The sequence below is a fragment of the Paenibacillus sp. FSL M7-1455 genome, assembly GCF_038004655.1.
Lineage (GTDB): Bacteria > Bacillota > Bacilli > Paenibacillales > Paenibacillaceae > Paenibacillus_AQ > Paenibacillus_AQ cookii.
Map to the genome: position 1 here is coordinate 5,240,890 of NZ_JBBORO010000001.1, position 57,671 is coordinate 5,298,560.

General features: G+C 52.8%; 52 protein-coding genes and 1 pseudogene (1 of these 53 running past the window's edge). 12 read left to right on the forward strand and 41 right to left on the reverse strand.

What is annotated here, in order from left to right; genetic code table 11:
* Positions 1–164: 164 nt before the first annotated feature.
* The 3 genes from NYE48_RS23995 to NYE48_RS24005 form a co-directional block, all read right to left on the reverse strand.
* Positions 165–2,114, reverse strand: coding sequence for an ATP-dependent DNA helicase (locus tag NYE48_RS23995; protein WP_341000193.1), 1,950 nt, complete (start codon positions 2,112–2,114; stop codon positions 165–167).
* A gap of 145 nt (positions 2,115–2,259) precedes the next feature.
* On the reverse strand, positions 2,260–3,135 hold the full coding sequence (locus NYE48_RS24000) for a YwqG family protein (RefSeq protein ID WP_341000194.1): 876 nt from the start codon (positions 3,133–3,135) through the stop codon (positions 2,260–2,262).
* 239 nt (positions 3,136–3,374) lie between these two features.
* On the reverse strand, positions 3,375–4,313 hold the full coding sequence (locus NYE48_RS24005) for an AraC family transcriptional regulator (protein WP_341000195.1): 939 nt from the start codon (positions 4,311–4,313) through the stop codon (positions 3,375–3,377).
* Between the two features lie 182 nt (positions 4,314–4,495).
* Here NYE48_RS24005 and NYE48_RS24010 point away from each other — a divergent pair, with 182 nt between their 5' ends.
* Both NYE48_RS24010 and NYE48_RS24015 read left to right on the forward strand, forming a co-directional pair.
* Positions 4,496–5,233 carry an SDR family oxidoreductase gene (locus tag NYE48_RS24010; protein ID WP_036707357.1) on the forward strand — a complete coding sequence of 246 codons (738 nt, stop codon included), beginning with the start codon at positions 4,496–4,498 and terminating at the stop codon, positions 5,231–5,233.
* 510 nt (positions 5,234–5,743) lie between these two features.
* A complete protein-coding gene (locus NYE48_RS24015; RefSeq protein WP_341000196.1) occupies positions 5,744–6,400 on the forward strand; it encodes a glycosyltransferase in 657 nt (218 codons plus the stop codon).
* Between the two features lie 98 nt (positions 6,401–6,498).
* Here the strand turns inward: NYE48_RS24015 and NYE48_RS24020 are convergent, their stop codons facing one another.
* From NYE48_RS24020 to NYE48_RS24140, 25 genes are all read right to left on the reverse strand, one after another.
* Positions 6,499–7,083 (reverse strand): hypothetical protein, encoded by a 585-nt coding sequence (locus NYE48_RS24020; protein ID WP_341000197.1) that lies wholly within the window; start codon positions 7,081–7,083, stop codon positions 6,499–6,501.
* Between the two features lie 146 nt (positions 7,084–7,229).
* Complete coding sequence (locus NYE48_RS24025) at positions 7,230–8,381, reverse strand: AI-2E family transporter (protein WP_036707350.1); 1,152 nt, start codon at positions 8,379–8,381, stop codon at positions 7,230–7,232.
* A 3-nt stretch (positions 8,382–8,384) separates the two neighbouring features.
* On the reverse strand, positions 8,385–9,695 hold the full coding sequence (locus NYE48_RS24030) for a hemolysin family protein (protein WP_341000198.1): 1,311 nt from the start codon (positions 9,693–9,695) through the stop codon (positions 8,385–8,387).
* A 332-nt stretch (positions 9,696–10,027) separates the two neighbouring features.
* The gene (locus tag NYE48_RS24035; RefSeq protein WP_341000199.1) at positions 10,028–11,527 is read right to left on the reverse strand and encodes a DHA2 family efflux MFS transporter permease subunit; all 1,500 of its coding nucleotides are present in this window, start codon (positions 11,525–11,527) and stop codon (positions 10,028–10,030) included.
* 47 nt (positions 11,528–11,574) lie between these two features.
* Positions 11,575–12,201, reverse strand: a complete 627-nt coding sequence (locus NYE48_RS24040; RefSeq protein WP_341000722.1) for a TetR/AcrR family transcriptional regulator — start codon at positions 12,199–12,201, stop codon at positions 11,575–11,577.
* Between the two features lie 157 nt (positions 12,202–12,358).
* Positions 12,359–12,550: a hypothetical protein gene (locus NYE48_RS24045; RefSeq protein ID WP_445324044.1), complete on the reverse strand. Its 192-nt coding sequence runs from the start codon at positions 12,548–12,550 to the stop codon at positions 12,359–12,361.
* A 131-nt stretch (positions 12,551–12,681) separates the two neighbouring features.
* Positions 12,682–13,341, reverse strand: a complete 660-nt coding sequence (locus NYE48_RS24050; RefSeq protein ID WP_339323345.1) for a response regulator transcription factor — start codon at positions 13,339–13,341, stop codon at positions 12,682–12,684.
* Positions 13,319–15,694: a sensor histidine kinase gene (locus NYE48_RS24055; RefSeq protein WP_212949990.1), complete on the reverse strand. Its 2,376-nt coding sequence runs from the start codon at positions 15,692–15,694 to the stop codon at positions 13,319–13,321. Before NYE48_RS24055 ends, NYE48_RS24050 begins: the two co-directional genes overlap by 23 nt.
* 56 nt (positions 15,695–15,750) lie before the next feature.
* Positions 15,751–15,924, reverse strand: a complete 174-nt coding sequence (comX, locus tag NYE48_RS24060) for a competence pheromone ComX (protein WP_156124503.1) — start codon at positions 15,922–15,924, stop codon at positions 15,751–15,753.
* Between the two features lie 157 nt (positions 15,925–16,081).
* Positions 16,082–17,002 (reverse strand): polyprenyl synthetase family protein, encoded by a 921-nt coding sequence (locus NYE48_RS24065; RefSeq protein ID WP_341000200.1) that lies wholly within the window; start codon positions 17,000–17,002, stop codon positions 16,082–16,084.
* Between the two features lie 221 nt (positions 17,003–17,223).
* Complete coding sequence (locus NYE48_RS24070; RefSeq protein ID WP_341000201.1) at positions 17,224–18,009, reverse strand: hypothetical protein; 786 nt, start codon at positions 18,007–18,009, stop codon at positions 17,224–17,226.
* Positions 18,010–18,026: 17 nt separating this feature from the next.
* On the reverse strand, positions 18,027–18,854 hold the full coding sequence (locus NYE48_RS24075; protein WP_341000202.1) for a SagB/ThcOx family dehydrogenase: 828 nt from the start codon (positions 18,852–18,854) through the stop codon (positions 18,027–18,029).
* Positions 18,838–19,752 carry a thiopeptide-type bacteriocin biosynthesis protein gene (locus NYE48_RS24080; protein ID WP_341000203.1) on the reverse strand — a complete coding sequence of 305 codons (915 nt, stop codon included), beginning with the start codon at positions 19,750–19,752 and terminating at the stop codon, positions 18,838–18,840. The genes NYE48_RS24075 and NYE48_RS24080 overlap by 17 nt, the downstream gene beginning before the upstream one ends.
* A 16-nt stretch (positions 19,753–19,768) precedes the next feature.
* Positions 19,769–21,706 carry a TOMM precursor leader peptide-binding protein gene (locus tag NYE48_RS24085; protein WP_341000204.1) on the reverse strand — a complete coding sequence of 646 codons (1,938 nt, stop codon included), beginning with the start codon at positions 21,704–21,706 and terminating at the stop codon, positions 19,769–19,771.
* Entirely contained in the window at positions 21,703–23,034 is a 1,332-nt protein-coding gene (locus tag NYE48_RS24090; RefSeq protein WP_341000205.1) for a hypothetical protein, read from the reverse strand. The genes NYE48_RS24085 and NYE48_RS24090 overlap by 4 nt, the downstream gene beginning before the upstream one ends.
* Positions 23,015–24,115, reverse strand: coding sequence for a hypothetical protein (locus tag NYE48_RS24095; protein ID WP_212949976.1), 1,101 nt, complete (start codon positions 24,113–24,115; stop codon positions 23,015–23,017). Before NYE48_RS24095 ends, NYE48_RS24090 begins: the two co-directional genes overlap by 20 nt.
* Complete coding sequence (locus tag NYE48_RS24100; RefSeq protein WP_341000206.1) at positions 24,096–26,675, reverse strand: lantibiotic dehydratase; 2,580 nt, start codon at positions 26,673–26,675, stop codon at positions 24,096–24,098. The genes NYE48_RS24095 and NYE48_RS24100 overlap by 20 nt, the downstream gene beginning before the upstream one ends.
* A complete protein-coding gene (locus NYE48_RS24105) occupies positions 26,647–27,837 on the reverse strand; it encodes a M20 metallopeptidase family protein (protein WP_341000208.1) in 1,191 nt (396 codons plus the stop codon). The genes NYE48_RS24100 and NYE48_RS24105 overlap by 29 nt, the downstream gene beginning before the upstream one ends.
* Before the next feature lie 5 nt (positions 27,838–27,842).
* Entirely contained in the window at positions 27,843–28,568 is a 726-nt protein-coding gene (locus tag NYE48_RS24110) for an ABC transporter permease (protein WP_341000209.1), read from the reverse strand.
* Positions 28,565–29,428: an ABC transporter ATP-binding protein gene (locus NYE48_RS24115; RefSeq protein WP_052146806.1), complete on the reverse strand. Its 864-nt coding sequence runs from the start codon at positions 29,426–29,428 to the stop codon at positions 28,565–28,567. The genes NYE48_RS24110 and NYE48_RS24115 overlap by 4 nt, the downstream gene beginning before the upstream one ends.
* Before the next feature lie 106 nt (positions 29,429–29,534).
* Positions 29,535–31,376 carry a YcaO-like family protein gene (locus NYE48_RS24120; protein ID WP_341000210.1) on the reverse strand — a complete coding sequence of 614 codons (1,842 nt, stop codon included), beginning with the start codon at positions 31,374–31,376 and terminating at the stop codon, positions 29,535–29,537.
* On the reverse strand, positions 31,355–32,470 hold the full coding sequence (locus NYE48_RS24125) for a hypothetical protein (RefSeq protein WP_341000211.1): 1,116 nt from the start codon (positions 32,468–32,470) through the stop codon (positions 31,355–31,357). The genes NYE48_RS24120 and NYE48_RS24125 overlap by 22 nt, the downstream gene beginning before the upstream one ends.
* Positions 32,471–32,492: 22 nt before the next feature.
* Entirely contained in the window at positions 32,493–34,931 is a 2,439-nt protein-coding gene (locus NYE48_RS24130; protein WP_341000212.1) for a hypothetical protein, read from the reverse strand.
* A 123-nt stretch (positions 34,932–35,054) separates the two neighbouring features.
* Positions 35,055–35,225: a thiazolylpeptide-type bacteriocin gene (locus NYE48_RS24135; protein WP_081992076.1), complete on the reverse strand. Its 171-nt coding sequence runs from the start codon at positions 35,223–35,225 to the stop codon at positions 35,055–35,057.
* Between the two features lie 57 nt (positions 35,226–35,282).
* On the reverse strand, positions 35,283–35,453 hold the full coding sequence (locus NYE48_RS24140) for a thiazolylpeptide-type bacteriocin (protein ID WP_341000213.1): 171 nt from the start codon (positions 35,451–35,453) through the stop codon (positions 35,283–35,285).
* 329 nt (positions 35,454–35,782) lie between these two features.
* Here NYE48_RS24140 and NYE48_RS24145 point away from each other — a divergent pair, with 329 nt between their 5' ends.
* Entirely contained in the window at positions 35,783–36,364 is a 582-nt protein-coding gene (locus NYE48_RS24145; protein WP_341000214.1) for a DUF6609 family protein, read from the forward strand.
* Between the two features lie 210 nt (positions 36,365–36,574).
* Entirely contained in the window at positions 36,575–36,886 is a 312-nt protein-coding gene (locus tag NYE48_RS24150; RefSeq protein WP_341000215.1) for a hypothetical protein, read from the forward strand.
* Here the strand turns inward: NYE48_RS24150 and NYE48_RS24155 are convergent.
* The 3 genes from NYE48_RS24155 to NYE48_RS24165 all read right to left on the reverse strand — a co-directional run bounded on the left by NYE48_RS24155 (position 36,873) and on the right by NYE48_RS24165 (position 39,301).
* The gene (locus NYE48_RS24155; RefSeq protein WP_197069917.1) at positions 36,873–37,046 is read right to left on the reverse strand and encodes a hypothetical protein; all 174 of its coding nucleotides are present in this window, start codon (positions 37,044–37,046) and stop codon (positions 36,873–36,875) included. The genes NYE48_RS24150 and NYE48_RS24155 overlap by 14 nt on opposite strands.
* Positions 37,047–37,048: 2 nt before the next feature.
* A complete protein-coding gene (locus NYE48_RS24160) occupies positions 37,049–37,423 on the reverse strand; it encodes a hypothetical protein (RefSeq protein ID WP_341000216.1) in 375 nt (124 codons plus the stop codon).
* 180 nt (positions 37,424–37,603) lie between these two features.
* Positions 37,604–39,301 (reverse strand): DUF4127 family protein, encoded by a 1,698-nt coding sequence (locus NYE48_RS24165; protein WP_341000217.1) that lies wholly within the window; start codon positions 39,299–39,301, stop codon positions 37,604–37,606.
* 394 nt (positions 39,302–39,695) lie between these two features.
* On the opposite strand from NYE48_RS24165, the gene NYE48_RS24170 reads away from it, so the two are divergent.
* The 4 genes from NYE48_RS24170 to NYE48_RS24185 all read left to right on the forward strand — a co-directional run bounded on the left by NYE48_RS24170 (position 39,696) and on the right by NYE48_RS24185 (position 44,392).
* Positions 39,696–40,325: a flavin reductase family protein gene (locus tag NYE48_RS24170; protein ID WP_036707277.1), complete on the forward strand. Its 630-nt coding sequence runs from the start codon at positions 39,696–39,698 to the stop codon at positions 40,323–40,325.
* 127 nt (positions 40,326–40,452) lie between these two features.
* Positions 40,453–41,127 (forward strand): M50 family metallopeptidase, encoded by a 675-nt coding sequence (locus NYE48_RS24175; protein WP_081992074.1) that lies wholly within the window; start codon positions 40,453–40,455, stop codon positions 41,125–41,127.
* A 274-nt stretch (positions 41,128–41,401) separates the two neighbouring features.
* Positions 41,402–42,778 (forward strand): Nramp family divalent metal transporter, encoded by a 1,377-nt coding sequence (locus tag NYE48_RS24180; RefSeq protein ID WP_052146823.1) that lies wholly within the window; start codon positions 41,402–41,404, stop codon positions 42,776–42,778.
* Positions 42,779–43,036: 258 nt separating this feature from the next.
* A complete protein-coding gene (locus tag NYE48_RS24185) occupies positions 43,037–44,392 on the forward strand; it encodes a sodium-dependent transporter (protein WP_341000218.1) in 1,356 nt (451 codons plus the stop codon).
* Positions 44,393–44,513: 121 nt separating this feature from the next.
* Here NYE48_RS24185 and fsa read toward each other — a convergent pair whose 3' ends face one another.
* Together fsa and zwf are read right to left on the reverse strand one after the other, a co-directional pair.
* Positions 44,514–45,179: a fructose-6-phosphate aldolase gene (fsa, locus tag NYE48_RS24190; RefSeq protein WP_036707271.1), complete on the reverse strand. Its 666-nt coding sequence runs from the start codon at positions 45,177–45,179 to the stop codon at positions 44,514–44,516.
* A 68-nt stretch (positions 45,180–45,247) separates the two neighbouring features.
* Positions 45,248–46,783, reverse strand: a complete 1,536-nt coding sequence (zwf, locus tag NYE48_RS24195) for a glucose-6-phosphate dehydrogenase (RefSeq protein ID WP_212949949.1) — start codon at positions 46,781–46,783, stop codon at positions 45,248–45,250.
* A 147-nt stretch (positions 46,784–46,930) separates the two neighbouring features.
* Here zwf and NYE48_RS24200 point away from each other — a divergent pair, with 147 nt between their 5' ends.
* Positions 46,931–47,809, forward strand: coding sequence for a LysR family transcriptional regulator (locus tag NYE48_RS24200; protein WP_341000723.1), 879 nt, complete (start codon positions 46,931–46,933; stop codon positions 47,807–47,809).
* 260 nt (positions 47,810–48,069) lie between these two features.
* Here the strand turns inward: NYE48_RS24200 and NYE48_RS24205 are convergent, their stop codons facing one another.
* Positions 48,070–48,654, reverse strand: coding sequence for a dihydrofolate reductase family protein (locus tag NYE48_RS24205; protein WP_341000724.1), 585 nt, complete (start codon positions 48,652–48,654; stop codon positions 48,070–48,072).
* Positions 48,655–48,744: 90 nt separating this feature from the next.
* Here NYE48_RS24205 and NYE48_RS24210 point away from each other — a divergent pair, with 90 nt between their 5' ends.
* Entirely contained in the window at positions 48,745–50,046 is a 1,302-nt protein-coding gene (locus NYE48_RS24210; RefSeq protein WP_009226929.1) for an IS1380 family transposase, read from the forward strand.
* A 440-nt stretch (positions 50,047–50,486) separates the two neighbouring features.
* Here NYE48_RS24210 and NYE48_RS24215 read toward each other — a convergent pair whose 3' ends face one another.
* Complete coding sequence (locus NYE48_RS24215) at positions 50,487–51,788, reverse strand: IS1380 family transposase (RefSeq protein ID WP_120463466.1); 1,302 nt, start codon at positions 51,786–51,788, stop codon at positions 50,487–50,489.
* A gap of 431 nt (positions 51,789–52,219) precedes the next feature.
* Here NYE48_RS24215 and NYE48_RS24220 point away from each other — a divergent pair, with 431 nt between their 5' ends.
* Complete coding sequence (locus NYE48_RS24220) at positions 52,220–52,420, forward strand: hypothetical protein (protein ID WP_212952278.1); 201 nt, start codon at positions 52,220–52,222, stop codon at positions 52,418–52,420.
* Positions 52,421–52,531: 111 nt separating this feature from the next.
* A complete protein-coding gene (locus NYE48_RS24225; protein WP_341000219.1) occupies positions 52,532–52,855 on the forward strand; it encodes a winged helix-turn-helix transcriptional regulator in 324 nt (107 codons plus the stop codon).
* 65 nt (positions 52,856–52,920) lie between these two features.
* On the opposite strand, the pseudogene NYE48_RS28270 reads toward NYE48_RS24225, so the two are convergent.
* The 6 genes and pseudogenes from NYE48_RS28270 to NYE48_RS24250 form a co-directional block, all read right to left on the reverse strand.
* Positions 52,921–53,362, reverse strand: a pseudogene (locus NYE48_RS28270) (NAD-dependent dehydratase); the annotation flags it as partial.
* Between the two features lie 223 nt (positions 53,363–53,585).
* Positions 53,586–53,915 carry a four-helix bundle copper-binding protein gene (locus tag NYE48_RS24230; protein WP_341000725.1) on the reverse strand — a complete coding sequence of 110 codons (330 nt, stop codon included), beginning with the start codon at positions 53,913–53,915 and terminating at the stop codon, positions 53,586–53,588.
* 191 nt (positions 53,916–54,106) lie between these two features.
* A complete protein-coding gene (erm, locus tag NYE48_RS24235) occupies positions 54,107–54,964 on the reverse strand; it encodes a 23S ribosomal RNA methyltransferase Erm (RefSeq protein ID WP_341000726.1) in 858 nt (285 codons plus the stop codon).
* A 535-nt stretch (positions 54,965–55,499) separates the two neighbouring features.
* The gene (locus tag NYE48_RS24240; protein WP_341000220.1) at positions 55,500–55,754 is read right to left on the reverse strand and encodes a DUF2164 domain-containing protein; all 255 of its coding nucleotides are present in this window, start codon (positions 55,752–55,754) and stop codon (positions 55,500–55,502) included.
* Positions 55,755–55,990: 236 nt separating this feature from the next.
* Positions 55,991–57,523 (reverse strand): right-handed parallel beta-helix repeat-containing protein, encoded by a 1,533-nt coding sequence (locus NYE48_RS24245; protein WP_212952275.1) that lies wholly within the window; start codon positions 57,521–57,523, stop codon positions 55,991–55,993.
* Between the two features lie 126 nt (positions 57,524–57,649).
* Positions 57,650–57,671, reverse strand: the 3' end of a protein-coding gene (locus NYE48_RS24250; protein WP_212952274.1) for a carbohydrate kinase family protein. The gene runs 932 nt beyond the window's last position; only the last 22 of its 954 coding nucleotides appear in the window; the start codon falls outside the window, past its right edge — the gene reads right to left on this strand; the stop codon is at positions 57,650–57,652.

Consider the following 57,671-nt stretch of genomic DNA (forward strand, 5'->3'; position numbering starts at 1 on the left):
TTTAAAGCGCTCTGAGAACCCTACTTCAGTGACCGACGAGGCAATTTTAAACCCCCTGCAAAAAAACAGGGGGTTTCTCGACAGCCTGAAGCCGCGCATTTAGCGCGGCTTTTGCCGATTCTACGATGTATTTTTTCAGCTGCATCCGCAAGCCATGGCAACATTTAAAGCTGCTCCCGAAGCTCCACGCCTTCCGGCAGCACGGACAGCACCTTATCTTTGACCTCGGGATTCGTCCGCAGCTCTTCGCCCAGCAGCACGGCGATCCCCCGGTCGTCCCGGGAACGGATCAGCCGCCCGATGCCTTGGCGGAGACGGAGCAGCATATACGGCAGGTCCACTTCGTTGAACGGGTCGGCGGCGGCCTTCCGTTTGGCGATAAACACCGGATCATGCGGCGGGAACGGCAGCGACCAGATGATGACGTTCGACAGCGACGGCCCCGGCACATCGAGGCCTTCCCATAGGCTGACCGCGCACAGAACGCTTTCTTCTTCGCGCTGGAAGGACGAAATCAGGTGGCTGATTTCCCCGTCCCCTTCAAAGTAAAACGGTATTCCCGCCAGCAAAGGCTCGTCCTTCGCTGCTTGCTTGAACTGCCGCAGCTCCTCCCGCGTACGGAACAGGATCAGCGCCCTGCCGCCGCTTTCCTGCAGCAGCCGTACCGCTTCCTTCATTTTGCCTTCAAAGCCTTCCGCAAGATTCCATGCCGGGGCCAGCACTTCCATCTGCTCCGGATACGCGTACGGCGAAGCGACCGAAAAAGACAGGAAGCTTTCGATGCCGAGGCTGTCCGCCAGGTAACGGAACGAACCGTCCACCGACATGGTCGCCGACGAAAACACGATCGGCATGCGCAGGCCGAAGACATGCGTCTTCAGCACATCCTTGACCGTTCCCGGCATAATGGAAAGCGTAAGTCCTTCGGGGCTGTCCTCTACCCAGCAAATCAGCGCTTCGGAACGCTCGAACAGCATCAGCGCCTGCTGCATCATATCCAAATGCTCCTCCACGATGCGGAGCTGATATTCGTCCAGCGTGTACAGCTCGCCTTCGAATACCAGCTCTTCTTCAATCGCCGTCAGCAGCCCCCGGAACCGGTGCACTTCGCCGAGCAGCTCGTCCGTCAGCAGGATTTCTTTGCGGTCCGACCCGGGAATCGGGCGGCTGTTTCGCCCGAACAAGGCAAACATCGCTTCGCTTTGCACGATGGCGTCGTCGATCAGGACGGCCAGCGATTCGCGGATTTCGTTTTGCAGCAGGCGCGTAATCAGGTCCTCGAAGACCGTATGCTTCATTTTGTAGCCAAGCGCCTTCATGGCCGCCGACTCCAGCAAATGCCCCTCGTCCAAAACGACGGAGGAATGTTCCGGAAGCAGCGGCAGCTGTCCCTCCCGTTTGCGGCCGTCGTACGTCCACACATGCTCCAGGTAATAGTCATGCGAGCAGATGATCACGTCGGCGGCGCGGCGGTAATGGTCCCGCGACAAAGTCTGCCCGCAGCGGTGGCGGCGGTCGCAGGTGAAGCAGTCCTGGAAGGGATCCCAGCTGATTTTCTTCCACTCCTCGTCGCCAAGCTGCGGATAGTCCCGCCGGTCGCCGTAGGCGTGGAAGGTTTGCATCGGCGCAGAAGAATACACGAAATCCGGCAAACCGGCCGCGATGTCTTCCCAGACCATCTCTTCATCGCCTTGAATCCGCGCCTGATCCAGCTTTTTGAGGCAAAGATATTGATCCGGCGACTTGCCGAGCCGCGCGTCGATCACGAGATCCAAATGGCGGGCCAGCTTGGCGATATCGCCCTCCGGCTTGACCAACTGCTCGATCAAGGACTCGTCCGCGCAGGCGATGACCGCCGGCTTCCGCGTATAACGCGCGTAACACACGGCATACAAAAGATACACCAACGTTTTGCCCGTGCCGACGCCGGCTTCGGCAAAAATCGTTTTTTTCTCGGCAAACGCCTTTTCCAGTTGAAAGGCCATGTAAATCTGTTCGTCCCGGACTTCAAAGCCCGCTTCGGGCAGCAACTCATAAAATACATCCGCCACCCAATCCGACGCCTGCTGGATAAAAGGCCGGGAAGGATCATATGCAAATGGGTACCGTTCCACGTTCGAATAACCTCAGCTTTCCAATCAAAATCGTTCTACCGCTCATTTTTATAACGAACATCCCATTATCACATGCTCCATGCGCAATTACAATGGGGTGGCGGGAAATGCCTTGAAAAGCAATATCGGCCAACTCCTTCTTTAACTATGTACACTGCATCTCGCAAACCACCCGGTCAAAGCGCAGCGCCGCAAGATCGTCCTCATGAATCCAAAAATAAATCCGGCCGACGTCCCCCCACATCATTCCCGTCTTGTCCTCCTCGGAATCGATTTGCAGCAGCAAACGCCATTTTACGGCCGAATTCACGATCTGCTTGCGTTTTTCGGAATTCGCCATGTCATCCCAGCCGTACGCGCCGCGGGCTATCTCACAGCCGACTTGCATATCCCCTTGAATTTGATCCGGATGTCCCATCAGACGGTTCATATAGCCATCCTTCCCCCATGCCCGTTCAAACTCCGGCAAAAATACCTCCCAGTATTGATCAAAATGCTCACGGTTGCCGCTCCAGCCCAGGTCCAAGCTTTCCAGGAAGGCGGATTCCGAATCCGGGACAGATAGGGAAGATTCAAACGAAATACGGTTGGATTTCATCGTCGAAGCCTCTTTCAAACTAACAGGGATATTTCTGCGCGAAATTTGATCAAGCCGTTCGGCTTCGAAATAGAGGACACGGCAAGTATTTGGGTCGCCATAAAAGTCCTCATCGTCGAACATCGGCTCAACGGCATAGAAAAAAGATAGAAGGCCGCTCTCCGGAAGAGACAGATCCCGGGGACATTCCGCCAGGTTGATTTGGGCGATAAAGGTCATTTCGTAGTCCTTCCACGTCGGCCATTCCACATCTTCAGGCAGATCCGGACGACCGCCGACTTTGCTGCTCCCAACAGGGATCGAAGAATCATGCGCAGGCTGCAAATTCAGATATGCCGTCGGATAAATCCACCTGGCGATAGCCTGCTTGTAGGCTCCCAGCCCTGCCTGTTCTAACATTTGAATGATCTCTTCAATAGCCATTTTTTTAGACTCCTTTACAAGCGGTAGTTGGTATAGATCCCCCCGGCCATGTTAAAGACAGAGTTTTGTGTCGTATGCCGGATGACGATTTTTCACCACTTAAGGTTCATCAAGCATAGCGAGTTTCACTGGTGTATTAATGTTTGTTAAGCATGAAAAAGCCCCCTTGCGCTAGCCAGTTTTCTTTTTTCGCCTGTCTACCATAACGGGAGCATATCAAAAATCTTTTTATCCGATTTTCAATGGGCAATCCTTTTGCCGTCGGCGGCCAAGCCGTGAAGTTCCTGAACGTCCCGTGCCGGCGGCTTTCCGTACATCCGGGCGTATTCCCGGCTGAATTGGGACGGGCTTTCGTAGCCGACCTGAAACGCCGCATCGGAGGCTTGCATCGATTCCGTCAGCATTAACCGCCGGGCTTCCTGCAAACGCACCGTTTTCTGGTATTGCAGCGGACTCATCGCCGTGACGCGCTTGAAATGCTTATGGAACGCCGACACGCTCATGTTCACGGTCTTTGCAAGCTGCTCAACCGCCAGCGGGTGGTCATATTCCCGATTGATCAACCGGATGGCTTGGGCGATGTTGTAGCCATGGCTGCCGCTGATCGCAAATTGGCAAAGAAGCTCGGCTTGCTCGCCCTGAAGCATGCGGTACAGCACTTCGCGGATGGCAAGCGGCGCCAGCACCGGAATGTCCTCAGGCGCGTCAAGCAGCTGCACCAGCCGCACGAGGACTTCGAGAAGCGCGGGAGACGTTTGGTTCACGGCGATCCCGCGGGCGGCTTCCGCGGGCGCGGGAGCGGTGCGGTTCGCCTTTTCCATGATCTCCAGGATGACGTCGATATCGAAGCCGAGCTTCAAACTTAAATAGGGAATCTCGGGCGAAGCCTCGACAATTCGGCCCATAATCGGCAATTCGACGGAAGTGACCAGGTAAGTCGAAGGATCGTACCGGTAGGATTCCTCTGCCAGCGCGGCTACTTTAGCCCCCTGCGCCACAACGCAAATGGATGGCTTGTAGATGGATTCCAGCGGTTCCGACAAGCGTGTAGCATGCATCAGCGTCAACGAAGGGATCTCGGTCCGATGAATCCCTCCCTCCGGAGCATGGCGGCGTATTAAAAGCGCCAGTTGCTTCAAAGCATGTTCCAGGCGCTGCGGTTCATCCGTTTTGTCCATAGAGGCCGTTCCCCTTTCCAGGCAGGATGTTACATCTATTATATGGAGACGGAAGAGAATTAGGCAAGGATCGGACAGAAATGATCTAACGGCAAGGCAGCGATCCTTCCTATAATGAATTGGCAAGGTCGAATTCGGCGAACGACCGATCGGCCCATATCGGATGAAGGAGTGGAGAAGAAATGAGTTTGAATGGAAAAGTTGCACTGGTGACCGGAGCGTCGCGGGGGATCGGACGGCAAGTAGCCCTTCAATTGGCGAAAGCGGGAGCAAAGGTGGTTGTCAATTATTCTTCGAGCCGGGACAAAGCGGACGAGGTTGTCAAGACGATTGAGCAATTTGGCGGCCAAGCGGCGGCCATCCGGGCCGACGTGAGCAAGGTGGCCGAAGTCGAAGCCTTGTTCTCGGAAACGTTGGAGCGGTTCGGACGCGTGGACATTTTGATCAACAATGCAGGGGTTATGGCAAACGTTACGATCTCGGACGTGACGGAAGAGATCTTCGACCAGCATTTCGCGCTCAACGTCAAAGGTACGTATTTCGCTTGTCAGCAAGCGATGAAACATATGGCGCCGGGCGGAACAATCATTAACTTCTCGACGTCCATTGCGGGTGCAATGCTCCAGACGTACAGTCTATATGCCGCAACAAAAGGCGCGGTTGAGCAGCTGACACGGCAATTGGCCAAGGAATTCGGTCCCCGGGACATCACCATCAACTGCATCGCGCCCGGGCAAGTCGCGACCGAGCTGTTTCTGAACGGCAAATCGCCGGAGCTGGTCGATTCGTACCGCCGAATGAACGCGTTCGGACGGCTTGGCGAACCGGAGGACATTGCGAATGCCGTCGAGCTGTTCGTCAGCGATCAAGCCCGTTGGATTACGGGACAGACGATTCGCGTCAACGGCGGGTTCAATTGAATTCCCTGCGGCAAAAATCCCTTCGATCATGCGAAGGGATTTTTGCGCCTTCTGAAGTCGGCCAAACCGGCTATTCTCTAAAGACAAAATGTTTTGGTTTGTGGTAACCCGTGAGTAATCTGTCGCACATTCAGTCCCCCAACGTTTTTATCAGCAAAAGTTCATCGTCGACGACATAACCGCTATGTTCATACGTGCAAATTGCGGCGACATTGCCTTTCCCTGTCAGTACCTTAATCTCTTTTACCCCGCGCTTACCGATGTTTCCCTCATCGATAACGCTGGTTTGTTCAATTTTTAAGCGCCGCAAACGATGAGTTGACTGCGAACCCAATCAAAAATAAAATGGCTCCAAGGAGCGTGATCTTATTGCCAACCAAAAGGCTGAACGTGAGAATTCCCCGAATAAGCTGCTCATCATATCAACCGCAACCAGCCGCTGCATAAAATCGGAAAATCCACCCATAATAAGACAGCCTGTTTTATCCAAAGCACAGAGGAGCAGATAAAGTGAAAAACAAATGGTTACTGGCGCTGCCGTTAACTTTGGCGCTTTTGTTTAACATGACTCCGCAGGCATTTGCGCAAGCGAAGGCGGCAGAGGAAAAGAATCTGGATAAGACCTGCCTAAGTCCGAAAATGGTCCAGTTGAAAACCGATATGCAGAAGGTCTGGATTGACCGTACGATATGGACCCGCAGCTATATTGTCAGCGCCATTTCCAATCGCCCGGATCAAAAGGACGTGTTGGACCGGCTGTTGCGGAACCAGCAGGATATAGGCAATGTGATCAAACCTTATTATGGAGAAGCCGCCGGCAATAAGCTGGCCGATCTTCTGAGAGAGCATATTCTGATCGCAGGAAAAATTGTCGATGCGGCCAAAGCGGGCAATCAGGCGGATGTGCAAAGGTTGGAGGCGGACTGGCATCGGAACGCCGACGATATCGCCAAATTTTTAAGCGCGGCGAATCCGAACTGGCCGTTTAAAACGCTGCAGGACATGCTGTATACCCACCTTCAGTTGATTACGGAAATCGTCCTCGACTGTCTCAAAGGGGACTGGAAAGCCGATATTGCGGCAACCGACAAAAACGAGATCCATATGATTCATTTGGCGGACATCCTGACGGAAGGCATTGTCAAACAATTCCCCGGAAAATTTTAAATAGATGCGATCGACGCTGCAAAGCTGACCGGCTTTTTATAATCACCCGATGGGGTGGCTATAGAAAGCTTTTTTATTGCCAACCGGCTGCAGACGGATTATTTCTTGGCGTCTTCCTCCTTGGCATACCCGAAAAACGTCATCTGTCCAGCTTCGTTCTCATGAATGTTATAAGGATGGATCTGATCGGAATGCCTGCGAACGAATTTCCCCTCGTCCACCGGATAGATTTCGATGTGGAGATTGCCGGCGAACCTCGTAAAGTATAACTTGCCGTGAATGAGTTCCACTTGGATTTTATCTTTGAAGTATGTACCGCAATACTGCTTAAGCTTGTTTTCGCCCATGAAGAATTCTTCGGGTTTGCCGGGAACGCCGACTTCAACGCCATGCAGAATATCCGAAACGGCATTGCCTAATCTATACTGATTCATCGCTTCGTTATTCGAAAGAATGATAATGCAAATATCTTCTTCAAAATAATGCTGCACAAAAGCACTTACGCCAAGGTGATCTCCCCCATGGGAATGACGGTCCGTTCCGTACATTTGATGATGTTCCAGCCCATAACAATAGTTGTTTTTGTTCACATTAAAAAACCTGGCATACGTCTTCTGCGACAGCATTTTCCGGTCCCGCAAGCAGGCATGCCATTGGGTTAAATCTTCGTTTGCACCTGCCACACTCCCCCTGATCGGCTTTTTAATTCCTCTAAATGATATCATTTGCGAGCTAATAGATATACCTCAATCCCCACTGCTTCTCCTGCCTAATAGCTCCCTTATGAAACACAAAAAAATCCGCAGGACATGCCTGCGGATTTTAGCGTTTATGATTGCTCCGGCTTCACCGGTTCGTATAAACCGGAGCGGACTTTAAACCACCGGTAGATGTGGGAAACGACGACCTTCAACACGGCGTACCCCGGCACGGCCAGCAAAACGCCGACGATGCCGAACAGGTTGCCGCTCGTCAAGATGACGAAAATGATCGTAATCGGGTGGATTTTCAGCGTCTTGCCCATCACCTGCGGCGAAATGAACTTGCCTTCGATCAGCTGCACCACCGTCCAAACGATGATCATTTTCAGCAGCATCATCGGGGACGTAACCGCGGCGACGATCAGCGCGGGCGTAATCGCGATGGCCGGCCCCAAATACGGCACGACGCTGGTGAAGGCGGCGATGACGGCCAAAATGAGCGAATATTTCAGCCCGATAATAATATAGCCGATGAACAACAGCACGCCGATGCAGAAGCTGACGATGATCTGCCCGCGAATGTAGGAGCTGATCTGATGGTTCATCTCGTTCATGACGCGGCTTGTTTCCCCGCGCAGCTTGGTAGGGACGAAGCCGAGGATGAAACCCGGCAGCTTCTTCCCGTCCTTCAGCAAATAGAACAGGATGAACGGCACCGTCACGATGGCCAGCACCACTTCAATGATATTGCCGAGAACCCCGCCGATCCCCGTCCACGTTTTGTTCAGGAAGGTCGATGCTTTTTCGGAAACGGTGCGAATCATTTCCTGCGGGTCGAAATTGATGGACTCCTGGATTTGATTGATCAATTTGCTGCCCATCAGATGTTCGACTTGCACCCGGATCATCTCGCTGTATGCCGGAAAGTTCGTGACCAGGTCCATGATTTGCTGCCGGATGACCGGAATGACAAGCGTCAGCAGCACCGCAATGATGCCGATGATGAGCACGTACAGCAGCAATATGGACTGCAGCCGCCCCACCTTGTGCCGCTCAAGAAAATCGACGATCGGATTCAGCAGATAATACACAATCCCCGTGAGGATAATGGGCAAAATGACGGTTTTCAACAGAACGGCCACCGGATGGAAGATAAACGATATTTTGCTGAGCACCATAATATTGAGGCCGATCAGGAGCAGCACCAGCAAAAACAATACGAAACGGTTGTTCAGAAAAAACTTTTTAAAGCGGCTCGCCCAATTCACGGAGTTGTCCATCTTTTATTCCTCGCTTTGCGTTTCCTTAATAATTTCCAGCTTGCAGAAACGGTTGTTCTCCCGTTCCAGCAGCTTGAACGTCACCCCTTCATGCTCGAAGGACTCGTTTTCTTCCATTTCATTGCTCTGGCTGTACAGCCAGCCGCCGATCGTATCCCATTCCTTCGTGTCCAGTTCGAGATGGAAGTAGTCGTTGATTTGGGAAACAGAGACCATGCCGTCAACGATCAGGTGGTTTTTCTCCACTTCCTGAACTTCTTCTTCTTCGTCCGCATCAAATTCGTCGCGGATCTCGCCCACGATTTCCTCGATGATATCCTCGATCGTCACGAGCCCGGACGTGCCGCCGTATTCGTCGATCAAAATCGCCATATGCGTGCCCTCCTTCTGCATCCGCTGCAGGAGCACGCTGACCGGCGTCACTTCCGACACGGCCATGACCGGATGAATCAACGTGGACACGTCGACGTTAGGGTCATCCTCGTAGGCAAGGAAAAATTGCTTCGTATTGATGATGCCGATGACGTTGTCTTTGCTGCCGTCGATCAGCGGGAAACGGGTGTACTGCTGATGTTTGATGATTTCCACGTTTTCGCTGCGCGGCTTGTTTTTGTCGAGACAGACCATATCGGTCCGCGGCACCATAATTTCCTTGGCCAGCATATTGTCAAACGCAAAGATCCGGCTTACGTATCCGAATTCGTTGTCGTTGATTTTTCCGCTTTCGTAACTTTCATTCAAGATGATTTGCAGTTCTTCTTCGGTATGGGCTTCCTCATGCTCCGAAGCCGGCTTGACGCCGAACAAACGGACAAGCTGATTGGCCGAACCGTTAAGCAGCCAGATAAACGGGTACATGATTTTCTTAAACCAGATAATGGGGGCCGAGAACCAGAGCGCAATGGTTTCCGCTTTGCGGATCGCCACCGTTTTCGGCGCCAGTTCGCCGATGACCACATGAAGGTACGTAATGACGACAAAAGCGATCAGGAGGGACAAGAAAGAACTTAACCCTTCGGAAACATTCCATTTTTCAAACAGCGGATGCAAAATTTTCTCCACCGTCGGCTCTCCGAGAAAGCCCAGCACAAGCGACGTAATCGTAATTCCGAGCTGGCAGGCCGATAAATAGCCGTCCAGGTCTCCAAGCACCTTTTTCACGGCATTCGCGCCTTTGCGCCCTTCGGCGATCAGCTGGTCCACGCGGCTGGCGCGGACGCGGATCACCGCAAATTCCACTGCTACGAAAAAGGCCGACAATCCAATCATGAGTGCAACCAAAACCAAATTTAATACATACCTGTCACTGTCCATGTAAAGCTCATCTTCTCCTTTGCAAAATAAGATTAATCAATCTATATAAAATGCTAATACGATAATTCAGCTGCTAAGGTTTCAACTGCAGCCTAAAAAATTTTTGCCTGTTTCCTCCAAAAAGAAAACGTCTATCTTACATCATATCCTGAATGGGCGCGAACATTCCACTTTCTGCGATATGCCGCCGCATGCCGGACGTTCAAAGCTCTTGCGCGCGAATCCGAAGATTCCCGCCGGCGTATCGTTATGGAGGAAAAGAGCCCGAAGCCGGATTCATGCAAGCAAACAGGCTTCAGGCTCTATGCGGCATTAGGGCGCGGCTGTCCGAATCAGTGTCCGATCATGAGCGACGGATCCGGCTTGCCTTCGCCTTCCGGCCCCGACCCCACGATCATTTCCTTCGGTTTGCGCAAAATGAGGCAAAGCGCGACGCCTGCGACGGCCATCCAGGCCGACAGCAAAAAGACGTCGTCGAAGCCAAGCACCGTGGCCTCCAGCGGGTTGCCTCCTTTTCCGGCCGCTCCGACATGATGGTTGATGCGGCTCGTCATATATCCGGTCATGCCGGCTACGGCAAAGGACACGACCACCTGCTGCAGCGCCGACGTAAGCGGCGTCACGCGGTTCACCCACTGGCGGGGCGCCGCATTCAGCACATGCGTGTTCAGCGGCATCATCGACAAGCCCATGCCGAAGCCCATGGCCCCAAGCAGCGGCATGATGACGTAAAGCGACGTGTCGGCATGGATTCCGCTCAGCAAAAACAAGGATACGGCAATGATGACGAGTCCGACGAAGGAGACCGGACGGGCGCCGTATTGATCGAAAAATTTGCCGCCGATCGGCATCGCAATGGCGGAGCAAAGCGCCTGCGGCAGCAGGATCAGGCCGGTCTCCAGCGGCGTAAATTGGCGGATGGTTTGCAGGTACAGCGGCACGAACAGCATGCAGCCGAACAGCGAGGCCTGCATGATCCACGTCAAAATGATCCCGCGCGTAAAATCCGACGAGCGGAATACCCGCAGCTCGAGCAGCGGATTTTTATGAAGCAGCTCCACGATGATGAACAACACCAAAGCCACGCCGCCAATCGCGAGGCCAAGCTCGGCTCCGCGCGAGGTCCAGGATACGCTCCCGCCCTCGTTGACGCCGTAGGCCAGCATCGCAAACGCGATCGGCGCCAGAAGAATGCCCAGCAGATCCAGCTGCTTCGGCGCGAAGCGGTCCGCCTTCGGCAAATAAGCGATGCCGAGAATGACGGCAACGACGCCGATCGGCACGTTGATCAGGAAGATCCAGCGCCAGTTGGCGTATTCCACGAGCCATCCGGACAATACCGGTCCGAGGGCCGGGGCCAGCAGCATCGGCACCCCGAGCATCCCCATGATCGCGCCCCGGCGTTCCGGCGGCGCCAGCTTGAACACCATCGCCATCCCGATCGGCGCGACCATGCCGCCCCCGAACCCCTGAATGACGCGGTAGATGATCAGCTGCGTTGCATTTTGGGCGATCGAACACAAAGCCGATCCCAGCACGAACAAGACGACCGTCGTGACGAAAACCTGCTTTGCCCCAAAGCGGTCGGTCATCCAGCCGGCAAGGGGAATGACGGCCGAAAGCGCCAGCGTGTAGCCGGTTATGGCCCACTGGATCGTTTTTAGATCGGAATTGAAAAAGTCTACCAGGTTCGGAACGGCGACATTCACGACCGTACCGTCCAAAATAACCATAATCATCCCGACGATGATCGCCAAAAGAGGCGGAAGGATCGCCTTGAGCGAAAAAGGCGCCTCTTCGGCGGCAGTATGGCCCGACAGCGGTTTAGACATAGGTTTCTCCACTCATTTCTATAGTTGGATTCGTCTCTAACATCTCTTTAATCTGTTTTGTACCGGTGAAAATAGTGACTGAACAGCATGTCGACCTGATCTTCCAGATCAGGCAGGCGAATCTCCGGCGCAGGCTCTTCCCCGCCCATGCCGAGGTAAGAGTTCATGATGACCGGGTAAAACAATGCTCCGTAAAGCTGGGCCATCATGCCGCGCACAACCGATTCGTCCGTTTCGCCCGTGATCTCCATTAACGTGTCCATCAGCTTTTCCGTCTTCATCACTTTGCTGTACCGGACATATTCGTTTTGGGAGCAGAGGATCAGCCGGCTCTGGTCAAGCAGCTCCTTGGCTAGGCCCGGATACTCCTGAAGATGCGAAATATACCGGCAAAAAAACTGCTTCAGCCGCTCAATCGGCTCCAGGTCATGTTCGTCAAGCAGGGCGAAGGCGTCCCCAAAAGTGCCTACGATGCTGCCGATGGCTTGTGCGATCAGTTTCTCCTTCGAGCCGAAATGGTAGTTGACCAGCGCCAAATTCGTTGCCGCCTTATCCGCAATTCTGCGCAGCGTAACGCATGCGATCCCTTCCTCCCGGATCAGCTCGACGGTGGCGTTTAACAAGTCTAATTTGGTATCGTTCCCTGCTGCGTTTACCGAGCTGTCTTCCTTCATCAAAGCGGGTTCCGTCCCCCTTTCCGGCCGTTTTTAAACAATGTTTAATACATCGTTTAATTTACCCGCCCAAATTTGGATTGTCAATATTTTCATACGGGAATTCACAAAAATCATAGTGCGTTAAAATGGTTGTTATTCGAAGCATTTTCACTCCTTATGCCAGCTTTGCCGAAGACGCTCCGTTTCCTCCGCGATCCGGGAGGGTTCGATTCGCTCGAACAAGAGCGCGAGACCGGTCAGTTTGCGCCACGAAAAAATCCGCATCCCGGCGTTCCGGTCCGTTTGCAATCAGGAAATGCCGGATGGAATCCGGCTCGTACCGCGCAAGCAGGCCGGGAACCCACACCGCCCATCGTTGACTCCTCTTGAAAATACAAAAAAGCCCTCATCCCCATAAGGGACGAGAGCCTGATTGCTCACGTGTTACCACCCCAATTCATCAATGCCTCGCGGCACTCACATCCAAGAACCCCGGAATTACACGAATTCCCCATTGTGGATCAGCCCGAGCCTTTTAGCCTCTACAATCGCCTCCGAGCGTGAACGCACGCCCAGTTTTTCGAAGATCCGGGTCAAATTGTACTCGACCGTACGCTGGCTCATAAGCAGCTTCGCGGCGATATCCTTGTTGCTGCTGCCGCCTGCGACCTCCTGCAAAATTTCCTGCTCCCGCTCATTAATGGAGACGTCCTCCATCGTCTTATCGTTGCGGATGGAAGAGAGCCGTACCTCGCTTCGCCGCAGCTGCCTCAAAAGCGAAACAGGTATTACCGCTTCCCCGCGGAGCGCGCAGCGGATCGCATTTAACAGCTGCTCCCGGCTGGCCGTTTTGCTTATGATGCCCGAAACCCCCGCCTCCACCAGCAAATTGAAATTCGAGCTGATCTCGTAGCCCGTATAGATCAGAATCCGAAAATCCGGATTGATGCCCATCAATCGTTTGGTAAGCTCCAGACCGCTGATCACCGGAATGTTAAGATCAAACAGCATGACGTCAAATTCCTGGGTTTTGGCTATTTCCAGCGCCTCCGGCGAATGATAGGAAACCGTTACTTCCATATCGGGGTCCTGTTCGATCATCGTTTTCGTACCCTCACAAACCGAAGGATGGTCGTCAACTAGCAAAATACGAATCATCGTTCTCTCCTCCTTCTTCACTGTGGGGATTCATCGGCAGCGTCAACTGAACTTCAAAGCCTTTGCCCGGTTCCGAATGAAAAACAATATCCCCGTCAAGGCTGCGCACGCGTTCCTTGATACCCGAAATCCCCATATGTTTGAACGAATCGGTAAGTTCCGTCAGCTGAAGCCCGCGGCCGTCATCCTTATAGTAAAAATACAATTCGCTGTCGCGCTGCTCCAGCTCGATCAGGATTTGGGACGCCCCCGCATGCTTGTCGGCGTTTCGCAGCAATTCCTGCACGATACGGTAAACCGCCAATATTTGCACGTCGTTAAGCTCGATGACGGTCGGTTCCGCCCGAAGCGTCACGGCATAATTGGAGCGGATCTGCTCCTGCTGAATCAGCTGTTCCAGCGCCTCCACGATCCCCATCTCTTTCAGGAGGGGCGGGCGCAGCTCGTTGCATGTCTGCCTGATCTGATGTATAACGTCGAGAAGTCCTTCTTTGATCTGGTCCAGCTGTTCCAGCAAGCCGTCTTCCATCGGGTAATCCAGCATCAGCGACTCCAGCTTCCGGTACCAGATGAGCTGATCCTGCAAAGCCGCATCATGCAGATCCGAAGCAAGCCGTCTGCGCTCGTTTTCGGAAAGGGTAAAAATCAGGCGGAGCACCCAGGATGGCGCCTCCCTCTGGCTTTTCATCTCCATTTCCAGGTTCTCGATCAACCCTTCGATCAAATACAGGTTTTCGTATACGATCCCGCTGTAATGGGCAATCGTTTTGAGCCAGTTTTTTTCGTCCATGTTGAGGCTCGTATGGTTAACCTTTTCGTCGATCCACAATACGTGCTGCGTTGTTCCGTAATTGCCCGTCACCAGCCCGGTGCCGACCGGCAGGCGAATCATATCTCCTACCGCCGGCTTATGGCCCAGTTTTTGCAGCGCGGCTTCGATCTCCGGAGCGGCTTTCCCGTCCCCCGAAACCGCAGGTCGGTCCATGCTTTTATCCTGAACGATTTTCAGAAAGGAGACATTCCGAACGGGCAAAATCATGCAGACCTCCCGCTCCAGCAGCTTCTCCAGATCGGAACGTTTCATCACCTTCGAAATCCGCTTGGAAAAGCGGTCGATGCTTCCTTGAAAATCATGAGTTTCCTTAAGAAAGTGAGGCCTGAGCCTATAGTCCATAAATTCCTTGGCGAACAAAAACAGCGTAATCATGAGGTAGACCAATAAAAAAATCTGAATCCACTTGACCCAGGTATATTGATCCTGATGCATAATTACGGCCATCAAACCGATGATGACCAAAGCCGGAATAAAAGAAATCGACGTATAATAAAAGAAGCGGTTCAGCACAAAGTCGATATCAAACAGCCTTTTCGTGATAAAGAGATAAAAATACACGACCGGAATGGCCACCAGAAAAATCGCCGTCAGCTTTGCCGGGGCAAAGGACAGGCCGAAAAAACCGGGAATCGCGTCAAACAGCAAAAATGGCAGAAAAGCAACCGTATGTCCGGTTAACGTAATTTTGAAAAGCGAGCGGAGCTCCCCGGAACGGTGCTTTATGAATTTGCTAATCAATTTGTAAACGATGACCACATTGGCGTACACGAAAAACACAAGCAGCGCCGTCGTCTCGTACGGATGGATCGGGATTCCGGGAATGACGCTCAGCACCATCATCATGCCGACCAACGAGGCGAACAGGTAAAACGCTCTAAGCCCCGCCCTGGTAATAAATCGTTCTTGATAGTTCCGAAGATAGGCCTCCATGAAGTGGATAAAGAAGACCGGTATGCTGGCGAAACTGATTCCGAGCGTAATTCTTCCGACGGGGTTCAGCAGCCCCGAAGCCGCCGAGCTGAAATAACTTAGACCAATGCTCAGAAAAAACAGGATCAAGAGCTTGGCAGCCCGGTCTTCCTTTTCCTTCTTGTATACATAAACCGAGAAAATCAGCAGCAGCACCAGAGATAAGCCGGGGATGACCAGATAAAATAACGTGCCGTACGCCGAAACGCCATGATCAACGGGCAGCGTCATCGTATACGAAGAACCGTCCGGGGCTTGACGTTCGATCTCGATGTGGTCTGCGCCTACAATGACTCCATACGTCCGGATCGCTTCCGATTGAAGGGGATCGGCTCCGTCCACATTGACCACGATGTCGCCGGGCTTAATGATGCCTTTGGCCCAGCTGTCGGGCTCGATGGCCGTCACGGCCATGCGGCCGTCCGCGTTCGGAGCGACGTCGATCCCCATGTCCCGCTGGTTGATGATGACGCCTGCCAAATATGCGACCAATACGATGAGTGCAATCCATCCTGCAGCAAGTTTGATGTTGTTCGTCCATTTCGACAATGAAGTAGGCCTCCAGATCACTTAATGTTGTATGGGGGTTTAAGCAACTTGAGAATTTAAGCCCAATATGCGCTTTTGCGGAGGGAGTCATCCGGTTTGCGCTCTTGCATGACATCCAAAAATGCGCGCTGTTCGAATGCCGACATGCCGGCCAGCTGCAGCTGTCCGTTTTGAATCCGGGCCATAAATTCAGGTTCCGTTACGATTTTGCGAATCATTTCTTTCAACATTGTCGTTTCCTCCCAATGGATCAATTTGCTTCCTTTGATTTCAATATATCAAGGCAGCATCCATTGCAAAACGACAACGTATCACGTATTTCCCGCAAATCGATTGCGTGGGAGTTTGCGGCATCATTGCGGTACCCCGAACAAGTTTATCGGCTTGTTAGCGCGCGGCTTCGATCATTAAGTCACGCCATTTCGCGTCCATATCCATGCCCTCGATGATGTTCAGAAACCGGTAATAGTGGGATCTCATCCGAACGGAAGTATATAATGCGGTGCCTGTCCGCTGCACCACGGCGCAAAACTCCTCTTCGCGATGCAGCACCTCCTCCGGTTGGAGGCGGCCCGCGAAATAGTCCACGATCCAGCGTTCATCCTGTTCCTCGGCAGTAGAAAGCAAAAACAGTACCGGGAGCGTTTTTTTGCGCCGCAAAAAATCATTTTTGTTTCCCCAATCCAGCAAATCCCTATAATCGTTTTTAATCTGAGCGGCGATGCCGACCTCCCTGGCATATTCGGCCACCCGTTCGTCGGCCTGTCCGGTAGCCAAAATGACTCCAATCATGCAGGCGCATACCAATAAGGCCGCCGACTTTTGCTCCACCATCTTCAGGTATTCATCCTCGTCGCGGGCGGCATTCAGCAGATCCAACGTTTGGCCGTTAATGGCCACCAGCATTTGACGGTTTAAAAAGGCTGCGGACTCATGCACCCTCTCCAGCGGAAAGTCGCTGTAAAGCAGCGTCTCCTGGGATAAGGTCAAAAAGCCGATGGCGAGGTTTAGCGCAATATCCTTCGAAAGCCGGTGCCAGGGCATTCCTCCATGGTCTTCATCCTGCAAATCGTCGATGATGTCCAGGCCAAGAATCATCAGCTCCACCGCTGCCGCAGCCCTGTAGACGGCGTCGCCTTCCCCGCCGAACATCCGGTAATGCAAAACGGTCATTTTGCCGAACAACAGGGATTCGGCTTGCTTCACCCGCAAAGACGCCAAAGCAGCCTCAAGCAGCATTTCGACTCTAAAAAACGCCTTTGCTTGGCCTTCCAATTCGGACATGATCCTGGGTTCAAATTGCTCCACGAACTCCCCTCCCGAAATTTCGCGATTTCCACCAATATTTAACTCTTATTTTAATGGATGATACAACTCGTTTCCATAGTTTTCCTAAAACTGCCCCGCAAAGCGGGGCCTTGGCTTCGAAGCGGATTCAGGTACTTAGCGGGGAGCCCCGAAATTGATAAACCCTATAATATTGAAAAAAAGCATCTGCAGGCCCTGGATCGGCCGGCAGACGCTTTTATTCAGCTTATTAGGCAATGGCAGCGGGAATAACGCGGGGTGATCAAACTCGTAAAACCGATCTCCCGATCGCGAAGCACCATTTTCCGCTCATGGACGGTAGAGAGCAATGTAATATAGGAGCTGTAGTGGTCGATCAGCGATTTAAGGAACTCCTCTTCCAGGAGCTGTCCGGCAGGCACCGACAACGGACTCGACCAACGGATATGATAAGCTTCGAGCTTGCGGACCATGCAATCCAGGCAAAAGGTTGGGTGAGTGACGTACATCGGCCCAATCTCGGCGATCCGGCCTTGCATGACACGGCACAGAAACAGGGTATCTCCCCGCTTGGCATCCATCTCCTGCTTCAGCTGCCGAAGCTGTCCGGGCTCGCGGTACAAGACCAGATAGTTTCTCGGAGCGTCAGTGTCTTTAGGCGGCGGGGTCTGCCACAACCGAAGGTCCAAGTCCGCGTCCGCGTATGCGATGACGGCAAACTCCGACCGCAAATATTCCCTGGCGACGACCAGCGACAATGAATAGAGATCCACGTCGGGGCCAACCTGCGAAAAGAACCGTTTGAACCTTTCCAGCCCTTCCGAGCGGACCCGGTCCACCAAAATCCCTTTATGGTACAAGTTTTGGACCCCCTGGGCGCCCGCAGGCAGGTCTTGGTTCTCCAAAATCCGCTTCAGCTTCTCGGGCTCTTGATGGGGAATCGTGTAAAGCGGATGGTCGCGGCGGTAACGGTTCATCACCCGCAAAGCCTTTTCGGCCGGCTCTAGTTCGAAAAAGGCATTAATCATTTGAATGTCCTCCTCCTTTACCCCAGCAGCATGGCGTACACGCAGTGCTGGTATTTTTGTTCACGCACCTGCAGCATTTCCTCCACTTTATCGGCAAAAAAGCCGCAGATGGGCAGCGTTCGTTTATCGAGCGCGGTGCTGATCAGCTGGATGTTCTGGGCGATGTGGCCTGCCTCGATCAATGCAAGCTTGTAAGACAACCGCCCGTATTTCCGGAAACTGTACTGCAGGTCTGCAATGAAAAACAGCAAAATCGAAACGCCTTCCAGCATGGAACTGCGGGCATCCGTTTTGTATAGCGTCATCGGAAGCATCCGTTCAAGCTCGCCTATTTCAAGAGAACCCCGATACCGGTAGAGCTCCTGCTGTACCGGCGCGTAATAGTACACGCCCTCCTCCAGCCCCTCCACGCCGCGGATATACATGTACAGCTTAATCGGATACATGGCGCCGCCCGAGGGATATGTACGCATCGCAATCACTTCTTCCGTTCCCCGGCTGCCCATATGGCGGTGAGTATCGCGGATTCCCGCCGACCAGGTCAACAAAGCGTTCACGTCGGATAAGGTCCACGTCTGCCCCATGCCGTTAATAAAGGTTGATCTTCGTTTAAGCAGCAGCCGGGCCAATTCGGCCTCCGCGTTTTCGGGAAACGCCGCTCCCCGCTCCAGCGCAATTTTCTCCAAATATTCAGGCAGGGGCACTTCATGCTTGGAAAAAACGTAATCGTCCAGCGGCCGCTGGTTAAAACGCCATGCGACGGACCGCGGTTCCTGATTCGCCAACTCCTCGAACAGCACGTCATAATCATAAAATTCGGAAAGCTCGTTATGAGACGGTTGCATTTACGTTCGCCTCCTGACCGGTATGGAATCTCCATAAGACTTCATAAAGCGCGTATTCATATTCCGGGCCCATCCCGAGACGGTTGTTCAGCATATGAAGATGCGAGTAGAATATCGACCTGACCTTTTGATCGTCTTCGATCGCATCCGCAATCGCGGAGCAGCCGGCGATCAGCCTTTCGCGCAACCTGCCGTACTCCTCATCGGAACGGATCAGGCGGGAGGCCGCTTCTTTCAGCCGGAGATAATCCTTCCCTGCTTGAACGAAACGGTCCGGAATCGGCATCCGTTCCAATTGATAGAGGCGTTTCCAGCTGTCCGCGCTTTTGCGGTAATAGGAAACCACGCCTCCAAGCCGGACGTTCCCGGCGAAAAAGAGATTCGCCAGCTCCTCCACGGCCGTCATGGCTACCAAAAAACGTGCCGTAAACGAAGATTGCTGCGTAAGTCGGAGAAGCCGAACGGCCATCCGGCTCGATTCAAGAAAAAGCGTCTCCGTCAGCGGCATCAGCCGCACTCCGCCATACCGCTCGTATTCCGGCTCATAAGGCTTTGCCACGATCTCCCCTTCCTCGTACCAGCCCAGCTGTTCAAGCGGCAACGGCACCCCGTCGAATTTATGATTGCGGAAGTACTCCTGCTTGGTGAGCCGGCTGCCGGCGGGATGCTGCCGTATCCACGATCGGGCCTTTTCGAACAGTTCTTCCGCATCCTGCCCTTCCGGACCGAGATAACGAATGCGGATATGCGGTCCGTCCTCCCAATATCTGAGAAAAAACCATTTTGAAATGTTCCCTTCGGCCATCCATCTCTCCATAAGATCGGCAAGCAGCAGGATAAGCCCGTCGTACATGGCGTAATTTTGATAATAAATCCGATAACTTTTCCAGGTTTCCATCGAATATCTCCTCCTATCAAGGAAAAGGATGCGGCTCGGGATTCACTTCAAACTCCCCGCAAAAGCCCCGCCGCATCCGCTCGCGGCTTAGCCGCTCGGGAATAACGCGCCGATGCTGATGACCGAAAGTCATCGGGAGCATGCCGGGCACAAGCACCTTGGCCGCATAAAGGCCGAATTTTGCAACCTCGCCGGGCGTCACGTCTGCCACGTATATATTTTCGTAATGCTGAAGCACTTCCGACGCCAACTGTTCCAAATCCTCCGCCAAATCCTCATGGGTAAAGCGGGAACTTTCATAAAATATTTCCCTATACGCTTGCCGGACCGGAAGTTTGGCGGATGCGTCCTGGTTCAGCAAGAATCCCAGACCTCTCCTGCAGTTTTCCTTGCTTGCATAATAAAGCACATGGTCCTCAAATTCCGTTACGGCTTCCGGCCGGCCTACCAGCTGCCGCACCCGCTCGCGCATCGCCTCATCCCGGCGAAGCGCATCTTCATAAATCGGAAGCGACGTAATGACCTCCATGGCGGCCGATTCAATGGCTTTTTCGGGAATAAAATGGGCCGCCGCCGCATTATAGGACTTCATCAGAGCATTCTTTCGGGTATCGTAAGCCACGGCCCATACGCTCGGCACCCGAAGCTCCATCGTAATATCGAAAAATCGGACTTGGATCCCTACCAGCTCCAGGAAGTAAAGGAGCTGTTTCAACTCGTCCAGGCCGGTATCCTCGATGTCAAGCTCCTGCAACGGGAGCCGGTTATACCAGGCGCAGAGGAAATGATCCCGTTCGATCAGTTCGAACAATCCGTGGAGCACCGCTTCTTCACGGGAGCTTCCTAACGCAAGTCCGTTCGAGCTGTCGTACACAAACCGATTGGTCTGGTCTCTGAAATGCCCGTCGGCGTAATAAACGAGCTGCTCGGGGACCAGAACCTCCCGCTTCTCCTTCAGCGAATAGGCCGGCGTCCAGTATATAGGCAGCTCCTCCGTGTAATGTTTCAGCCGGAATTCCGGATGTTTCTGATCGGCTTCGGTATGCAAGCCGAAATCCACCGGATTCGCCGCGATGGCGCGCACTTGGGCATAACTTTTCTTCTCGGCCGAAGGCGCCTCGTGAGCGCACATGCCGCAATACCGCTCGACAGCCTCCAGAACGGCCACCTTCTCGGCATCCGTCCGACGATAGGCTCTTCCGAACCCGGTCTCGACATATGCCGGACTCACCCGAATTTCGACGCCGCCTGCTTCGATCATGGAAGAGCGAAGCTCACGATAGCTGTGCGTCGCCGTCCCGCTCTCCCTGTCGAACCAACGCTCTAGGACCGCGTCGGTATCCGGGCCGGAATTCAGGCGGTATGTCCGGGGGTCTGGCTTAAATCCGCTTTGAAAACCATGGATGAATGGATTTTCGCGTTTTACGTCCGGCGAACATATAGGGCAATATCCGCTTCGGCTCAACACATAGGAATCGGCCCGCAATGCATCAAACTGGATATGCTCCGCCCGCTGGTCATAACGTGCAAGCAGTTCTCCTGAGAGCTGAAACGCCTCCATCATATCGACGACAAATTCGGCCGCTTGGGGATGCGGCGAAGACAGCCCCGGCTCCCCGTATGCGAGCGAAACGATATTTTCCCTGCCATTCGCCTGCAGCCTCCTCTTCAAGCAGGCGAAGCATACGCCGGACCGGTCTGCGACATACGGGCCTACCAGGAGCGTATTCAGCAATTGATGATAGAAAAATACGCCCCCGGCGGGCTGGGGAGCCGGTTGGAAAAACGGCGCGAATTCCTCTTCCTTGAGGCCGTCGGAGATGACGTGAAGGGGCATGCCCGGCTTGCCGGACCTCTCTTGGGTCAGTCGGTACAACATGCCGCGCCGGTCCATCTCGCCCAGAACTTGCTGGAGCAGCATGCCGCCCGTTTCATATAACAACAGCTCTTTCATGCTTGCTTCCCTCCTTTGCGGCGCAATTGAATCACGGATATTCCGCTGTCCTGAAGCAGCGGAATCCGCATCGCCCGTACCTCGTATATCCGGGTGATCAGCCGATACAGATCCTCCGCCCGGCAAGTCTCCGGACGGTCCAAGTTTCCGGGGGATTGCGTTTCGATCATCCGGAAACTTTCCGGACCCGCGGCCCGGATTCCGTTTTGGCGGACTAAGGCATAATAACGGATCAGAGCATCCTCAATCACCCGTCTGGACGCGGTGCCGTATACCCTGTCCGTCCACGTCTCCTCTTTAGGGCCTGCGGCCGCGCTCCACAGCGAGGTTCCAGGAATATGGTCCACATGGAGATACAGCTGCTCCTTCTCCTTTACGAAACGGTTGATCATGGCATCTATTCGCCCATTCCGGGCAAGTTCTGCATAAGGAATGACCTGTCTTTCCACCGGTCCCTGCTCCAAGGCATAGGTCGTCATCAGAAATTGGGCGAGCCGATGGAGCCCGTGCCGGGATCCGGCCACCACCAACCAGGCTGCCTCCGGATCCATCTTCTCCAATCGGAGTTCCAGATTGCGGCAGGATGCGTATACGATCTGCTCCGCGCCCGATTCCCCGGCAAAGAAACTGCCGTCATCCGCACTCGCGAGCTTGTAAGGGACCTGGATCCATTCATTCCGGCGGAATAGAAAGCTCGGAATGATGCGGCTTTCGAGGCGCTCCATCGCATCGATCATTGCGGTCCATTCGAAACGGTCCTCTCCGGGGAACAGTTCCCGCAAATCTAGTTCTTCCAATGCGTAGTCGCTTAACAGTTCTTTTTCTTCCACGATCCGTTTGGCGTCCATGGCAATCGCAAGAACGGTCTTGGCTTCTTCATTTCCTGCATCCCCCGCACGGGCCCGGCTTGCGGCTGCCAAATGCCCTGCGTAAATATTGAGCAAAAGATCGTCCTTTTCCTGCGGGCCGGCTTCGGCAGCTGCCATCAGCTCCGCATAGTTTTGTGGAGTCACGTTTCGGAACAGCACCGACGTTGCGCCGTCAAGATGCAGCATCTGCCACTGGCCGGAAGCCGGAGGAAACTCCGTTTCCAATATTCTGGTGCCGGCCGCAGCAGAGGCCGGTTGCTGAACGGGGCTCCCGGATGTTTTCCTTTTTAGAAGACGATCCGCCAAAGTCTGGTCGATCTCGGCCATTCTGCCCGGCTTGCCTCCAAGCACGGCTTCTTCCAATATCCGCTGGGTTTCCGGCGGCATTTGCAGGCGGTGAAGCCCCTTCTTTTCATACAGATAAAGCCGGTCTTCCTGCTTAATCAGCCAGTTTGCCATAATCGGTATCACCTGCCATCTTCATTTCCAAATATCGATATGCAGCCCGCCAGTCCATGTCGAAGCCGCTCTCCACGCATTCCGCCACCAGTCCCGTAATCCGCTGCCTCCGCAGCGAAGAGATGCCCAGCAGCGGCATCAGCGAGTACAAAGCGGAAGCCACGAACCGGTATACAATAAACCCTTTATCGTGGTAATGCCGTAAAAATTGCGGATTCGAATAAAATGTCCGGTGAAATTCGCTCACTTCGTCATGACGTTCGAAAAAATCATCGCCATGCGTCAGCTTCTCCACCTCCAGCTCTCCCCCGTCATAAGCCTGCGCCAGCATCGCCGAAAGCGAATGGACGAAGATTTTGAACCGCCCGAAGAGGAACTCCCGCTCAAAGATCCCGTTCGAAAATTTCTGAACGCCGTCCGCGATAAATTCCTTTTCGACTTCCGACCGGCCCAATAGCGCCGCCCGGATTTTCGCTTCGATGGCCGGATTCTTTTTCATGGCTTCGATCTGGGTTTTAAAGTATTCGAAATTCGAACGCAGGGATAAATAGCCGACTTTGAGCCCTCCCGGACTGCCGCTGCCTGTAATGAGAAATATTTTGGCGAATTCCACGTTCTGCCTGTCTTCCGAAAGCTTGTTCCAATCCTCGTAAATGTCCGCAAGCAGCTGGCTTTTCAGCAGCTCCATCCCGTAATTGATCCTGGGGCTGCACAGCGGATTTCCGCCGGTCAGCCGCTCTTCCTCCTTCACAACCACTTCGCCGTCCCGGCACAAGGGTAAATAATCCCCGGAGTACCTCTCCATACCGGCAAGCTTATGGAGCATCTTCTCGTATTTTTCATATTCCTCCGCACTGCGCGGTTTAGCATAACGTTCCGCGGTCCGCCGGATCATCCGTTCAAGCCCTTGGTCGGCCTCGGACACGGGGAGCGTCGTCTTGACATGGAAGCCGTTCACCCAGCTTTTTTGCAATATGGCATTTTTCAGGCTCCCCGCCTGGATATACCGGACGATGCCTCGAAGCAACGACGCCGACGCCTCGCTGTCGTACAAAAAGCAGCTAATGGTTCGCAGCCGCATCGCCGTACACCTCCCCGCAAGTAATTTCGTAAGTGTACTCCCTGACGCATTCCTGTTTCGGATCCGCCACGGGAAACTCTTCTTCGAGCATCAGGTACCCGGTCTTACCCGCCAGTTGAATCAGCAGGTGGAACAACAAAGGCGATGAGAGGTTAATGAATTGCGGCTTGCGTTCGCCCCCTTCCGTGACTTCCTCCATCTCCGCCATGAATGCGCGGACATAAAACCGGCTGGGCACGCCATGTTCCTCCATGAAATCAAGCACCCGCTTCCAGGAGCCGAACCGATCCTTTTCTTTATACAGCTCAAGCAAAGTTTTGGCAGGAATCAGCCATTTGGCGCGGGAAACGATTAACTCGGAATCCCCGAAGCTGATCCGCGGGACGCGAATGGTTGCATCATCATGCCCCTCCCAATGTTTCAGCCGTTCGCGGATGACCAGCTCCCCAAGGTCAAAATAACTTGTTCCATGGGAAGACAACACGTCAAAAGTGGTTAAAATAGCCGGTGCGGCGACCAGGACAAGCGTACCCAAAAATTGCGGGCGCACAACCTCTCCGGTCTCCTTCTCAAAAAACTCCACGCTCCCTGTGGAAGCATTGTATCTCAGGCCCAAATCCAACCAGGAAAGGAACCGCTCGGATTCCGTCATCGATTGGATCGGCAGCGCGATCTCCCTTTCGACCGTTTTTTTCCGGATGTTCGCGTTAAAGCCAAACGTGTTCCGTATATCCGCCACCCGGTTGCCGTCGAAGCATTCGCTCAAGTATTCGCCATAGGCGGTTCCCGTATCTTTCAAATATTTGAGGAATCTCGCAAAATAGATCGAGAAGCCTTTATACATATGGTTAACGACCATACGTTCACCGTCTTCCTGCACGAAAAAGGAATGGGAAAGCAGCCGCTCGCCGAGCACCTTCTCGATTTGCCGCAGCCACCGGGAAATGTGGTCGTCCGGAATAACGATTTCCTGTCGATCCCCTGCCCCGGTCAGAAAAGATGCCAACTCTCCGGCAATGTCATGCAGGCTGCGAATGCGCGGATGCATATATGCTTTATTCCAGTTGAAAAAGCCGTAGGTCTCTTTCATCAGTTCGGTATCCGAAAAGATCACCTGGGCCATATCCCTGAGCATTCTCGAAGCTTCCTGCGAATTGCTTGGTACAAAGGATCTGCCGTAACGCTGCCGGAAAAATTCGCCTGCGGCAAACTGCATTTTGACGACGGTGTCAAAACACATCATCAGCCATTGGTATTGCGACAGCCGATTCAGCTTATGCTGTTGCTCGCGGTAGCTGCGAGCGGTCACCTTTTCGTCGATGCCGTCAATATACAGCATGCTCCGCCGCGGGATCGGATCCATGCCGAACATCGCGGACAGTTCCTCAAGGGCTTCATACAGCCGTTCCGCTTTGGTACGGTCAAAGGACGCCTCCAGTTCTGCGGTCAGCTTGCGCAATTGCCGAAACGCGTTCAGGCACGGGTGTACGATGCCGTAATGCTCAAGTTTTCGGATGAGTTCAGCCAACAGCTCGCCGGATTGTTCGTTGAGCACGTCGGTGCGTTCAAGAACGCCGCTTCCGATCAGGTGGCGAAGCGTGCCGTCCGCTTGATCCCCTTCAATGCCGAGACCGGTAAGGGTTGATTTCAATTCGTCGTACGAAAGCGAGCCGCGATCCGACAATTTGCCAAAAAGAGCCCTGAGAGCTCCGCCCGAACGCAGCGTCACAAGACCCTGTCTGGATTTGTAAAGCTGCCGCTCCCCCTTCGCATTTTGCAGCACCGTAATGTAATATTTGCCTTCCAGCTCCACGCATGTGGCGTTCAGCCGGTAATGCAGGCGGGTCATAAGCTCGGGCTCCAGGCACAGCCTGTCGAATACTTGAAGGATCAGCGAATCGTTGATCCGGGGATACAATTTTTTGCATCCTTCCTTTCCCGCGCCGTCGAAGCTGCCCATCCCGGAGTACGTCAGATTGGCGAAAGGGCTCGTCTTCATGCTGGCCCGGGTTAAAAATTTGATTAAGGTATAGTCGAGCTTTCGCAAGCTGCGGTCATGCTGCTCCACCGGCGTCTGCAAATATTTTTCCAATTTGGGCACGATGGCGCTGTTCATGAACATGACGGCATCGCATAGTTCCGGATCTTCCCGGTAGACGTCGTGCAGCCATTGCCGGTCGGCGCTGGAAAGCTCGCCAAACTCTGCTTCAATCGCTGTCATATCGGACTGCGCGGCTTCACGGGCGGCAAATACGCCCTCCACCTTTTCCCGCAAACCTGCAGGAAACCAATGCTTCACCCGCTCGTAACGGCCTTGGGCCGAAGGCCGGGTATTAAAAAAATCACGCTTGAAGCGGATCGCCTCCATGCGGTCATGATCCTCCGCGATGCCGGCAATTTCATGCTCCATTTCTTCGATAACTTCTTTGACCCGGGGCTCGAGCCGGGTTGCCCGCGCTTTGGCTTCCGCATACCTTTCGGCCAAATCGCCCAGATAATGAGAGACCCGCCGCAGCGGAAAATGGGTTTCCCTATAGATATAAAGGGGGGATACTTTCATCGTTTTCACTCCCGGTTTCGTAAAGTCGTGTTCTTTCGGCCCGTTTTTCAGCCTGCTCGAACATCCGGACAATCGCCCGCAGGCTTTCATATCCGTACAGAAGGGCCTCTTCGCCAATATCGAACGACGCCGTATGCACCGCGTTATGTTCCCTTATATAGGCGCCTATAAAGAAATAACAGGTCCGAAGGCCCGGCAAATCCCTGGCATAGAAAGCAAAATCATCGCTTGAAAATAAAAAGGGCGAGTTCAACACCGACTCCTGACCGAATCTCTTGCCGAGCAAGCCCCGGATCCGTTCCGCCAATATGGGGTCATTGGCATACGCAGGATACTCCGAGACGACCCGGTTCCACAAAACGCTGCGCACGGAACCGTTGTGCTGCATCCGGTGGAGCAGCTGGGCGTATCCGCTGCGGTTCGCTTCCTCATCCGCCGATCGGAACGATAGGAAAAACGTTATCCGGTCAGGAACCGCATTGTAGTAGCCGTTCGTTTCGATATGCGTAACTTTACAGATGCGGCGCTTATCGTTATATTCCCGCTGGAACGCATGGACTTCGGCCAACAGCTCCATAACATCCTGTTGGTCCGCCGCATGGCCGGAGGCGAGCTCCAATCCGAGCTCGGCCGTCAGGGCGCCGGCAAGCGCCGTGCCGCCCCGCAGCGCGAAGTATCCCGGATACAAATCAGGCGTGACATGGACCGCGAACATATAACCGATATCCCGGCCCCGCAGGAGCGGAACAAGCTCCCGCGCGCCTCCCAGCACTTCCTCGGCCGCCTGAAAGATGAAGACCAGATTTCTGCGGGGACCGACCTCATCCGCCCATCGCAGCAGCTGCAATAAAATCGACATGTGGGCGTCGTGGCCGCAGGCATGATTCATGCCGGCATGGCGGCTTCTATAGTCGAGCTCCTTATCGTCCCGGATCGGCAGTCCGTCCAGCTCAGCCCGAAACGCTATGGCCGGTAGTTTCGACCCGCCGTCATAAGACGCAATCAAGCCTTTGTCGGAATGATGGTCGATGCGAATCCGCCGGGTATGCTGACGGATGTAATGCTCGACATAAGCCCTCGTTTTGATTTCCTTCCCTGCCGGCTCCGGAATCCGGTGAAGTTCTCTCCGAATTCTCCGCAGTTCTTCGAATACGTCCGGCATGGCGGCTACCCCATCATCGCGCTTCTTTTGTATCGGTACACGAACAACGTGACCACGAGCAGAGCCACGATGTTAAGCGTCAGCATCCCGATGTCCTGGATCGCGTTACTGCCGGCCGATATCGCTCCGACGGCCTTGTTCAAATAAAATCCGGGGAAAAACTTCTGAATATGGACCATGAACTCCGGCATATGAAGTCCGAGATCGTTCGTCAGATTCATTGCCATAAATCCCATGTAGAGCGGGAAGGAGAGGGATTGAAGCGAAACGACATCCAGCAAGAATCCCAGGCTCAGCCCGATGAAAATGTAGTAGAGGCTGGAGTAGACCGCAAGCAGCTCCATTTTCAGCAGCATTCCGTCGATGTTCAATCTGAAAACGGCAAGGCCGAATACAATGATGACGGCGGCGATCAACACGTTGAGCAGCAGCTGGACAAACGCCGTCACAAAAATGAATTTTCCCGGCGAATACGGCGTGACGGCATAGATGCTGCCAATGTAGGACTTTTCCTTGGCGACGCGCGTGCTAAGCGTGTTCAGTCCGCTCCCCGCCGTTCCGAACAACGTGCAAAATACGGCAAGATAAGTAATGTATTGCCCTTGGTCGCCTTCCGGCTTGGCAAAAGCGTTCAAAACCACCAAAAACACCAGCGGCAGCACCAACGTAAAAAATACGAAACGTTTGTTGCGCAGCACCTTCAATATTTCATAACGAATGATCGTGATCATGCCTGCTTCACTCCTTCTTCCGGATTCAGATCATAAATTTCCCGGTAACAATCCCTGACTTCCTTCAGCCTTTCCTCAAACGTCATGCCCCGCTGCTGCAAATACGCGCAAAGCACGGAATGTTTATTCTTGTCGGTGACATACAGCTTGCGGTCTTCCATCAGGCCGCCGAATTGGCGCTGAAGATCGAGTGCTTCCTCCGCCGTCTCCAGATAAACGACGATCACCTTTTGGGTGTTCAAATCCTCTTTGCGCACATCGGCGATAATCTCGCCGTTCTTCAGGAAAATAAACCGGCGGCAGTAGTCATTCAGCTCGTCGAGATGATGGGAGGTTACGAAAATCGACTTGCCCTGCTCCTGAATTTCCCGGATTTTATTCCAGAACATTCGGGAGGCCGTCACATCCATCCCTACCGTCGGTTCGTCCAGGAACAGCAGCTTGGGATCCGCCGCCAGCGAAAGTGCAAAAGACAGTCTCCGTTTCTGGCCGCCGGAAAGGTTTTGAACCAATGAGCGCGCTTCTTTGACAAGATCGCCGGCCTCGAGCAGGGCATGGGTGCTTACGTTTGATTTGCTGTAGCTTTTGTGCAATTCGATCACTTCCCTGACCCGCAAATGATCCGGAAACAAATCGTGCTGAAGCATGACGCCTACATCTTGCCGCGTATCAAAGTTCCGGACGATCTCGCCGCCATCAATCGATGTAAGGCCTAATACCGAACGGATCATCGTCGTTTTTCCGGCTCCATTCGGTCCGATCAGCGCGATGCTCTCCCCTTCGTCGATCTCGAAGCTTACTCCGGACAATACCTGTTTTTCCTTAAAGCGCTTTTCAACCTGGTTAAATTTCAACAGCATCAACAATCTCCTTCTTCCCTTTAAAATTTGGCCTTCGTAAAATATGCCATGTCTCTGTTTCGGGCTTCGTACGAGGAGCTTAATAGAAACTTTGGAGCCCTTTCCTTTATGGAAAAGGATGAGGCGCATGCTGAATGTCTCCCGGCGCAACGCCCCAGAGCCGGGCTGCTTGCTCCAGCCGCTTCCGGCTTAACATCCGATGTTCCTCTCCAAACCAGAGCTGCTGCAAATGGGGGATCAGCACTTTGACGACCTCCAGGCCCAGATGCGTGTATCCCTCCGGCGTCTGACGAACCAGAATGACGTCGCCGAAAATGGCTGTCAGCCGGTCAAGAAGCCCCGAAGTTTCGCTGGCCATATCAATGGCGGTATATCTGAGTTTTTCGTAATAATCTGCAAAGCGTTCCATGAGATCCACGTCGCCGCCCCCGAACAAAAAATCGAAATGATGCCTTTCCTCCGGCAAGAAGTAGAGGATCGGGTGGTCTTCGACTTCCCGAACGCCCTGGCGCTTGATGCGTTTGGCCTTCTCACGGATTTCGCCGGTATGCGTGTCGTAAAATTCAAGGGCGAGCAGCATTTCCTCGAGCGCGTTCTGAATGGCTTTCTCCGGATCGGGATGCGCCGCGGACGTCGAATACGCCGCAAACTTTTCCGGCGTCCTGCCGAAGCAAAGCGCCCAGATGACCGGGATTCCGGTATCCATGGTGATGTCGAACAACCTGACATCGTAGTCCAGTTGCTCCAGCCTTCCGCACATGTACCGGGCTTTGCCGTTCGTAACGGATTCCGGTCGAATTTCCGGGGGCGCATGCCGTAAATACCAATGATTCAGAAAAGCATCCCGTTCGATTAATTCGAGGCAGGCATAATACACGCTGTCCAGAAGGCCGGTACCCAACGCGTTGCCGTTGGAGTTCCCTTTATAAACCCGCAGCGCGCCGCCCGAATAATTCTGATCCATTTTGTAGTAAGCCAAGCTTTCGGGAACATACGTTAGCGCTTTTGAGCTCCAGGAATAGGCGGGGATCCATGGCAACTCGCCATCTTCGTCAAAGGGAATCAGACTCTCGCTTGAACCTGCAACATCCCTGATAAAGATCCGGGGATCCGTCACATGCCCTGACTGCCGCATGGCGTTAAAACTGGCGCGGGCAACCGTTCGCTCCCGGCCTCGCGGATGCATGCCCGCATACCTTTCGAGGGCTTCAAACAAAGACTTGCGCTCGCTTGCCCGATAATCGGTCGTGCTTCCGATTCCCATTCCATATTTTTCTTCCCTATTTACCCGGAAAAAGGTGGAGACGGAAAAGAAGGATCGCGTATTCCGGTCTTTATAAACGATAAAATTCGAGTCGGTATTATCCGCCCTGAAAACATCGCTCGGAATGGAGGCCTCCTTCGGGCGGTAACTGTCTCCATACGGGTACACCGCCTTCTCCCTAAAAGCCGCCGCAAACGCTTCGGCGTCATCCGGATTCCCGCCTTCCGAGCAATTGGAGCATCGTTCCGCCGGCCAAAAGGTTAGCCGTTTCAACAATCCGTTTCCGTTCATCCGGTAATAGTCCAGCAGTCCCGGCCGCCTGCGCTTGCGGAGCAGCATGCCGAAGCATTCCATCACGAGATCCTCGGGTACCCGCAGGTCTCCGACCAGCCTGCTGGGCGCCCCTTCAAGCCGATATTCATGCTCCCGAAGATTGAAAGTCCTTCGTTTCAGGAAGCAGGAAGGGCAGCCTAATTCTTCACGGTAAAAAACCGGCCCGACGATGCATTCATGCGCGTCCACGTGCAGCAGGGCAAATTTCGGAGGCTTCCGTTCCAAATATCCGTTTGTTTCCGGACGGTCGCCGTACGTGATAAAACAGGGCAGCCGTTCCCCCTCGACCTCCAAAAGCGTCCTAGGCTCTCTCCGGTTCAGTACCTCGTTCAACGCGTGCGTTGCGAACATGAATCATCACCTCCCCCCAATAAAGCAAACCCGTATTTGCGGGAAAACCCGTCTTCATATCGAAAAAGAGGAAGCTCGCCATTCTGCCGGTCCCGTGTATGATAGGCCCCCGCCAGCCTATTTTCATCCCTAAAAGCTCCTGCATTAGCCTCCGTGGATCCTTCCTTCGCGCGAAGTCTGTTCCATAACCGGAACAAGGCATCCTCCAGATCCTCTCCGAAAGCCCGCAAAAGAACTCCGCCGCTTTTCCATTCAACGCCGTATACCGGCATCAAGGCTTCAATGACCTTGTAACTCATGACCGGCGGGAATAACACGGGGCCAGGCATCCAAAACGAAAATTGTCCGGGATCGAAAATCCGCTGCTCTTTCTCTCCCCCGCCATTCAATCCGTAACGGTTGAGATGATTCAGATAAGCGGCCCGAACGGTTAATCCGGGAGAAAGCGTGCGGTAGCTGCAATAATGGGTAAGCATGTATGCATACATATCCTCCAGCACACGGCGTTTGCTCGGACCGTCAAATTTGCGGACGTGATCTCCGAAATCCGCCGTTAACGTCCAGTACGTTTCGAAATCGATCTCTATTTGCCGCACCCGCTCCTGAACCAATTCCTGTTCAAGCACGCTTTCATCGCGTGTTTCTTCTCCCAACTTCAGAAGCGGGCTTCGGACCAGCGGGCAGCATTCCGCATGTGCGGTTTCGGGCAGCGGAGCAATGGCCGCAAGGCCGTCGGCATCCATCGTGATGATGCGATCTCCCTCCCATAACTGCGTTTCCAACAGCTTGGGAAGAGGAAACCTGTTCAAAGAAGACACCGGATATTGCCGCCCAAGACAGCTCATGCACACCCCATCGGCGAATATGATCCGGTCTCCCAACTCGTAACGTTCCTTCGGCCGGGGCGTTTCCGGCTCCCGCAGCAGGCTGCGAACGCGGGCCACCCACTCCGCTTCCTGCGGGTTCGGATCAGGCTTTGCAAAAAGATGGACGATATCGTCATAACTGGCAGCTGCAACACTGATGATCCGGCTGCGTCCGAGCAATTCAACCCTTCCGGGGCCGCCAATGATCCGCACGGGACTTTTATCCATCGCTTCTTCCTCCTTTCCGGCATTACATTTCGTACACATATTCAGCCGTATAATCCGTCTGGTACGGATCCGGCAGCGCTTCTTCAAACACAACGGCGATGTCCCCATATTGCTGCCGGCTCCGCTGGATGTGCTTCAGCATTTCGATAACATAGAGCGGCTCTTCCGCATCAAAAAAAATCGGCTTGAGAATGGCCGTCGCTCCATATTCGATCTGGAGCTTTCCTTCGCGGACTGGAAAAAGCCTGACGAAAGAACGCAGCGGAATATCATGGGATTCTAGAAGCTCATGGAAAGAGCCGTATCCTTCCAGGTCGAAGGTCAGACTTGAGAAAAGGCTGGAGTGCAATATGTTTCTGCGGCGCTGCAAAATAAGATCACCGAAGCTGATTCTTCCCAGCTTCCTGCTCTCCCCGATGGAAATCTCGTTATACTCGAATCCAATTCCGTTTAAAAAGCCCGATTGACTTAGAAGGGCAATATTCCTGTAATCTTCCGGAAGATATGCCGGCGCAAGGCTGCCCGTGTAAAGCGCGATCCCCCGGACATCTCCGGCCCGCAGCTCAAACCGGTTCACGTCCGCGTTCCACTCCAATGTGCAGCTGTTTAGGGCAATCAAACGGGATGTTTCCGGTTGTCCCCCTTCCTCCGGGTCGTATATTTCTTCCGTCAAGGAATACGTTTCCGTAAAATCGTTCGTGTTCGGATTAAATCCGCAGGACGGCGAATACGTCAGCAGCAACGCCTCTTTGCATCCCAAAGCGGATCTTATTTTATGGAGCACCTGCTCATGGCGCCCCGGGTCATGGTAGATGGAATACGCCAGGTAACCGTTTTTGCAATCATTGACGACGTATTTCCCGTTCATCGCCGGCTGAATTAACAGCTGCAGCGTCCGCTGCGGCTTGATGCCGACCTCCTCAAGCTGCGCTTTAAGATCCATAAGTTCATCTTCCCCGATATGCACGTCCTCGCCGTTTTCAGCCGGTTTGATCCGTTCCCGATAAACGTCCTTCAAATCTTCAAGGCGGGTTACCTGGGGCGATGCGGCAAACACTGTATTTCGGCTGGTCCGGCGCAGAGCTACCTCTTTTTCGTACATGCCGGCGTATTCCGAAAGAGACTGGCGAAGCGACTCATAGGAAGCAGGGAGCCGGTCCTGAAGCAATTCTTTCATGAACAGCCTGAACTTTAATCTGTGATCGAATAACGGAAGAATATCTGCCCATTTGTCGATCGTTCTTCTGGCGGAAGCCCGAATCTCATGGGGGCCCGCAGGAATATAGCTGTCTTCATGAAAAAGGTCCAAGGGGCGTTTTCCTTTCCACAACACCGCATCGCAGCATGCTGACGCATGCTTCTGCGCGGAAAGGATCAGCGACTCCCGTATATGAAGATCCGAGGTGTTCTCCAGCCGGGAAGCGATGAGATGCAGTGCCTCCAGATGCCTGACGAAGCCGTCGACTCTCCCGGAAACGTTCCGGAAAGAAGACGCTTCGTCAATCAGAGTGTTTAAGGTAAGGGTCTCCGCCTTGCGCTCCAGCACATTTCGAAGATAGCCGGCGGCCAACAGCTTCGCGGTCCGGCTCTCAACCCAATCCGTTCCGACACCCAAGCGGGAGGCAAGTTCTTCCCATGTAACGATGCTGCCGGAAGGGAGATTTCGCAGCCTGGGTTCCTGTAACATGAATCGCCGTTTTTGACGCTGATATAGACCGGGCCGGACCTCTAACGGCTCCCCGGCGCCGACGGTCCAAACTGCTTCTCCGAACGGATCGGCCTCATATTTAATTCGAAAACGGCTTGCTCGGATGACTTCCGGCAGCAGGAGAAAATAATCAAACCATGCAAGCAATATCCACTGGGCCAAACGGATCCGGCTAGTCGATGTCCGGTCACCTGTCCTGCCGATGGAGGTAAACGTGGATAACGGGGCGGTTTTGGCAAATGAACGCATCATAATTTTCCAAACCTTTCCTGTTTTTTTGGGGCTATAGGAATTGTTCATCGAACAATACATTTCAAAGTTGGTGAACAGCAAGGCATTTTGTACGTTTGACTGCTCCCGGAACAGCTCATAAAGCTCTTCCGCTTGTCTTTTATATGCTTTTTCAAATTGTTCCCGCAAAAGTTCCTCATGCTGCTGAAGCTCCTGTCCACGGATTAGATGGGACCGGATGTTTTCCAACAGAAGCGGATCTACGAATTCAAGCTTGGGGATCTTTTCGAACTGTATCTTGCCTCTTTTCATCCCCTGCTGGAGGCGTATGTATGCAATTCTGGCTCCCGGCTCACGTTCAATGAATCCGGATAATTGTTGGCGCAGCTTCTGCCGCTGCGTTGCATAGGCAGCGCGCTCTTTCCGATAGTTGGCGAATCGTAGGTAGAAATGATCCTTCAGTCGCTGAATAGAATGTGAAGACAGATGATTTTGGCGGATGAATACGTGGGGTTCCGTCACCAATGCTCCTCCTCCGGAAAATCCCTTGGATGAAGCGGCCGTTACCGCCCCATCCAAGGTTTTTGAATCCATCTTAGGAAAGTAAGTCTTGCGCAGGCGTTTGATTTGCTCGGCTGAATGTGATCAAGCACAGGAAGAAGAGCAGGAAGAACAGGAAGAAGATCCGCAGGTGGAGTGGCTGCCGCTTCCGCTCGATGCCGCGGTGGAAGGGATCGCTTCCGCTTGATCAAGTTCGATCAGCTCCAGATCGAGATTTTCCAGTTCTTTGTTCAATTCCTTGTTCAATTGGTTCATGTTTAACATCTCCTTTAACATTTTTAATGAGTTCGATCGGATGGACTCGCTTCAAGCTTATGCACAAGATGAAGAGCAAGAGGAGCAGGACGAAGATCCGCAGGTGGAGCTGCTGCCGCTTCCGCTCGATGCCGCAGTGGAAGGGATCGCTTCCGCTTGATCAAGCTCGATCAGCTCCAGGTCGAGATTTTCCAGTTCTTTGTTCAATTCCATGTTCAGGTTGCTCATGACGTTCACCTCCTTTTTACGACGATTGGGTACGGGGCAAGTTAACGTTCAAGCAGTTTCCCAAAGGAATGTCTCCCTTCAAAAGTTCTTGGTGCATTTGTTAATTGCTTCCTGTAAACAGACTAACACAGGTTTTATCCGGCTTCACCGAATACGTGTTTAGGGTTCTCCACAATTGTCTTGCGGCCGGTTTTGCGGAGCCCGTTACGGTCGTTACGAGCAGCCGCAAGAGGCTAAAGAATCAGCATTTTTAGGTGTATGGGCAGGGTTTCAAGCCGAACATACTGGTCTATAATGGTTACTGAACCAGTTGTTAGGGAGGGAAACAAGTGACGGAAAAGGCTTTGTCTGGGGGAATATGGAACAAATCAAACTTTTTGAATAAACGGGTTTGCGGGTTATGGCTGATCTGGGTCGCTGTGGTCATTTTCGCCGGGCTGATGGCGGGAGGAAAGCAGCTGATCATGATGCCCGTTTTTTCTTTCGGCTATGTCATCGGGATTTTCGGCATTTTGGCCAACAAATCCTTAAGCCGCAAATTATCGTACGGAAAGCCGACGCAAGGGCAAAACCGGATGCTTTTCTTTTCGATCATCCTCATGTTCGTACTGATGGTGCTGATCGGCGGGCCGCATTTTGCGGACGAAAATTACCGGCTGATTTGGCTTGGGGCGTTTTTGGCGATCGGCATTCATTTTATCCCGATGGCTTGGGTTCACGGGCCTTCGATGTTTGTGCTCGCCGTGCTGCTGATCGCGGATGCGCTTCTGGGCTTTCTCGATTCGAACATTAGCTTCCATCTGCTCGCATATGCCGATATCGGCGTCAAGCTTGTATTCGGCATTTACCTTCTATTGACCGGAAAGCCGATGAACAAGAAAGCGCAGACCGAAACCCCTTTAACCCATTAAGCGGGACGCCAAAACTGCCGAATCCATGGCTCTCCCAACATAAACAGGGATTCGATCGCTCCTTATCGGAGAGCTCGAATCCCTTATTTTGCGTGGAACGGAATCAAAAATCCACTTAACACGGGAACATATGTTTGGTATAATTTGAAATAAAGGACCGTTTATGTTTTTAGCGAAAACATAGGAACGAAAGAAACGGAGTTGATGGGCTTGACGACGATCGTTCAAAAAATGGATCCGGAAACGGGAGCCGCCGATTTAAGATGCCGGCTGCCCAAACAAATCAGGCAAGCGGTGATGGACCTGATCGAAGCCGATTCCGGTTCGGATTATTTCTATAAGCTGCTGACGGATCGTGCCCAGATTCAGCTTTTGCTGATCGAAAGGAACCGTAAGGAAAATTACGCCCAGTGCCACTGCTTTTCGACGGACATGGGCGACCCCGGGTACGCGTATGAAAGCCTGCCGCTTTCCGACGTCCGGGTGTTTGCCGATATGGCGGACAAGCTTAATCTTGTTTAGTCCCTTCCTTCAAAGCCTTGACGCGGGCATATTCCTCTTCGATCGTTCTCGACAGCAGCTCGGTTGCGGTCATGTTCAATTTTTTGGCCGTATCCGCCAGCATTTGCTTAATGTACACAGGAACGTCGTAATGGAATTTCACCTTGTTTCCGTATGCCATCTTCAGCCTTCCTTCCCGAATACGCTTTGGTGTTTTCTTTCGATCAGGCGAATCAAAAGCTGCGTTGCGGACATGTCCTGGAGCTCGGCGGCTTCGATCAGCTTTTCCTTGATCTCGGGCTGAAACTCATAAGGAAGCTTCAGCTTCGGCTCGCTTAAGTGTCCGCTCATGCCTTTTTCGATTTCGATCGCGGCCTGAACCAGGCTTTCGAGGCTGTCCTGCGGCCCCGGCTGCCGTCCGTATTTTACCAATACCCGCAGCAGATATGCCCGCAGTGCGGCCTGATCCTCATCGTCAATGTCGATCCGCATCGTTCCGTCCGGAAAATCGATCCGGCAGTCAACCGTATATCCGAATAAATTGAGGGCGTATTTCATGCCACCTCTCCTTTCTCACGGTTGTATTATAGTATGCCTTGTAACGTTACGCAATATAAGGCATCCATCCGGCATGCCGTCATCCCTAAAAGAGCAGCCCGTTAGGAAACGGACTGCTCTCATGATTTTTACGATCTATAATTCCTTATAAGTTCCTGTGGCGGTTATGGATATCTTTATTCACTCCAACGTAACGCTTGGCCCGAGGGTAATTTCAAACGCGCGTCCCCAAATGAATGCCGGATTATCATACGCTAACGATGCGCCGGCATAAGCCGAACAAATCCAGCTGCCGGATCGTTTGATCTGGCGGATCGCCCGCGAAGCGCAGGCCTGGAACGCTTTACGTTCCGCAAGAGCTTTCGTATTTTCCTGCATCCGGTCCCGCAGCAGCTTCACGAGAACTTCATAGTCTTCCGGCGAGTTGAACAGAAGCATATTCTGGTCTGCATAAGGAACGTTCTCGTACAGGGAATGCGCCCGGGAGTAGGTCCGAACTTCGGCAATCGTCAGCTTTTTATAATAATAATCCTTCAGGAAACGTTTGAAGAGCAGCGAACCATGCGCATTGGCGGCATCCCCCAACGCATGGGGCCGGCGTTCCGTGATCAGATACGCATACCGGGATTGGGCCATTCCGAGCGCAAGCCCGATTTTGTTTCCGGCCGTATTCCAACCGCTGTACCCAAGCAGCATTCCGATGGCTGCATCGTCCAGCAGCGCCTGCGTCACGGTTTCGTTCGCCGCGCCGCCCCCCACGAAATCGATCGCGATCGTTGGGAGCTGCTGATCGGCATTGCCCGCGATATGGCTCGCGGCTTCTATAGCCTTGTCGGCTCCCGTGATCGCAACGATTTCGATGTCGCAAGGCCCCGAGTCTACGAAACGTCCGCCGATCATGTCCACATGATACCGGATATTATCGTGCACGCTCATATACTCATAGGGATTCACGATCGTCGAACCGTCGGGCCCGAAATACCGGACGCTGTATCGCGGTTTGAAGCCGCAGCGGTGCAAATGGAGTGCCATGCGCCCCATCAGGGAGTGGCCCAGGCCGTCCGCATCCGGTAGAAGGATGACGCGGTCCGGATTTTGGCCGTCATGGCCGTTCAAATGCTGGTCTACATAAGCCTCAAGAAAGTCGATTTCATTCGACTGCACGCCCTGCGTATACGAATCGTCGACGCCGATGGCAAGAAAATCGATCGCTCCCGAGCGGACGAGCTGGTCCAAAATGTAATAATTCGATTTGAACTTATGGCGCCGCGCATTGTAATACTGCTCCTTGTCGAAGTGTACCGGCGTCCCGAAATGCGTGCCGTCCGGCTTGATGTCGTAGCCGTCCAAAATCGCTTCGAATTCCGAAGCGGCCGCGCGAGGCTGCTGCGCAAAGGCGCGGGCCTCGTCGTACGCGCTTTGGGTCAGTCCCTCGACGAATACGGTCGTGGCAAGCCGCATAATCGTATCGAGTACGTACACGGGCTTATGGGGGCAGGTCTGCTTAATTTCGCGAATGACGTCAAGCAATCCGGTCGTTTCCGGATCATAGTCCGGATAAGTGCCGCCCCCGCTGGTGCGGAAGCGCCGGCTGCCAATGAGCCCTCCGTAGGCCAGCATATCGGACGAGATGATGAATCCGTCGACCGCCAAAATATGTTTCTGAATAAACCGCCGGATCCGATCCGTGTCTCCAAAGACCGGGGAATGCGTGTCGAGCAGCGTGTTCCCTTCGGCGTCCGCTTCGGTGTCGAGCCTGTTTTTCACGTCTTCCGCATCCGGAGTGATGACCTGGATCCCTGCCGCCCGGGCCTGCACGACCACGTCGTCAAGATTGCAAGGGCGATCGTCCAGAGGCACATACAAAACTTTTTTCATAAATACATCTCCTTTTCGATTCAAAATAGTATATGACGTTACGTAACGCTATATGAATGATTAAAAAAAATCATTCCTTTCCTGTATCGATACCTTGGTCTGATTGGCGGGAACATCGCGGACGTCCGGACATCCCGGGTCATTCCCGAACCAACCCGAAGGCCATCTCATCGATATGCCCTTCGCTGAAATCATAATATCATGTAACGTATCGATACGCAATATGATTTGGTTAAATTTTTTCCTGTACATTATTTTTGAGCAAGGGCCGGATCAGAACGCTAACATGCCGGAAGGGGCAGCTCCGAAACTAACATTCACATTTCGATGAGCATCGAATTTTTTCTCGATTAAACTATTCCTTGCAACCCATCGCAGAAAGGAATGTGATTTCATGCCTCATACGCAAAAGAAAACATCCGATGTTCGAATCGCCACGATAGAGCCCAAAATATTATATTACGGCACCCCTGTCCTGCTGCTGAATACGTTGAACGAGGACGAAACGGTCAATATCAGCCCGATCTCGTCCTCCTGGGCGCTCGGCGATTACATCGTCCTGGGGCTGGGGACAAGCAGCAAGGCGTACGACAATTTGATGCGCCATCCGGAGTGCGTGTTGAATATCCCCGATCCGTCCTTATGGAAGCATGTCGAACAACTTGCCCCTTTTACGGGCAAAGACCCCGTCCCGGCGTTCAAACAAGCGTTAGGCTTCACCTGCGCCAAAGACAAATACGCCGTCAGCGGCCTGACGCCGATTCCGTCCGAAGCCGTCCGCCCGAGTCGCATTCTCGAGTGTCCGCTGCAAATCGAAGCGGAAGCGGTGAACATCCGCCTGCCGGAATACGCCGACTTTTTTGCGGTGATCGAAACGAAGGCCGTTCGCGTTCACGCCCATGAAGACATTTTGATTCGCGAAAACCACGTCGATCCCGCCAAATGGAGCCCGCTGATCTATAATTTCAGGCATTATTTCGCGCTGGGCGATTTTCTCGGGAAGACGTTCCGGAGCGAGACCTGATCTGCAGGAAAAGACACGTTCGGCATCCGCTTTCTCCGGATTCGCGCTGGCATTTCCCTTCAGCCGCATGTAAGATAGAAGCAAATCATACTGAAATGAGGGAACCGCCATTCAAGCTTGGTTAAAAATGATCGCGGTCGTCGTGTTGACCAGCATTTTAACGCGTTTTCTTCCGTTTTCGGCGTTTTTCCGCAACGTGGATACCCTTGTCCACGAGCTGTCGCATGCCCTGATGACGCTGGCCTTATCGGGCCGGGTCAATGTCATCCATTTGTACAGCAACCAGGGCGGAGTCACGCTCTCCACGTTTGACCGCAACTGGATGGCCATTCCGATCTCGCTTGCCGGATACGTCGGTTCCGCGCTGTTTGCGGTGCTGCTCTTTTACCTTTATGCCAGACGACAAGAGCGCGCCGGACTGATCACCGCCATGATTCTGGCCATCGTCGCGGCCGCGCTTTTCGTGCGCAACGGCTACGGGGTCATCTGGTGCATCGGTTTTGCGGTTTTGAGCGGGCTCGTCGCTTTTGCGGCTCCGCCTCTGCTGCAAAGATGCTATTATATGCTCATTGCCTTTATCTGCTTGGTCGAGTCCGTGATCAGCCCGTTCGTCATTTTGTTCCGGTCGGTGACGCGTCCCGGTTCCGCGGGCGATGCCGCCAATCTGGCCGAAGCGACGTATGTTCCGGCCGTCGTCTGGTGTCTCGTGTTCGTTGCGGTCTCCTTATGCTGCGCCAAGCTGTCGACGACGATGTTGTTCAAACGCGGATTCGGCTCCGGAAAGCCGAGAGAAACGCACTGAAAAACAGAATTTACGCCTATCCAAAAAATCGCCTCGGGTTTATCGGGCGGTTTTTTGTCGTTTATATTTTTAATAGGCAGGCGCCCGCAAGACCCTCCTTTTTTCGTCATCCTCCAAGACTTGTACAACAACAATTAAGTTAATCGGATCAAATTATATTTGCCATTGACAAAAAAGTTTACCAGGGGCAAAATAGAGGTATCAAGACGACGGAACGTTCTATATCATGAATCATTAAACTCATAAATAGATTGAAGGGATAACGATGGAAAACATGACTTCTATTGACCCAACCCCAAAACATAACCGGAAACATCAGGTATTCAGCTCCACGAACGGGCTCAGCCTCAGCGAAATCAACAATACCGTTTCGCTCCCGAAAAACGCGGGGTTCTGGAAAAAGCTTGCCGCCTATAGCGGACCCGGCGTCCTGGTCGCCGTCGGATACATGGACCCGGGAAACTGGATTACTTCCATACAAGGCGGAGCACAATATGGATATACACTTCTAAGCATCATTTTGCTTTCCAGCCTCATCGCCATGCTGCTACAGAGCATGTGCGCCAAGCTCGGCATCGTGACGGGCATGGATTTGGCGCAGGCGACGCGCCAAGCGACAAGCAAACCGGTCGCCATCGTCTTGTGGATTTTGACCGAACTTGCGATCATGGCTACCGATATCGCCGAAGTGATCGGCGGCGCGGTGGCGCTGCAGCTGTTATTCAAAATTCCGCTTTTGGTCGGCGTGCTGATTACGACGCTGGACGTGTTGCTGCTGCTGCTGCTCGCCAAAGTCGGTTTCCGTAAAATCGAAGCCATCGTCGCAACGCTGATCGCCACCATTTTTATCGTGTTCTTTTACGAAGTGTTATTGTCCAGCCCAAGCATCGGGCCGCTGCTCCAAGGCTTTATCCCGAGTCCGGAAATCGCGACCAACAACGGCATGCTGCTGATCGCGCTGGGAATCGTCGGAGCGACCGTCATGCCGCATAACCTCTATTTGCACTCGTCGCTGGTGCAATCGCGCCAATTCGAACGCACCTCCGCAGGCAAAAAGGAAGCCGTTCGTTTCGCGACGATCGATTCCAACATCCAGCTCAGCATCGCATTCGTGATCAACTGTTTGCTGCTGGTGCTGGGGGCCGCCATGTTTTTCGGTTCGACCAGCGATTTGGGCCGGTTCACCGATTTGTACAACGCGCTATCCGATAACGCCATCGTCGGCGCCATCGCCAGCCCGCTGCTGAGCACCCTGTTTGCGGTCGCGCTGCTGGCTTCGGGCCAAAACTCGACCATTACGGGCACGTTGTCCGGCCAGATCGTCATGGAAGGTTTTATCCGGATGAAAATGCCCGGCTGGCTGCGCCGCATCATTACGCGGCTCCTCGCCGTCATTCCGGTCATCGTCTGCGTCGTTTTGTACGGCGGCCGGGAAAACGCGGTCGAACAGCTGCTCCTGTACACGCAAGTATTCCTGAGCGTCCAGCTTCCGTTTGCGATCATCCCGCTGGTCATCTTCACCAGCGACAAGAAGCGGATGGGCGAGTTCGCGAACCGCTCCTGGATCAAATATTTGACCTGGGCCATCGCGATCGTGCTGACGGTGCTGAACGTGTTCCTGGTCTACGGCACCTTTGCCGGCATCGGTTGAGTCGATTTTTTCCAGAGTATAAAAAAACTGCCCCTGGGAGACTCCCCAGGGCAGTTTTGCTTTTGATCCTGCCCGATCTTTTCCCATGACCTCTTCACAAAAAATGCCGGGTTAGCGGGTGTTTATTTCATGCATCGTGTCGCCGGCAAAGCCCTATGGCATCCCCTTTTTTGCTTTTTAGGAAGATTTTCATATGGCTTTGCCGGGAAAATGAAATATAATAAAAGGAACTTTCAAAAATAAACTGGGGGAACATCTATGACAACACCGCAAAAAAAACCAGCGGCACCGGGAAAAAACGACCGTTTTTCTTCGGCGGGGTTTATTCTAGCCGCCATCGGCAGCTCCGTGGGTCTCGGGAACATGTGGAAGTTTCCGTACATCACGGGCCAAAATGGCGGCGCAGCCTTTTTTCTGCTTTTTATCGTTTGCTTGATCATCATCGGCTTGCCCGTACTGTTGGCTGAATTGGCCATCGGACGGGCCGGCAGGGGCAGCGCGGCGACCTCCTTCGTCAATGCCGGCGGCTCCAAAATCTTCGGCCGTCTCGGCCTGCTGCAAATCATCGCCCCGTTCCTGATCCTGACCTTCTACGTCATCGTGGCGGGTTGGACGCTTCATTACGCGGTACAATCGTTCAGCGGGCAATTGTACAACAGCACGGATTTCGAAGGGGAATTTAGCGGCTTCATCGGCGGTTATATGCCGGTCATCTGGCAGATCATCGCCATTGCGATCACGGGTTTTGTCGTGGTTAAAGGGATTTCCGGAGGCATCGAAAAATTCAACAAAATCCTCATTCCCGGCATGATCATTTTGCTGATCGTGATGATGATCCGGGCCGTCACCCTGCCGGGTGCGGGCGAAGGCGTGGAATTTTTCCTGAAACCCGATTTTTCCAAATTAACGACCGAATCCGCTTTGGTCGCGCTTGGACATGCCTTCTTCTCTTTGTCGCTGGGCATGGGGATTTTGCTGACGTACGGCGCTTACGTGGACAAGCGTCAATCGCTCGGGGCGGCGACGATCGCGATCGGGGCAGGCGACCTGATTTACGCCTTCGTTGCCGGGCTCATCATTTTCCCGACGACCGCTTCCTTTGGGATCGCGCCCAACTCCGGGCCAAGCCTCGTATTTATCGCCCTGCCGGCCGCCTTTTCGGCCATGCCGTTCGGCGCGTTTTTCGGGGGACTGTTTTTCATTCTGCTGGCGATCGCGGCGCTGACGTCGGCGGTATCGCTGCTGGAGGTTCCCGTCTTGTTTGCGATGGACCGCTGGGGCTGGAGCCGCATGAAGTCGGTGCTGATCATCTCGGTGCTCGTGCTGCTGGTCGGCCTTCCTTCGGCCTTGTCCTTCGGCATCGTGCCTGCCTTTACGCACATGGGCAGCAAGAACTTTTTCGACTGGCTCGATTTTATCGCCTCCAACATCCTGCTTCCGGTAGGCGGATTGATCACCACGCTGTTTGCGGGATACTTCTGGAAAAACGCCGCGGAGGCGGCCGGACTCAAAGCCGGATGGTTCCGGGTATGGCTGTTCACGCTCCGGTACATCGCGCCGATCCTTGTCGTTCTCGTGCTTCTGCACACGACCGGCGTCATCAAGTTCAAATAAGGGAACGTCTCTCGAGATACCATCTTCGCATGCGTATCGCATAACAAGGGTAAAAAAGAAGGCAATCTCCCGGTCTGTCTTGGACAGCACCGCGGAGATTGCCTTTTTTTCATTTGTAGAATTACTTCACGCTGCTTTTCCAGTCGGCCGCAAATTTGACGAGGCCTTGGTCGGTCAGCGGATGTTTCGCCAGCTGCGCAATGACGGAGAACGGCACCGTCGCGATGTGGGCGCCCGCCATCGCTACGCGGGTAACATGGTCCGGATGACGGACCGATGCGGCGATGATTTGCGTGTCGAGGTTATGGGTGCGGAACAACTGCGCGATTTTGTCCACCAGCAGCACGCCGTCTTCCGAAATGTCATCGAGCCGGCCCAGGAAAGGCGATACGTACGTTGCTCCGGCACGGGCCGCAAGCAGCGCCTGATTGACCGTAAAGATCAGGGTAACGTTCGTTTTGACGCCTTTCCGGGACAGATAACGGCAGGCTTCCAGACCCGCCAGGGTCATCGGCAGCTTGATCGTGATTTTCGGATCGTTGCCGTTGATTTTGATCAATTCGTTGGCCTGCGCGATCATCTCTTCGGCGGTTTCCGCATCCGGCGTCACTTCGGCGGACACCGATTCGACCTCAGGAACGGCCTGGCAAATTTCGGCGATGCGGTCCTCGAATTTGACGCCTTCTTTGGCGACCAGGGACGGGTTCGTCGTCACGCCGGACAACACCCCGATTTTGTAGGCGGATTGGATGTCCTGCAAATTGGCGGTATCAATAAAAAACTTCATGAAATGCAACCTCCCGAAAATGTTTTTTCATCGTTTTTTGTTGGATTAGGTGATCCGTTTTGCCTTAATCAGCTGGCCGTGACATGCTCAACGGGCTGCTTCCGCGCCTCTGCGGCATTTGCCGCCTCCTGTTCGGACGGTTCGTCGAACCACCAGTGGAAACCGTCCTGGGCAAGCAGCTCGTTGGCGGCCTCCGGACCGTGGGAACCTGCGGGATACGGATAAAGCGGCACTTCCCCCGCTTCAAACGCTTCAAGGATCGGCTGAACCCACTGCCAGGACAAATCGACCTCATCCGAATGCACGAAAAACGTGGAATCGCCGTTCAGCGCGTCATGAATCAGCGTTTCGTAAGCCTCCTGCGCTTCTGCGCGGTCCGGGAACATGTCGATATGAACCGGCTTGAATTCGCCTTTATGATGCGGGTCTTTCGTATTCAGCTGCAGCGTGATGCCTTCGTTCGGGCCGATCTCGAACACCAGCAGGTTCGGCACGCTCGAATCCTCCGCAGAAGCCGAGGAGCGGAGCGGCTCCTTGAATTCGATCACGATCCGCGTGTTTTTCGATTTCAGGCGTTTGCCCGTCCGGATATAAAACGGCACGCCCCTCCAGTAATAATTGTCGATGTTCAGCTTGGCCGCGATAAACGTATCGTTCGTCGAATCGGGCGAAATGCCGGGCTCGGAAGTATACCCTGGCACCGGCTTGCCCTGGATGGATCCCGCCGTATATTGGCCGCGCACGATGCGCGTGTGCACGTCCTGTCTGGCCAGCGGCTCCAAAGCTTCCAGCACGTTCTTTTTCTTCAGTCGGATATCTTCGGCCGTCGCGTTGCTGTTCGAAACATGAATCGACAACATCATAAGCAGCTGGAGCATATGGTTTTGGAACATGTCCCGAATGGCCCCCGCCTTGTCGTAATAACCGGCGCGGTCTTCCACACCGACCGTTTCGTCGGCCGTGATCTGGACGTTCGCGATGTAGCGGCTGGTCCACAGCGCCTGAATGACGGGATTCGCCTGTTTGAGCGCTTCAAGCCGCTGGACCATCGGTTTGCCGAGGTAATGGTCGATCCGGTAAATCTCGTCCTCGGTAAACGCCTGGCTGAGTTGGCTGTCGAGCTCCCGCGCCGAAGCCAGGTCATGCCCGAAGGGCTTCTCGATGACGAGCCTTTTCCAGCCCGTGACGCTGCCTAGGCCGCTCTGCTCGATTTGGGACGCGACCGTGCCGAAGAAGTCCGGGGCAACGGACAAATAAAACAAGCGGTTTGCCGCTCCTTCCTGTTCCTTCTCCCAGCGCTCCACCCGTTCTTTCAACTGAACAAAATGCTCCCCGCGGTCGATATGCAGGACATGAAAGCCGAACAAACCCAAAAAGGCTTGCAGCGTGTCGCCTTCTTGGACCTCCAGACGGTAAAAATCATGCAGCGACTGCTGGACGTGCGCGCGGAACGTCTCGTCGTTCAGCTCTTTTCGCCCAAGTCCAATCACGGAAAAAGACGCAGGCAGTTTTCCATGGATATATAAATGATATAAAGCCGGGTAGATTTTGCGCTTGGCCAAATCCCCGGTGGCTCCAAACAATACGAAAGTGGTAGGATTCATTTCGATTTTCTCCCTCCTTCAGAGCTTTGGGACGAGGGTGAAGACTTCGCCGGTTCCACTCTGGTTTCTATGTCTTGGATTCACTATAATACAAATAAGTACCATACACGTAATTGATATATTTCTGAGGAGATATAGATCATGTCTATGACTAATAATTATGAGCTGTATAAGGTATTTTATTGGGCGGCCAAAACGGGGAGCCTGACGCAAGCGGCCAAGGCGCTGTACTTGACCCAGCCCAGCGTCAGCCATGCCATCAAGCAGCTGGAGGAGCGGGTCGGCCTCACGCTTTTTTACCGCAACGCCAAAGGCGTGTCGCTGACGCAGGAAGGCAAAATTCTTTTTTCGTATATCGAGCAGTCCCAAATTCTCATTTCGTTGGCCGAAGAAAAAATGGAAGCGCTCAAAAGCCTCGAAAGCGGCGAGCTTCGCATCGGCGGCAGCGATTCGTTGTTCAAGCATTACCTCCTCCCGTATCTGGAAGACTTTCACGTGCGTTATCCGGGCATCAAGCTGCATTTGAAGCACGGCACGACGCCGGAGGTCATCTCCTACCTGAAGGAGGGCCGCATCGACCTCGGGGTCGTGCGGATGCCGATCGTGGACGCTCAACTGGAGGTGACCGAAAGCACCGAACTTCAGGACTGCTTCGTCGCCGGCGAACGGTATGCGGAGCTGAGCGGGCAGACGTTGACGATGGAAGAACTGATGAAATATCCGATCATTTTATTTTCGCGCAACAGCCGGGTCCGAATGGCGATCAACGAGTTGTTCGAAAAATACGGCCACGAGCTGAAGCCAGACATCGAGGTCGGCAGCGTCGACCTGCTCATCGAGTTTGCCCGCAGGGGGCTCGGCATTTCTTACGTCACGCGGGAATTCGTCGCCAAGGAGTTGAAGGAAGGTTCGCTGTTCGAGGTCAAGCTGGACGTCGAAATCCCGCCCTCCAAAGTCGGGATCATGGTCATGCGCAACCTCCCGATTTCCGCGGCGGCAACCAAATTCATCGAAATGGTGCCGTAAACAAGTCGCCCCGTCGCGGCAGTCACGTCTTTTTCTTACTCGTGTATTGAATATTGGGCGAAATTTTTATATAGGGGAACTCACGCCGTCCGTAAATTAAGAAAGGCAGCCGGCCAAAAAATAGGGCCGGCTGCCTTCAACTCTCTATAGTGCGTTATCGTCGTTGCGTTATCGTTCCCGTGAGCCTCATGCCGCATACGGGTGATTCTCAGGGGCGTTTCATTATCGTTCGCGACGGCATTTTAATCTACGAAACAAGGTCATCTAACCGTCTGGTAAACGAGACCAATGGCCCCGGAATCAAAAGTTTTGTTTTCGATAAGTTTAAGATTGATCTTCTCTTTGATGCCTTGGAATAACCGCAATCCGCTGCCGACCAGGACAGGAGAAACCGTGATTTTGTACTCATCAATTATATCCAGCCCCATAAGGTAGTGGGCAAACCTAGGACTGCCGAGGATGACCATATCTCTGCCTGGCTGCTGTTTAAGGTTCATGATCTCTTCTTTTACATTATGTTTCACCAGCCTGGAATTGTTCCACTCGACTTTCTCCAGCGTTGTGGAGAAAACGATTTTATGTGTCTTATCGATCCACTCGGCATGTTCCAGTTCATGCTGCGAAGCTGACGGGTTCGATGGCACGGACGGCCAGTAACCGTACATCATCTGATAAGTCCCGCGTCCCCAAATGACCGTGTCGGCAGTACTCAGAATTTCTTTCGCGTGTTTTTCCAAATCGGCATCGTAAGAAACCCAGCCAATGTCCATTTCGCCGTTTGGCCCCTCTACAAACCCGTCAAGCGATGAATGCAAAAATAAAATAAGCCTGAATTTCGAAAGTATCGCTTCTTGAAAATATGAAAAGGGCTCCGAATCTTTGGTAGAATGGTGTTTACTTGGAACACTACACCCAAAGAGAGGAGCACCTTATAGGTGAAGTCTACCACAACGATCAGCAAAATTAAAACAGAATTTTCACTACAAAACGCAACGAGCTGCGGCGGCATCAAAATCTTCCTGGCCTTTCTCGAAAAAATCAAACTGCCGGAGGCGATGTGCAGCCTCTCCGGCGGCAAAGCGCGCAACTCCCTCTTCCCCGTTTACCGTATTCTGCTCTATCTCATCGTTGGCTGGATGCTTGGCTGCGAACGGATTTTTCATTTCCGTCGTTTGCAAAGCGACGTGCTGCTGAGGCGCTTTCTCGGCGGCCGCTGCCCGCATCACAGTCTGTTGTACAAGGAATTGATCCGGCTTGGTCGTTTCTGTCCCTCTCTGGTTAACGAACTGCGGAGGCTGAATCAAGAGATCATTCGACCCTGCTTGCCACCTGAGCTGATTCTCGATCTGGATTCCACGGTAGAGACCGTGTATGGCGATCAGTCCGGCGCGGCCAAAGGCACAAATCCACACAAGCCCGGGCGTAAGAGCTATCATCCCCTGCTTGCCTTTGAAGGCCAGAGCCGACTAAACTTGAACGCCGTGCTTCGACCGGGCAATACGCACTCTTCCACCGATGCGGCCGACTTCCTGCGGCAAACCTTTAGACTGCTCGACGAACACAAAGTGAAGTACGCAAGGTTCGACAAAGGCTTTGGCGGTGAAGATTTTTACAGCTTGTGGGAGCAGCACCACATCGGCTATGTCGGCAAGCTGAAATGGACCCAGCGGCTGGCCAAGGAAGTTGGGGCTTGTCGTTACTGGACGCGATATGTCGACGAAGAGTGGATCATCGAAGGTATTTGCTTGATCTACCAAGCGACCTCCTGGAACAAGGCGCGTCGTGTAGCGATCATCCGTAAGGCGCAAGTGTTCGAGGAGGGCCAAGGCCGCATTGTATTCGATTCGGACTGGCAGTACGAAGCCATGGTGACTAATCTGGAATGGGAACCGATCGATTTGTGGCGATTCTACAATCAGCGCTGCTGCATGGAAAATTACATTAAGGAAGCCAAGAACGGGTTTTCCATCGATCGCATTGCGACAGGTGATTTCAAAGCCAATGGTCTGGATCTGCTGATCAAGCTGCTGGCCTACAATTTGTTCGAGCGCTTCAAACGTGACTGCTGTGAGCCAGTCCATCAAGGCTATACGATTGCCCGGTTCCGTCTGGAATTCTTTTATTGCGCCGCAACGCTCATTCGGCATGGTCGCTCTATCCTACTCAAGCTTGCGAGGGACTTTCCCAGCCGTTATGTCTGGAAACGAATCGAGGTTCGAGTGGCGCAGTTAGAATAATGATAAGCAAAATTTTACATGGAAATCAGGACTGCCTCTTCATTGGGGAGGGGGAAAGACCATCTGCCGCAAGCTTCCGTCTCCACTAAAACATGGGAAACTCCCACCTTTTCACTTCTTAAGTCGCCATTGCTTTAGCATCTTGCATTGATCTTATGCACTTTCGAAATTCAGGTTTAAGTTTTGTTTAGGGTCAAGGACAGGATGGACAATTTTGATTAAACAAGGTGTTTCTGGTGAGGGAATTCCATCAAAAGAAAACTTATCCTGAATTTCGAAAGCCCATAATGGTGGCCAGTTTGTAGCAGGATTAGTAGGCAACAACTGTAATAAACAGGGAAATACCCAGTGGATTACGCGACGATTCTGAAAAGAGGGTAGTCTTTCCCCCTCCCCATAAGACAGGGCTAAACGGTTTCCATGTTAATTTGTGGTAAACGTCATTCTAAGGCAGCGACTTTGGCGGCGATACGTTGCCAGGCGCAGCGGTTCGCGAAATCTTTAGCCAGTTTCAGAACGACTTGTCGGCTATGCTGAATCATCGTAGCTGCACAGTGGAAAAACTCTAGACGGAACCGGGCAATCGTATACCCTTGATGGACCGGTTCGCAACAGTCTCGCTTGAATCTCTCGTAGAGATTGTAGGCGAGCAGCTTGATGAGCAGGTCGATTTCATTAGCGGTAAAGTCACCGGTAGCGATTCGATCGATGGAAAAGCCGCGTTTGGCTTCTTTGATATAGTTCTCCATGCAGCAACGCTGGTTGTAAAAGCGCCAAAGGTCGATCGGCTCCCACTCGAGATTGGTGACGATCGCTTCGTAATGCCAGTCCGTATCGAGGAGAAGCCGAGCTTGATCGCCGTCAAACACCTGCGCTTTACGAATCACCACAACGCGGCGCGGTTTCTTCCATGAGGTGGCTTGGTAGATCAGGGTGATCCCCTCGATGACCCAATCCTCATCGACAAACCGCTTCCAGTAGCGGCATCGCCCTACTTCGGCCTGAAGTCGCTGCGTCCATTTCAATTTCCCGACATACCCGATTCGCTTGGCTTCCCATAGGCTGTAGAAGTCTTCGCCGCCAAATCCCTTGTCAAACCGGGCGTACTTTACCGGACGGTCACCAAGCAACTCAAAGATCTGACGGAGGAAGGCGGCTGCATCGGTGGAAGCGTGCGTATTCCCAGCACGCAGTACTGCATTCAGGCACAGGCGCGACTGGCCCTCAAACGCCATCAGCGGATGGTAACTTTTACGTCCGGGTTTGTGGGGATTCGTGCCGACTGCCGCCCCCTCTTGGTGACCGTATACCGTTTCTACCGTGGAGTCTAGGTCCACGATGAGTTCAGAAGGCAGACAGGGTGCAATAATCTGCTGATTCAGCTTTCGCAAATCCAGCGTTAAGGTTGGGCGGGTCTTGCTGAGTCGATCCAGTTCCTTATACAGCAGGGTGTGATGCGGACAGCGCCCGCCGAGAAACCGCCGGATGAGCGCGTCATGTTGCAGCCTGCGGAAATGAAAGAGGCGTTCGCATCCGAGTATCCAGCCGACAATGAGATAGAGCAGGATGCGGAAAACAGGGAACAGGGAATTGCCTTGCTTGGTACAATTTAAATTCTGCAAAGCCTTACCGAGCTTGATTTTTTCGAGATATTCCAGAAAGATTTTGCTTCCTCCAACATTTGAGGCGTTTTGCAAGGTAAATTCGGTCTTGATTTTGCTGACGGGTGTGGTAGACTTCATCTAAAAGGTGCTCCTTTCTTTGTAGGTGATGTTCTGGACAAACACCATTCTACCAAAGAATTGGAGCCCTTTTCTTGTTTTTCAGACGATGTTACTTTCGAAATTCAGGATAAATACTTTTTTCCACTTCATTGAGTATAATACTCCTCCTTTACCATTAAAGAAGATTTCATTCGATGTTTCTTGAATTTATCTTCTTTGGAAAAAATACACACACCTATTTTATCGATATAATTCCATATTTTTGTAATATCCATATAGTACCTTTAAATGGGTCTATTTACCTAATATTCTGATATATTGGTGTTTAACGTTCACAGTAATTGGAAGCAAGCCATCAAAACAATGAACTAACAATCATAAAAAACTCTTGGATTGATGAGTGAGAATTTTGCATAATTCCAAATTGAGAACTGAATTTTTGGAGGGGTATGGATCAGTTTAAACCTCTTGCTGCTCGAAATTTTGAGGATGCTTCAAAAAAAATAAAAAAGACGGCGGGAAAACGGGCAGCGGTCAAGCCGAAACTAAAACAACGGACGGCCCGCGCGCCTGATCCAAAAAGGGACAAAGGGGGCAGAGAGCCTCGACGCGATAAAAAACGCGATCCCGGTAAGGGGATCCTGCCATAAAAAGTTTTTTTCATGCTATATTGGATTTATCATGCTCCGATCGAGTGGGAGGCGTTAAGTATGGAAGAACCCGTAAAAGTGTTCAATACGGCAGTGTAAGCAACGCTTGAGGTGATCGGCGGCAAGTGGAAACCAGTGATCCTTTTTCATCTGACAGTCGGAAAAAAGCGCAATAACGAGCTCATGAAATTGATTCCGTCCATCACCCAAAAAACGCTGACGCAGCATCTTCGGGAATTGGAGGACGAAGGCGTGATATCCCGCATCGTCTATAACGAGGTGCTGCCCAAAGTCGAATACGAGCTAACCGATTACGGTTGGACGCTCAAAGAGATCCTGTACATGATGTGCAGATGGGGTGACACCCATATCGAACAAAAATACGACGGCAAAGCCGCCGTGCTGCAAAGCCGCGAGCTCGAAGCCTCCCGGTAAAAACGCATAAAGGCCGTTCCCGTTGAAGCCAGCTTGGGAACAGCCTTTTTTGTTACGCCCTGCCGTTAGGGTATGACTTTAAGACAGCGCAATTCGTCAAAAATGCCCATAAAAATCTCTTCCTTATCCACGAATTCATGAAAGCCGAAACGGCGGGCTTTGGAGCCGTCGGCGAAAAAGTCATAGTCCCAGGAAAAAACGCAGTCGCCAAACCGCTAGGAGGACACCTTCTGATAAGAATGCGGCTCAAGTCCGTATTTCTTCACCATTTCATTCCACAGCGGTTTTTTGTCCGCCATGATGACTTCCAGCGACATCTGCAGCGGGGGAACGTCTCGAGACCGAAGTAACCGGCGATTTTCGGCCTGGGTAATTTTGCTGATCCGCGCTAAACTCGGGCGGCATATGGCCGGCGTCCGTCTCCCGCGCCGGGGTTTTGAACGGACCCAAATGCGCTCCGTACACTTTGTATCCCTGCATCAAACTAATATGCCGCAAGCCCGGAGCGGCCGCTGACGCCGTTGGCGCCAACGGCCAGCGCGACTTTTCGTTCTTGGTGGACAGACGGGTGATGCGTGGCAACTCGGCTCCTTTTTGGCTGTTCTTGATATGCTCCCATTGTGCAACGAAAACGCCGCTTTGCGAAGTACGCACTTTCATGTCATATAAACACTATTTCGTAACCATGGAGCGCTGCGCTGCCAAGCCGATCTCGCTTTCTTCCTGCCCGTTAAGCCGCCATATTCCGGCATGCCTTAGCGCAAGCAAAACACGCTTCCGCGCATCGTTTGCAATGCTCATGCATATGTTTTCCGCACTCTTTCCCGCATGCTTCGCAAACGTCGGCGCATAATGCGCATATTTCCCTTACGAAGGGACTGCCCTGGGAAATGGATTTGGCCGCCAACTCGCACACATCCGCGCACTCGCGGTCCAAACGGATGCAATCCCTCATCATGCCGATGTCGTTTTCTTTCAGGCAGGCATCATAACAGATGCTGCAGGCGACCATGCATTGCAGACACGAATCCATACATTGCTGAATTTGCTCATGGGACATCATATCGATCGACCTACCTTCCACGTAAAACTTGCAGCCTGCTGACCAATGCTGCATCAGGTAGTTTTTACCCAAAAAAAGGACCGTAAAAACAATGGCCGAATGTATTGATCCCTAAGCCCTCACTCATTACTACTTTATCCAGAATACAAAACGCAGCAGCTTGCCGCCGAATCGGTATGGTACCGTTCCTATTTTGCCTTTTGAACCTTCGGCCATCTGAATCTTGGCGCATGTTTGATCATGGCCTCGAAAATGCCCGCCCATTGCGACTCGGATAAGAATGCGACGGGAGCCTCCTGTTTTATGCCGAGATTGCGCTTTATATTTTTGATTTGCGGCGGCGTAAAAATCCCTCTCAAAGCCCAATCCACCGGTAATTGAGGTTTTTTAAGCATGTAATCGGCCAACCCCCGAAAAACGGAAAAATCTTTTATTGGAACCATGGGCACCTTCTTCCGGCTAACCGTTATGATGGCACAGTCCACTTTCGGGGGAGGAGAGAAATTTTCTCTTGAAACCCCTTTAACGTAACGGATGTCAAAGAACATTTTCCACGCGGCCACATATGGATCTTTGACATGACTGGAAGCAAACCGTTTCGCCGCCCCCTTCTCCATGATGATAACCGCCCTTTGGACCTGATTTTTGGGATTGTCAAAGAGCATTTTCATAATGCTTGTCGTGATGGCGAAAGGTATGTTGGAAACGACGACAAACGGCAATTTAGGCAGCGGGACGCGCAATATATCCTGCCGGACCACCTTTACGTTCCGCATTCGAAGCTGTTCCAGCTTGTTTGCCAGCTTCGGATCGTATTCCACGGCGATCACTTTCCCTGCTTGCTCGCTTAACACGGTGGTGATGGCCCCCTTCCCGGCGCCCAATTCCAACACGAAATCATCGTCGGAAAGTTGAGCCAGACGTACCAGTTCCTTTAATAAACGCTTGTTGTGAATGAAATGCTGCCCGCTGAAATTCGGAGCTTCTGATGGCCATGTTCTATGTTCCGCATACTTGTTCATTTTTCTTTTCGTCATTGTTTTCACGATCCCTTCGCTGAACGAATTCGCCGCCGGCTCTGATCGCAACACAAAAAGCCGCTGACACGGACGTCTCGCGGCTTACGGTAAACGGGATCGCATTGGGGTCAAAAAGATCTCAACGCTCCTAAAAAAACAAGATGACAAAGAAAAGCCGTCTTCGTTTCAGGAAGAAGCAGCATCTTTAACACGACAAAAAAACAAAAAGAAAGACAAGGATATCCCGTCTTTCTTCAACGCATGAACAACATATGAAAGATGAAGATCGTTAAAAATGGGCAGACGAATCCCGTTTACTCTGTAAGCGAAAAACAGAGCCTTTGAACGTATTTAATTACTTGTTCAAAGCACGGGAACGATTAATTACACCCATAATTCAACAACCCTCCTTAGTTTGATGGACAAAGTACAACCACTACATCATAATTTCATCGGCGGATAAAGTCAACCGAACCGACCGGTCCCATTTTATCCGAACGATCGGCGGCCGCCTGCTTGCAGCGTTTCAGGATCACAAAAATGTTCCGGTAACGTGCAGCTTCTAGCTTCTCCGATGCATGACCGGCTTCTCGAGCGCATACAGCTCGTCGTCGATTTGAGCCATTTTCTCGGCAATCATGGCCCTGGCATCCGCGATGCCCTGATTATATATGAACGGTCCAAGCTCGCCGATCATAAAATCGATGATCTGTTCCGCTGCCAGCTGCCCGATGCTTTCGGAACGCTCCTCCTCGAAGTAGGCCTGCACTTTATCGGCAATAGCCGCTTTTTGTTCCCTGGAAATTTTGATGACCAAATTAAACGTTCTCCCTTCGTTCTCGATTGTTGGGGTTTGCGCCACGCCTATTTATTACGGAATGTCCAAGCAAACATAATACAAAATAACAAAGAGTTCAAGGCGGGATCTAACAAAGCGCGTTTCATCCACAGCAAAAAAAAGAACCTTTATGCTCAATGAGCATAAAGGTTCGACGCAAGTCGTCTTGAGCCGAATGGGGCCGCAATCGCAATTAGAAAATATGCGATCTATCCCTATTCATCCGCCCCGATATTCACGGCTGAACCTTGCACTCTGGCTTGGCCGTCGATATCATATTCCCCAATGATGGCCGTATCCGTCGAGCCGGCATCGATCGCCGGCGACGTAGGCTGAAGATGAAAATCGTTATTCGAAACGTTCAGGAACTTCGGATCGGCAAAAATGGAGTGCGCGTCGTTGCCTGTTTTGGATTTATACGCCGAGAAGCCGGTGTACTCTTTGTTTTTCCATGTCCACGATGCGTCGGAACTGCCCCCTGGCGCGAAGTAAAGGTTATAATCGACGATATTCCCCGTATTTTTCGTGTACTCGTTATAGATGAGGACATCGGAGGAGCTGGCCACCATGATGTTGTTTTTGATAACGTTGTTTTCCGTATCGTACTGAACGTATAGTTGGCCGTTTCCTTCGCCCAAGGAATCGTTTTTATAAAGCGTATTGTTGACGATGTTGCAATTCTTGGTGGAGCCGCGTTCCGTGTCATATCCGCCCATGGCAATGCCGGTCAAGCGATTTTGGTAAATCATATTGCTGCGCACCGTAATGTTGCTGGTCGACCTGCCGGCATGTTCGGATGCGATTTCGACGCCGATGTCGTTGTTGTAGCTGTAGTTCTGCTCGATGATGCTGTCTTTGCCGCCATCGACGTAAATGCCGCCCGCTTCGGTGCTGCCTTTCTCGTAGGACGGATTGTCGGCGGACGTGATATTGTAGATTCTGTTGCCTTTGATAAGTCCGTTTCGCGCCTGGTCGTAGGCGGCGTTCGGGGACTTGCCTTCAAATCCGATGACATCGATCCCGATGTTATCGTTGTCGTGGATCACATTGTTCGTAATATGGAACGTATCGACGTTGCCGTTCACCACCAGCGATTCGCTGGAGCCGAGCACGAGATCGTAAAGCTCGTTGCCGTCGATCGTAATGTTGTGGATGGAATCCGGCGCTTTCGTGCCGTATACGGCGATCCCGTGCGCATCCCTGCCTTCCAAGTCCTCCCCTTTCGGGGTAGCGGTATTTTTGATGTCATGGACCTTATTGTTCGATAAGGTTATGTAGCTGCCCGAGCCGTGCACATAGATGCCGACCGGCATGACGCCGTTTTTGGCGGTCGCATAATTCCGGATTTCAAAGCCGTTGATCGTGATGTAATTGGCGTCGGTCAGGTCAACGATTCCTTCCTTGCCGCTCACCGAAAGTCCGGTGCCGTCGATAATCGGTACCTCAGACGCATAATTCGAAAACGTGATCGCGCCTTGCTCCGCGGACCCGGAACGGGTGATTTTCAGCTTTTGGTTATACACGCCGCCGCGGACGTAGACCGTGCTGCCGGGCTCGGCAACGTCGGCTGCGTGCTGCAGCGTTTTCCATGGAGAACTCAGCGTTCCTGCATTCGCATCGCTGCCGCTTGGAGATACGTAATACTCGGCTCCATCCGCCGCAGCTTTGGATGGTGCCGCATTCCCAAGAGAGAACGCCAAGGCGGCAATACTCAGACCCATGATTATACGTTTACCGAATTTCAACATGATTTCAGTCAGCTCCTTCAATATAGTTTTTTAAAAACAAGTTTGCAGAACCGCTCCTTTTTTATATCGGCTGCAGTTCATTTCATATCCATGAAACCGAAATTAGTGCATCATAAAAGCTGCACACTATCCTTCCTCCTGCAAACGG

Excerpts from the sequence above, each read along its gene's own strand:
- NYE48_RS24000 (WP_341000194.1), bottom strand. The coding sequence starts at position 3,135 with ATGGCTATTGAAGAGATCATTCAAATGTTAGAACAGGCAGGGCTGGGA.
- NYE48_RS24005 (WP_341000195.1), bottom strand. The coding sequence starts at position 4,313 with ATGGACAAAACGGATGAACCGCAGCGCCTGGAACATGCTTTGAAGCAA.
- NYE48_RS24010 (WP_036707357.1), top strand. The coding sequence starts at position 4,496 with ATGAGTTTGAATGGAAAAGTTGCACTGGTGACCGGAGCGTCGCGGGGG.
- NYE48_RS24025 (WP_036707350.1), bottom strand. The coding sequence starts at position 8,381 with ATGGACAACTCCGTGAATTGGGCGAGCCGCTTTAAAAAGTTTTTTCTG.
- NYE48_RS24030 (WP_341000198.1), bottom strand. The coding sequence starts at position 9,695 with ATGGACAGTGACAGGTATGTATTAAATTTGGTTTTGGTTGCACTCATG.
- NYE48_RS24035 (WP_341000199.1), bottom strand. The coding sequence starts at position 11,527 with ATGTCTAAACCGCTGTCGGGCCATACTGCCGCCGAAGAGGCGCCTTTT.
- NYE48_RS24040 (WP_341000722.1), bottom strand. The coding sequence starts at position 12,201 with ATGAAGGAAGACAGCTCGGTAAACGCAGCAGGGAACGATACCAAATTA.
- NYE48_RS24050 (WP_339323345.1), bottom strand. The coding sequence starts at position 13,341 with ATGATTCGTATTTTGCTAGTTGACGACCATCCTTCGGTTTGTGAGGGT.
- comX (WP_156124503.1), bottom strand. The coding sequence starts at position 15,924 with ATGTTGAAAGAAATGATTCGCAAAATCGTAACGGAACCTGAATTTATG.
- NYE48_RS24070 (WP_341000201.1), bottom strand. The coding sequence starts at position 18,009 with ATGATTAATGCCTTTTTCGAACTAGAGCCGGCCGAAAAGGCTTTGCGG.
- NYE48_RS24075 (WP_341000202.1), bottom strand. The coding sequence starts at position 18,854 with ATGCAACCGTCTCATAACGAGCTTTCCGAATTTTATGATTATGACGTG.
- NYE48_RS24080 (WP_341000203.1), bottom strand. The coding sequence starts at position 19,752 with ATGGAAACCTGGAAAAGTTATCGGATTTATTATCAAAATTACGCCATG.
- NYE48_RS24085 (WP_341000204.1), bottom strand. The coding sequence starts at position 21,706 with ATGAAAGAGCTGTTGTTATATGAAACGGGCGGCATGCTGCTCCAGCAA.
- NYE48_RS24090 (WP_341000205.1), bottom strand. The coding sequence starts at position 23,034 with ATGGCAAACTGGCTGATTAAGCAGGAAGACCGGCTTTATCTGTATGAA.
- NYE48_RS24095 (WP_212949976.1), bottom strand. The coding sequence starts at position 24,115 with ATGCGGCTGCGAACCATTAGCTGCTTTTTGTACGACAGCGAGGCGTCG.
- NYE48_RS24100 (WP_341000206.1), bottom strand. The coding sequence starts at position 26,675 with ATGAAAGTATCCCCCCTTTATATCTATAGGGAAACCCATTTTCCGCTG.
- NYE48_RS24105 (WP_341000208.1), bottom strand. The coding sequence starts at position 27,837 with ATGCCGGACGTATTCGAAGAACTGCGGAGAATTCGGAGAGAACTTCAC.
- NYE48_RS24110 (WP_341000209.1), bottom strand. The coding sequence starts at position 28,568 with ATGATCACGATCATTCGTTATGAAATATTGAAGGTGCTGCGCAACAAA.
- NYE48_RS24115 (WP_052146806.1), bottom strand. The coding sequence starts at position 29,428 with ATGCTGTTGAAATTTAACCAGGTTGAAAAGCGCTTTAAGGAAAAACAG.
- NYE48_RS24120 (WP_341000210.1), bottom strand. The coding sequence starts at position 31,376 with ATGTTCGCAACGCACGCGTTGAACGAGGTACTGAACCGGAGAGAGCCT.
- NYE48_RS24125 (WP_341000211.1), bottom strand. The coding sequence starts at position 32,470 with ATGGATAAAAGTCCCGTGCGGATCATTGGCGGCCCCGGAAGGGTTGAA.
- NYE48_RS24135 (WP_081992076.1), bottom strand. The coding sequence starts at position 35,225 with ATGAACCAATTGAACAAGGAATTGAACAAAGAACTGGAAAATCTCGAT.
- NYE48_RS24140 (WP_341000213.1), bottom strand. The coding sequence starts at position 35,453 with ATGAGCAACCTGAACATGGAATTGAACAAAGAACTGGAAAATCTCGAC.
- NYE48_RS24155 (WP_197069917.1), bottom strand. The coding sequence starts at position 37,046 with ATGGCATACGGAAACAAGGTGAAATTCCATTACGACGTTCCTGTGTAC.
- NYE48_RS24160 (WP_341000216.1), bottom strand. The coding sequence starts at position 37,423 with ATGAAATACGCCCTCAATTTATTCGGATATACGGTTGACTGCCGGATC.
- NYE48_RS24165 (WP_341000217.1), bottom strand. The coding sequence starts at position 39,301 with ATGAAAAAAGTTTTGTATGTGCCTCTGGACGATCGCCCTTGCAATCTT.
- NYE48_RS24170 (WP_036707277.1), top strand. The coding sequence starts at position 39,696 with ATGCCTCATACGCAAAAGAAAACATCCGATGTTCGAATCGCCACGATA.
- NYE48_RS24175 (WP_081992074.1), top strand. The coding sequence starts at position 40,453 with ATGATCGCGGTCGTCGTGTTGACCAGCATTTTAACGCGTTTTCTTCCG.
- NYE48_RS24180 (WP_052146823.1), top strand. The coding sequence starts at position 41,402 with ATGACTTCTATTGACCCAACCCCAAAACATAACCGGAAACATCAGGTA.
- NYE48_RS24185 (WP_341000218.1), top strand. The coding sequence starts at position 43,037 with ATGACAACACCGCAAAAAAAACCAGCGGCACCGGGAAAAAACGACCGT.
- fsa (WP_036707271.1), bottom strand. The coding sequence starts at position 45,179 with ATGAAGTTTTTTATTGATACCGCCAATTTGCAGGACATCCAATCCGCC.
- zwf (WP_212949949.1), bottom strand. The coding sequence starts at position 46,783 with ATGAATCCTACCACTTTCGTATTGTTTGGAGCCACCGGGGATTTGGCC.
- NYE48_RS24200 (WP_341000723.1), top strand. The coding sequence starts at position 46,931 with ATGACTAATAATTATGAGCTGTATAAGGTATTTTATTGGGCGGCCAAA.
- NYE48_RS24215 (WP_120463466.1), bottom strand. The coding sequence starts at position 51,788 with ATGAAGTCTACCACACCCGTCAGCAAAATCAAGACCGAATTTACCTTG.
- NYE48_RS24220 (WP_212952278.1), top strand. The coding sequence starts at position 52,220 with ATGGATCAGTTTAAACCTCTTGCTGCTCGAAATTTTGAGGATGCTTCA.
- NYE48_RS24230 (WP_341000725.1), bottom strand. The coding sequence starts at position 53,915 with ATGTCCCATGAGCAAATTCAGCAATGTATGGATTCGTGTCTGCAATGC.
- NYE48_RS24245 (WP_212952275.1), bottom strand. The coding sequence starts at position 57,523 with ATGTTGAAATTCGGTAAACGTATAATCATGGGTCTGAGTATTGCCGCC.